The 57,517-nt window shown below is 54.0% G+C and carries 54 protein-coding genes, 1 tRNA gene and 1 pseudogene; 26 read left to right on the forward strand and 30 right to left on the reverse strand.

Annotation, left to right across the window (positions count from 1 at the left end; translation table 11 throughout):
• Positions 1–284, reverse strand: a pseudogene (locus tag Q8W24_RS13915) (hypothetical protein); the annotation flags it as partial.
• Entirely contained in the window at positions 281–1,987 is a 1,707-nt protein-coding gene (locus Q8W24_RS13920) for a copper resistance system multicopper oxidase (protein ID WP_305475704.1), read from the reverse strand. The pseudogene Q8W24_RS13915 and the gene Q8W24_RS13920, both read right to left, overlap by 4 nt.
• Before the next feature lie 150 nt (positions 1,988–2,137).
• On the opposite strand from Q8W24_RS13920, the gene Q8W24_RS13925 reads away from it, so the two are divergent.
• The 3 genes from Q8W24_RS13925 (at position 2,138) to Q8W24_RS13935 (ending at position 4,407) form a co-directional block, all read left to right on the forward strand.
• Complete coding sequence (locus Q8W24_RS13925; protein WP_305415247.1) at positions 2,138–2,818, forward strand: heavy metal response regulator transcription factor; 681 nt, start codon at positions 2,138–2,140, stop codon at positions 2,816–2,818.
• Positions 2,811–4,274 (forward strand): heavy metal sensor histidine kinase, encoded by a 1,464-nt coding sequence (locus Q8W24_RS13930; protein ID WP_305475706.1) that lies wholly within the window; start codon positions 2,811–2,813, stop codon positions 4,272–4,274. Before Q8W24_RS13925 ends, Q8W24_RS13930 begins: the two co-directional genes overlap by 8 nt.
• A gap of 57 nt (positions 4,275–4,331) precedes the next feature.
• Positions 4,332–4,407, forward strand: a tRNA-Arg gene (locus Q8W24_RS13935).
• Between the two features lie 306 nt (positions 4,408–4,713).
• Here Q8W24_RS13935 and Q8W24_RS13940 read toward each other — a convergent pair.
• The 4 genes from Q8W24_RS13940 to Q8W24_RS13955 all read right to left on the reverse strand — a co-directional run bounded on the left by Q8W24_RS13940 (position 4,714) and on the right by Q8W24_RS13955 (position 7,999).
• A complete protein-coding gene (locus tag Q8W24_RS13940) occupies positions 4,714–4,938 on the reverse strand; it encodes a hypothetical protein (RefSeq protein WP_305475707.1) in 225 nt (74 codons plus the stop codon).
• A 153-nt stretch (positions 4,939–5,091) separates the two neighbouring features.
• Positions 5,092–5,709 carry a helix-turn-helix domain-containing protein gene (locus tag Q8W24_RS13945; protein ID WP_305475708.1) on the reverse strand — a complete coding sequence of 206 codons (618 nt, stop codon included), beginning with the start codon at positions 5,707–5,709 and terminating at the stop codon, positions 5,092–5,094.
• A gap of 140 nt (positions 5,710–5,849) precedes the next feature.
• Positions 5,850–6,305, reverse strand: a complete 456-nt coding sequence (locus Q8W24_RS13950) for a hypothetical protein (RefSeq protein ID WP_305475709.1) — start codon at positions 6,303–6,305, stop codon at positions 5,850–5,852.
• Between the two features lie 182 nt (positions 6,306–6,487).
• Positions 6,488–7,999, reverse strand: a complete 1,512-nt coding sequence (locus Q8W24_RS13955) for a PLP-dependent aminotransferase family protein (protein WP_305475711.1) — start codon at positions 7,997–7,999, stop codon at positions 6,488–6,490.
• Between the two features lie 170 nt (positions 8,000–8,169).
• On the opposite strand from Q8W24_RS13955, the gene Q8W24_RS13960 reads away from it, so the two are divergent.
• The 5 genes from Q8W24_RS13960 (at position 8,170) to Q8W24_RS13980 (ending at position 11,588) form a co-directional block, all read left to right on the forward strand.
• Complete coding sequence (locus Q8W24_RS13960) at positions 8,170–8,856, forward strand: hypothetical protein (protein WP_305475713.1); 687 nt, start codon at positions 8,170–8,172, stop codon at positions 8,854–8,856.
• A gap of 304 nt (positions 8,857–9,160) precedes the next feature.
• Positions 9,161–9,841 (forward strand): MotA/TolQ/ExbB proton channel family protein, encoded by a 681-nt coding sequence (locus Q8W24_RS13965; RefSeq protein WP_303432402.1) that lies wholly within the window; start codon positions 9,161–9,163, stop codon positions 9,839–9,841.
• Complete coding sequence (locus Q8W24_RS13970; protein WP_303432404.1) at positions 9,838–10,290, forward strand: biopolymer transporter ExbD; 453 nt, start codon at positions 9,838–9,840, stop codon at positions 10,288–10,290. The genes Q8W24_RS13965 and Q8W24_RS13970 overlap by 4 nt, the downstream gene beginning before the upstream one ends.
• 6 nt (positions 10,291–10,296) lie before the next feature.
• Positions 10,297–10,719, forward strand: a complete 423-nt coding sequence (locus tag Q8W24_RS13975; protein WP_303432405.1) for a biopolymer transporter ExbD — start codon at positions 10,297–10,299, stop codon at positions 10,717–10,719.
• A complete protein-coding gene (locus tag Q8W24_RS13980) occupies positions 10,716–11,588 on the forward strand; it encodes an energy transducer TonB (RefSeq protein WP_305475715.1) in 873 nt (290 codons plus the stop codon). The genes Q8W24_RS13975 and Q8W24_RS13980 overlap by 4 nt, the downstream gene beginning before the upstream one ends.
• Positions 11,589–11,810: 222 nt before the next feature.
• Here the strand turns inward: Q8W24_RS13980 and Q8W24_RS13985 are convergent, their stop codons facing one another.
• Positions 11,811–14,930, reverse strand: coding sequence for an EAL domain-containing protein (locus Q8W24_RS13985; protein ID WP_305475717.1), 3,120 nt, complete (start codon positions 14,928–14,930; stop codon positions 11,811–11,813).
• A gap of 289 nt (positions 14,931–15,219) precedes the next feature.
• Positions 15,220–16,182, reverse strand: coding sequence for a thioredoxin-disulfide reductase (trxB, locus tag Q8W24_RS13990; RefSeq protein WP_303432412.1), 963 nt, complete (start codon positions 16,180–16,182; stop codon positions 15,220–15,222).
• 618 nt (positions 16,183–16,800) lie between these two features.
• Here trxB and Q8W24_RS13995 point away from each other — a divergent pair.
• Positions 16,801–18,180, forward strand: coding sequence for a PhoH family protein (locus tag Q8W24_RS13995; protein ID WP_305415237.1), 1,380 nt, complete (start codon positions 16,801–16,803; stop codon positions 18,178–18,180).
• 160 nt (positions 18,181–18,340) lie between these two features.
• Entirely contained in the window at positions 18,341–18,919 is a 579-nt protein-coding gene (locus Q8W24_RS14000; protein ID WP_305452444.1) for a TIGR00730 family Rossman fold protein, read from the forward strand.
• Here Q8W24_RS14000 and Q8W24_RS14005 read toward each other — a convergent pair.
• Positions 18,871–20,466 carry a cation:proton antiporter family protein gene (locus Q8W24_RS14005; RefSeq protein WP_305452443.1) on the reverse strand — a complete coding sequence of 532 codons (1,596 nt, stop codon included), beginning with the start codon at positions 20,464–20,466 and terminating at the stop codon, positions 18,871–18,873. The genes Q8W24_RS14000 and Q8W24_RS14005 overlap by 49 nt on opposite strands.
• 266 nt (positions 20,467–20,732) lie before the next feature.
• Between Q8W24_RS14005 and truC the strand changes: the two genes are divergently transcribed.
• Positions 20,733–21,503 (forward strand): tRNA pseudouridine(65) synthase TruC, encoded by a 771-nt coding sequence (gene truC, locus Q8W24_RS14010; RefSeq protein ID WP_305475720.1) that lies wholly within the window; start codon positions 20,733–20,735, stop codon positions 21,501–21,503.
• Positions 21,504–22,637: 1,134 nt separating this feature from the next.
• On the opposite strand, the gene Q8W24_RS14015 is transcribed toward truC, so the two are convergent.
• From Q8W24_RS14015 to Q8W24_RS14045, 7 genes are all read right to left on the reverse strand, one after another.
• On the reverse strand, positions 22,638–23,507 hold the full coding sequence (locus Q8W24_RS14015) for a DsbC family protein (protein WP_303432421.1): 870 nt from the start codon (positions 23,505–23,507) through the stop codon (positions 22,638–22,640).
• Between the two features lie 148 nt (positions 23,508–23,655).
• Positions 23,656–24,009, reverse strand: a complete 354-nt coding sequence (gene rplS / locus Q8W24_RS14020) for a 50S ribosomal protein L19 (RefSeq protein WP_303432423.1) — start codon at positions 24,007–24,009, stop codon at positions 23,656–23,658.
• A gap of 10 nt (positions 24,010–24,019) precedes the next feature.
• Positions 24,020–24,799, reverse strand: coding sequence for a tRNA (guanosine(37)-N1)-methyltransferase TrmD (gene trmD / locus Q8W24_RS14025; protein WP_303432425.1), 780 nt, complete (start codon positions 24,797–24,799; stop codon positions 24,020–24,022).
• A 40-nt stretch (positions 24,800–24,839) separates the two neighbouring features.
• Complete coding sequence (rimM, locus tag Q8W24_RS14030; protein WP_303432427.1) at positions 24,840–25,364, reverse strand: ribosome maturation factor RimM; 525 nt, start codon at positions 25,362–25,364, stop codon at positions 24,840–24,842.
• 24 nt (positions 25,365–25,388) lie between these two features.
• Positions 25,389–25,667, reverse strand: a complete 279-nt coding sequence (rpsP, locus tag Q8W24_RS14035; RefSeq protein WP_303432428.1) for a 30S ribosomal protein S16 — start codon at positions 25,665–25,667, stop codon at positions 25,389–25,391.
• 298 nt (positions 25,668–25,965) lie between these two features.
• Positions 25,966–27,534: a DHA2 family efflux MFS transporter permease subunit gene (locus Q8W24_RS14040; RefSeq protein ID WP_303432430.1), complete on the reverse strand. Its 1,569-nt coding sequence runs from the start codon at positions 27,532–27,534 to the stop codon at positions 25,966–25,968.
• Between the two features lie 3 nt (positions 27,535–27,537).
• Positions 27,538–28,551, reverse strand: coding sequence for an HlyD family secretion protein (locus Q8W24_RS14045; RefSeq protein ID WP_305475722.1), 1,014 nt, complete (start codon positions 28,549–28,551; stop codon positions 27,538–27,540).
• A gap of 114 nt (positions 28,552–28,665) precedes the next feature.
• Here Q8W24_RS14045 and Q8W24_RS14050 point away from each other — a divergent pair, with 114 nt between their 5' ends.
• Entirely contained in the window at positions 28,666–28,815 is a 150-nt protein-coding gene (locus tag Q8W24_RS14050) for a hypothetical protein (protein ID WP_305453316.1), read from the forward strand.
• 57 nt (positions 28,816–28,872) lie between these two features.
• Here Q8W24_RS14050 and Q8W24_RS14055 read toward each other — a convergent pair whose 3' ends face one another.
• Together Q8W24_RS14055 and purL are read right to left on the reverse strand one after the other, a co-directional pair.
• Positions 28,873–29,346: a hypothetical protein gene (locus Q8W24_RS14055; protein WP_305415229.1), complete on the reverse strand. Its 474-nt coding sequence runs from the start codon at positions 29,344–29,346 to the stop codon at positions 28,873–28,875.
• Between the two features lie 184 nt (positions 29,347–29,530).
• Entirely contained in the window at positions 29,531–33,469 is a 3,939-nt protein-coding gene (gene purL / locus Q8W24_RS14060) for a phosphoribosylformylglycinamidine synthase (RefSeq protein ID WP_305475724.1), read from the reverse strand.
• A gap of 523 nt (positions 33,470–33,992) precedes the next feature.
• Between purL and mltF the strand changes: the two genes are divergently transcribed.
• A complete protein-coding gene (gene mltF, locus Q8W24_RS14065; RefSeq protein ID WP_305415227.1) occupies positions 33,993–35,432 on the forward strand; it encodes a membrane-bound lytic murein transglycosylase MltF in 1,440 nt (479 codons plus the stop codon).
• A 117-nt stretch (positions 35,433–35,549) separates the two neighbouring features.
• Here the strand turns inward: mltF and lipA are convergent, their stop codons facing one another.
• The 4 genes from lipA to Q8W24_RS14085 form a co-directional block, all read right to left on the reverse strand.
• Positions 35,550–36,536 (reverse strand): lipoyl synthase, encoded by a 987-nt coding sequence (gene lipA, locus Q8W24_RS14070; protein WP_303432445.1) that lies wholly within the window; start codon positions 36,534–36,536, stop codon positions 35,550–35,552.
• 73 nt (positions 36,537–36,609) lie between these two features.
• Positions 36,610–37,248, reverse strand: coding sequence for a lipoyl(octanoyl) transferase LipB (gene lipB / locus Q8W24_RS14075; protein ID WP_305415226.1), 639 nt, complete (start codon positions 37,246–37,248; stop codon positions 36,610–36,612).
• Entirely contained in the window at positions 37,248–37,550 is a 303-nt protein-coding gene (locus tag Q8W24_RS14080) for a YbeD family protein (protein ID WP_303432451.1), read from the reverse strand. The genes lipB and Q8W24_RS14080 overlap by 1 nt, the downstream gene beginning before the upstream one ends.
• A gap of 5 nt (positions 37,551–37,555) precedes the next feature.
• Positions 37,556–38,695: a D-alanyl-D-alanine carboxypeptidase family protein gene (locus tag Q8W24_RS14085; protein ID WP_305415225.1), complete on the reverse strand. Its 1,140-nt coding sequence runs from the start codon at positions 38,693–38,695 to the stop codon at positions 37,556–37,558.
• 257 nt (positions 38,696–38,952) lie between these two features.
• Here Q8W24_RS14085 and Q8W24_RS14090 point away from each other — a divergent pair, with 257 nt between their 5' ends.
• The gene (locus Q8W24_RS14090; RefSeq protein ID WP_305415224.1) at positions 38,953–40,488 is read left to right on the forward strand and encodes an alkaline phosphatase; all 1,536 of its coding nucleotides are present in this window, start codon (positions 38,953–38,955) and stop codon (positions 40,486–40,488) included.
• Between the two features lies 1 nt (position 40,489).
• On the forward strand, positions 40,490–42,028 hold the full coding sequence (locus Q8W24_RS14095; RefSeq protein ID WP_305415223.1) for an alkaline phosphatase: 1,539 nt from the start codon (positions 40,490–40,492) through the stop codon (positions 42,026–42,028).
• Between the two features lie 122 nt (positions 42,029–42,150).
• On the opposite strand, the gene Q8W24_RS14100 is transcribed toward Q8W24_RS14095, so the two are convergent.
• Positions 42,151–42,993 carry a hypothetical protein gene (locus Q8W24_RS14100; protein WP_305475725.1) on the reverse strand — a complete coding sequence of 281 codons (843 nt, stop codon included), beginning with the start codon at positions 42,991–42,993 and terminating at the stop codon, positions 42,151–42,153.
• A gap of 78 nt (positions 42,994–43,071) precedes the next feature.
• Between Q8W24_RS14100 and Q8W24_RS14105 the strand changes: the two genes are divergently transcribed.
• The gene (locus Q8W24_RS14105) at positions 43,072–43,368 is read left to right on the forward strand and encodes a hypothetical protein (RefSeq protein WP_305415221.1); all 297 of its coding nucleotides are present in this window, start codon (positions 43,072–43,074) and stop codon (positions 43,366–43,368) included.
• A 36-nt stretch (positions 43,369–43,404) separates the two neighbouring features.
• Here the strand turns inward: Q8W24_RS14105 and Q8W24_RS14110 are convergent, their stop codons facing one another.
• Together Q8W24_RS14110 and Q8W24_RS14115 are read right to left on the reverse strand one after the other, a co-directional pair.
• Positions 43,405–43,872: a YchJ family protein gene (locus tag Q8W24_RS14110; protein ID WP_303432465.1), complete on the reverse strand. Its 468-nt coding sequence runs from the start codon at positions 43,870–43,872 to the stop codon at positions 43,405–43,407.
• Complete coding sequence (locus tag Q8W24_RS14115) at positions 43,869–44,891, reverse strand: DUF3549 family protein (protein WP_303432467.1); 1,023 nt, start codon at positions 44,889–44,891, stop codon at positions 43,869–43,871. The genes Q8W24_RS14110 and Q8W24_RS14115 overlap by 4 nt, the downstream gene beginning before the upstream one ends.
• Before the next feature lie 180 nt (positions 44,892–45,071).
• On the opposite strand from Q8W24_RS14115, the gene Q8W24_RS14120 reads away from it, so the two are divergent.
• On the forward strand, positions 45,072–45,317 hold the full coding sequence (locus Q8W24_RS14120; protein ID WP_303432469.1) for a hypothetical protein: 246 nt from the start codon (positions 45,072–45,074) through the stop codon (positions 45,315–45,317).
• 44 nt (positions 45,318–45,361) lie between these two features.
• On the opposite strand, the gene Q8W24_RS14125 is transcribed toward Q8W24_RS14120, so the two are convergent.
• Positions 45,362–46,342 (reverse strand): diguanylate cyclase domain-containing protein, encoded by a 981-nt coding sequence (locus Q8W24_RS14125; RefSeq protein WP_305415220.1) that lies wholly within the window; start codon positions 46,340–46,342, stop codon positions 45,362–45,364.
• Positions 46,326–47,261 carry a hypothetical protein gene (locus Q8W24_RS14130; RefSeq protein ID WP_305415219.1) on the reverse strand — a complete coding sequence of 312 codons (936 nt, stop codon included), beginning with the start codon at positions 47,259–47,261 and terminating at the stop codon, positions 46,326–46,328. Before Q8W24_RS14130 ends, Q8W24_RS14125 begins: the two co-directional genes overlap by 17 nt.
• A gap of 176 nt (positions 47,262–47,437) precedes the next feature.
• On the opposite strand from Q8W24_RS14130, the gene Q8W24_RS14135 reads away from it, so the two are divergent.
• Genes Q8W24_RS14135 through Q8W24_RS14170 form a run of 8 tightly spaced genes read left to right on the forward strand, consistent with a single transcriptional unit; the run spans position 47,438 to position 54,948 of the window.
• Positions 47,438–48,694, forward strand: a complete 1,257-nt coding sequence (locus Q8W24_RS14135) for a glutamate-5-semialdehyde dehydrogenase (protein ID WP_305452433.1) — start codon at positions 47,438–47,440, stop codon at positions 48,692–48,694.
• On the forward strand, positions 48,694–49,347 hold the full coding sequence (gene nadD / locus Q8W24_RS14140) for a nicotinate-nucleotide adenylyltransferase (RefSeq protein WP_305475726.1): 654 nt from the start codon (positions 48,694–48,696) through the stop codon (positions 49,345–49,347). The genes Q8W24_RS14135 and nadD overlap by 1 nt, the downstream gene beginning before the upstream one ends.
• A gap of 7 nt (positions 49,348–49,354) precedes the next feature.
• A complete protein-coding gene (rsfS, locus tag Q8W24_RS14145; RefSeq protein ID WP_303432480.1) occupies positions 49,355–49,711 on the forward strand; it encodes a ribosome silencing factor in 357 nt (118 codons plus the stop codon).
• On the forward strand, positions 49,708–50,175 hold the full coding sequence (rlmH, locus tag Q8W24_RS14150) for a 23S rRNA (pseudouridine(1915)-N(3))-methyltransferase RlmH (protein ID WP_305415217.1): 468 nt from the start codon (positions 49,708–49,710) through the stop codon (positions 50,173–50,175). The genes rsfS and rlmH overlap by 4 nt, the downstream gene beginning before the upstream one ends.
• Positions 50,176–50,182: 7 nt before the next feature.
• Complete coding sequence (gene mrdA / locus Q8W24_RS14155) at positions 50,183–52,039, forward strand: penicillin-binding protein 2 (RefSeq protein ID WP_303432484.1); 1,857 nt, start codon at positions 50,183–50,185, stop codon at positions 52,037–52,039.
• Entirely contained in the window at positions 52,036–53,178 is a 1,143-nt protein-coding gene (gene rodA, locus Q8W24_RS14160; protein ID WP_303432486.1) for a rod shape-determining protein RodA, read from the forward strand. Before mrdA ends, rodA begins: the two co-directional genes overlap by 4 nt.
• Before the next feature lie 25 nt (positions 53,179–53,203).
• Positions 53,204–54,181 carry a lytic murein transglycosylase B gene (gene mltB, locus Q8W24_RS14165; protein ID WP_305415215.1) on the forward strand — a complete coding sequence of 326 codons (978 nt, stop codon included), beginning with the start codon at positions 53,204–53,206 and terminating at the stop codon, positions 54,179–54,181.
• On the forward strand, positions 54,178–54,948 hold the full coding sequence (locus Q8W24_RS14170) for a septal ring lytic transglycosylase RlpA family protein (protein ID WP_303432488.1): 771 nt from the start codon (positions 54,178–54,180) through the stop codon (positions 54,946–54,948). The genes mltB and Q8W24_RS14170 overlap by 4 nt, the downstream gene beginning before the upstream one ends.
• 118 nt (positions 54,949–55,066) lie before the next feature.
• Here the strand turns inward: Q8W24_RS14170 and ccoM are convergent, their stop codons facing one another.
• Complete coding sequence (gene ccoM / locus Q8W24_RS14175; RefSeq protein WP_303432489.1) at positions 55,067–55,186, reverse strand: cytochrome c oxidase subunit CcoM; 120 nt, start codon at positions 55,184–55,186, stop codon at positions 55,067–55,069.
• Between the two features lie 161 nt (positions 55,187–55,347).
• Here ccoM and Q8W24_RS14180 point away from each other — a divergent pair, with 161 nt between their 5' ends.
• Entirely contained in the window at positions 55,348–55,713 is a 366-nt protein-coding gene (locus Q8W24_RS14180; RefSeq protein WP_305475727.1) for a hypothetical protein, read from the forward strand.
• On the opposite strand, the gene Q8W24_RS14185 is transcribed toward Q8W24_RS14180, so the two are convergent.
• The gene (locus Q8W24_RS14185) at positions 55,710–56,012 is read right to left on the reverse strand and encodes a hypothetical protein (RefSeq protein WP_305415212.1); all 303 of its coding nucleotides are present in this window, start codon (positions 56,010–56,012) and stop codon (positions 55,710–55,712) included. The genes Q8W24_RS14180 and Q8W24_RS14185 overlap by 4 nt on opposite strands.
• A 42-nt stretch (positions 56,013–56,054) precedes the next feature.
• The gene (locus tag Q8W24_RS14190) at positions 56,055–57,230 is read right to left on the reverse strand and encodes a glycosyltransferase family 1 protein (protein ID WP_305415211.1); all 1,176 of its coding nucleotides are present in this window, start codon (positions 57,228–57,230) and stop codon (positions 56,055–56,057) included.
• Between the last annotated feature and the right edge of the window lie 287 nt (positions 57,231–57,517).

Here is a 57,517-nt window from a genome sequence, read left to right on the forward strand (position 1 = left end):
TCACCATGATTCATCTCACCATGATTCATCTCACCATGATTCATCTCACCATGATTCATCTCACCATGATTCATCTCGCCATGGTTCATCTCGCCATGATTCATCTCGCCATGATTCATCTGGCTATGGTCAGTACCTTGGTGGTGAGCACAATGGGCATCACTCTCCTGGCATTCCATACCCGACATCATGGTATGGGTTTCTGCCCACGTCATCGGAGCCAGCAGCCATCCTGCAAGCCAGCAGGCCTGTACCATCGGTTTGTTTGTGATCCTGGTTTTCATGCAATCACCACTTCGCGGAACATCCCCGCATCCATATGGAACATCAGGTGGCAATGCCAGGCCCAGCGGCCAATAGCATCAGCCGTTACCTGAAAGCTGATACGCTGGGACGGTTGTACCGGAATGGTGTGCAAGCGGGCCTGAAACTCGCCACGGTGGTTTTCCAGCTCGCTCCAGACTCCATGCAAATGCATTGGATGAGTCATCATGGTGTCGTTATGCAGTGTCACCCGCACTCGCTCGCCATAACGAAAATGCACCGGAGTCGACTGTCCAAACTCGATCCCATCAAACGACCAGCTGTAGCGTTCCATATTGCCGGTCAGATGCAGTTCGATTTCGCGCTCAGGATCGCGCCTGTCCATGGCACCACCTAACGTGTGAAAGTCTGCCAGAGTTAACACGCGACGGCCGTTGTTACGCAAGCCAATACCGGGGTCATCCAGATTAGTGCGCGGTGTATCGACACGCATATCCACCTGCGGACCATATTCACTGCTGGCGTGATGCACCTTGGCAGCTGGTGCTGCCATCGCCCCGAGATTCATGCCACCTGACATATCCCCCATCATGTCCGCCATGGTTAACCACTCAGGCTTATCCATCACCGGCACAGCTGTCGTGAGCCCAAATGCCGGGGACAAGGTGCCACGAGCATAGCCGGAGCGACCCATATTCTGGGCAAATATCGTGTAGGGCTCATCAGCTGGATGTACGATGACATCGTAGGTTTCACCCGGCCCAAAACGGAATTCGTCCACCGTTACCGGCTCCAGATCCTGTCCATCCGCCTGTACGACCGTGAGCTTCAAACCGGGAATACGAACATCGTAAAAGGTATTGCTGGAGCCATTGATAAACCGCAGGCGTACTCGTTCACCGGGCTTGAACACACCGGTCCAATTACCCGCTGGCGCTGCGCCGTTCATCAGGTACGTAAAGGTTGCGCCAGAGGTATCGGCCAGGTCGGTCGGGCTCATACGCATGTCGTTCCACATTTTGCGCATGGCAAAGGCTTCGCTGAGACCATAACGCTTGGCGTCGCGAACAAAATCTGGCCCGGTGGGCTGACTGTAGTTGTAATAATCCGACTGGTTTTTCAGCTTGGCGAACACATCCATCGGGTTTTCGTCAGTCCAGTCCGACAGCACCACCGCCATATCACGGTCGTAGTAGACCGGGTCTGACGCTTTCGGGCGCACAATAATTGCGCCGTACATCCCGGTTAATTCCTGAAAGCCGGAGTGCGAGTGATACCAGTACGTGCCGCTCTGTTGTACCTGGAACTGATAAACAAAGGTCTCTCCCGGCGCAATCCCCGCAAAGCTGATACCCGGCACACCATCCATCTGATACGGCAGAATAATGCCGTGCCAATGAATCGAGGTGCTCACCGCCAAGTCGTTACGCACCCGGATGGTGACCGTTTCGCCTTCTTGCCACACCAGTGTCGGCGCTGGAACCGAACCATTAATAGCCGTGGCCTTGCCGCGACTGCCGGTAAAATTAACCGCCAGTTCACTCACCACCAGATCAAACTGAGTGCCGGTCAGTACCTGCACTTGTGGATTGTTGCTGGCAGGCAAAGATCCCGCCCGAGCATTGCCCATGCCAGCCAAGGCGACGCCAGTTGCTAACCCTTGCACAAACCGTCGCCGTGATAACCCGCTGGCCGCAATGCCAGTGGGAGTCAGAATTTTCATCACTCTACCTCTGCACTCTTCCATTTTGTACAGAGTAACCAGCCACAGCTGACCCCCGGATGACCCGAACATGACAAAACCGTCATGTTCTGGTCATGTGTCTATCCGGCAGTTTTTTGTACACTGCCGGTAGATTCCAGAGAGCACCCCATGCGCCTACTCATTGTTGAAGACGAAACCAAAATCGGCGACTACCTCCATCAAGGCCTGACCGAAGCCGGTTTTAATGTTGTGCTGGCGCGCAACGGCCTCGACGGCCACCACCTCGCCATGACAGAAGCATTCGATTTATTGCTGCTGGATGTGATGCTACCGGACGTCAGCGGCTGGAAGATTTGCCAGTCGTTGCGAGAATCCGGCAACCAGACGCCGATTCTGTTTCTCAGCGCCCGCGACCGCATCGAAGACCGTGTCAAAGGACTGGAACTGGGCGCCGACGACTACCTGGTCAAACCTTTTGCCTTTGCCGAATTGCTGGCCCGAGTACGTACTCTGCTGCGGCGCGGGTTACGCCCGGTACAAGAGACGTTGGCCGTCGCCGATCTGACCCTCGATACCCAGAAACGCATCGCCGTCCGGAGTCACCAGAAAATCCCTCTCACCAACCGCGAATTTGCCCTACTGGAACTGTTGGTCAGCCGCCAGGGAGAAGTGCTGACGCGCTCGCTGATTGCCTCTCAGGTATGGGATATGAATTTTGACAGTGATACCAACGTCATCGACGTCGCCATTCGCCGCCTGCGCCGTAAAATCGACGACCCGTTCGAACAACGACTGATTCATACCGTTCGGGGCATGGGCTATCGTCTGGACGATGAACAACATGATTAAACGGCCATTATCGCTGCAGTGGCGAGTCACACTACTGACCGCAGTGGTGATCAGCGCCGGGCTGATTTTGCTGGTCAGCATGGTGCAGAATTCCATTCGCAGCCACTTTGCCGAACAAGACAGCCAGGAGCTGGCCCAGGCAGCCGCCGCCATACAACAGGTGTTCGATACCAGCCCCGACCGGGCCGAAGTCCAGGCAGGACAACCACTGCCCGCTCATGTTCAGCACCTGCTGGAACAAATCAGCCACAGCTATCATGGCATCTCGCTCCAACTGCTTGTAGAACGACCCTCGCAACCACTGACAACGCGCTATCACAGTGGTAATGCCAGTGTCAGCGACACCCTTTTACAACAACCCAGTGTTACCCACATTAACGCCAAGACACTGACTAACTGGCAACAAGGAGCTCGTCCGTACCGTGGGGTATTGGTTCACTTAACGTTACCCGCCACTTCCGACGACGCCACCTGGCTCTTGATGCTGGCAACTGATATGCGTTTTCACCTGCGTTTTCTTGATGACTTCCGCAACACCCTGTGGGCCATAGTGCTGGGCATCGGCCTGCTGACGCTGCTGGCTGTCTGGTTCAGTATTCATCAGGGCCATGCCCCTCTGCGCCAGATCAGTCAGCGCATTGCCCGCATCGACTCCGAACAGCTGAACAACCGCCTAGACCCCAACCAGGCCCCCTCCGAACTGGTGCCACTAATACAAGCGTTTAACGACATGCTATCGCGGCTGGAAACCGGCTTCGAACGGCTGTCCAATTTTTCCGCCGATATTGCCCACGAACTGCGTACCCCGCTCACCAACCTGATCACCCAAACCCAGGTCATGCTCGGGCAACCCCGTGATCTCAATGCCTACCGCGAGCTGCTGTATTCCAGCCTTGAAGAAGAAGAACGACTGGCCCGCATGGTCGCCGATATGCTCTGGCTTGCCAAAGCCGATAATGGCCTGCAAGGCATCCACCCGGAACCCATCAACCTGCAAGAAGACCTGCACGAGTTGATGGATTTTTTTGAGGCCTGGGCCGACGAACGACAGGTAAAACTCACCTTCAACCACTCAGAGTCACCGCAACTGACCGGCGACCGCAACATGATACGCCGTGCCATCAGCAACCTGCTCTCCAACGCCATACGCCATACCGCACCAGGGCACAGCGTCGCCGTACAACTCAGCCAAACCCGAATACAAGGCCAGCCATACGCCCGTCTCGAGATCCACAACCCTGGCCCAGACATACCGGCAAAGCACCTGCCTCACCTGTTCGACCGCTTCTATCGCGCCGACACCGCACGCCAGAAACACCCCGACAGCAACCCCGACAGCACTGGACTGGGATTGGCCATCACCCACTCCATCATCAACCTGCACAAAGGTACCATTGGCGTACACTCCAGCCATGGCAACACCTGCTTCTACCTGGAAATACCTGCAAACCGGTAATCAGCCACTGCAAAGGTTTTCCCGCACGCCGGAATCCAGTACCATACGCGCCCCTGTCTCCTCATAGCTCAACAGGATAGAGCTTCCGCCTCCTAAGCGGATGATCGAGGTTCGAGTCCTCGTGGGGAGACCATCAAAAACCCAGTAAATTCAAGGCTTTGTGGCCGATTCGCTCCAGAATCATAGCGGTGTCAATGCGGTGTCAAAACCGCTCATAGTGTCAAAACGGTGTCAAACCGTGGCGGCTGTTTTCGCACTTTCCCGCGCTGTCGTGCAATGAGCATTTTCCGCCGCCAACCCGCGCCAGTGCTGGTTTGGTTGGTTTCCGTCTGCTGGCATCACCCGCTGGCCCGCGCTCACCGCTTCAGACCTATGTGTACTGCTTTATAATTACCAAGGGTGTAGAAATAGAGCTACCTTGATCTTACTTTTTGTTTGATCAGATCAGACTCTGATATTCCATCATCATTGACGCGGTATTGGGTAATCTGGGCTTGATGGCAACCAGATATTCAGAGGCGGTATAGGGTGGGTTTTTCAGGCGCTGGCGCATTTTCTTAACAGCTGAGCAAACAGCAGCGGGCGCCATATCAACCTGATACGCAATAAAGTCATCAGGGTCAGGGAGGTTCAGGCCAGTAATCAGCGATTCATACTCCATCACAAGGGCGTCGTCCGTATATTGATCTCACGAATCCTCTGCAATTGGGCCATTGGCATTCCCGAGTTTTCATGAAGATTACGAATCCATTCATCATGAATCTGCTCACTCCAATGTGCCTTGAAAATACGTTTAGCCGCCAAACTCATCAGCAAATCACGCAGTCCTTGTGGATACAGGACACAGGCGTCCAGAACGACGCGAAACTGGCTCATCAGAAATCCATTCCAGCATCTTGAGAGAGCGCCGACAATTCATCCAAAGCCTACCACGGGCTTCATCAACCTGCTTTCGGTAATCCATTACATCAGTCAGTTTTACCCGACGATGGCTGCCCACCTTGCGATATGGGATGTCTCCCTGTTCCAGTAACTTCACCAGATGCGAACGACTGACACTCAATAATTCAGCCGCTTGCTGGGTACTGATTTCCTGATGAATCGGAACCAGACTGATGGCATTGCCTTGGGAAACCTGAGTCAACACAGTGAGCATCAGGTTCATAATGTCACCCGGTAGCACCAGTTCGTTGCTGCTGCCAGAGTTGCCCTGAATAGTCATACGTACCCGGTCATCAGCGGAATAATTGGCCAACGCCTGCGCCAGTACCCGGCTGGAGTCCTTGGCCTGTTCGCCGTCTTCGGCAGTCGGCAGGGTCAGCTGCTGAAGAATACGTGAGTAGACTCCGGCCAGGTTCGGCGGTACCTGTCGAGTGACATCAAGCTCAACCAAAAACGACTGATACCGGCCATCTGCCAGATTCACCAGGCCCATAAATACTGTCCGGGATTGGCTGACCACTGCAACAAGACACAACGAGTGGAACCGGACCCTATACGGGCACGGATAGATCCCCACGGGTACAGATAAAGCCACCCAGCAAACGTGAGTACCGGCTAGCGGCCAACACCCTGTTATGGATGTAATTCCCCCATAATCCGCTGCCAGGCGATATCCAGCCAGTTCACGTCCTTGATGGAGGTATGACGGGCATCGGCTTCGATGGTGATGTCAAAGCTGTTGTACCAGTCGGTTGAGGGGCCAACGTAAACCGGGTCCAGCGCATAGCCGCGATCCCGGAACTGGTCGGCGGTGATGTCGACAATCAGGTCGTTGATTCTGAGCCAGGCGTGGGAGTAGATTTCGTGGTCTCGACCTCCTGCCCGACCGGAGCAGTAGTCGGCAATCACGCCGGTTTGTTCAAACAGGTAGGTAGCCAGGACATTGGAAGTATCACCACAACAACCTGCCGGAAAGTCCCGAAATACCAGACCAATAAATTCTTCGCGGGGCACTGCTTCTATTGCACGCCGAAACTGTTGTGCCAGCCGGTACAGAGTCGCGTGGTCGGGCGCTACAGCCGCCATCATCAGCCCTCCACTAAAACCAGGTTTCTTTACTCTATGATAAATAATGTAAAGGAATTAGCGTTTTTTGTACAAGTGTTAAGACAACATCCCAAGCCATTATCGATGGTTTTTGTAAACCATTACCGGTTTGTTTCTCCGCGCAGGACAACCCGGTTGGTACTCCCGCCAACCGGCCTGCGGTTTTATACCTTTTGCATCAGCTGGGTCACCAGCCGTCCCAGGGTTTCGAGAGCCTGAATAACGGTATCGTCCCATGGCCGGGCAATATTCAGACGCAGGTATTGTTCAAACCGCTCACTGTTGGAAAACAGGCTACCGGGCACAATGCTGATGGACTGTTCACGAGCAAGGTGAAACAACAACCCGGACGAAACGCCATCAGGTAGCTGTATCCAAAGGCAATAACCTCCCAGCGGCTGGGAGATCAGGGTCTGGGGTGGAAAAAACTGCTGTAGCGCATTCTGGAACCGCACCCGGTTGCTGCTGATGGTTTGCCGTAATTTCCGTAGATGCCGGTCGTAGTGTCCTTGTTGCAAGTAAGAGTGGATCGTCTCTTGTGAGAGGCTACACGCAGAAAAAGTAGTGAATATCTGTTGTCTGACAACGCCATCAAAATGACGGCCCGGTATACACCAGCCGATTCTCAGCCCTGCCGACAAGGTTTTTGAAAACGAAGAGCAGTACATTACCCGGCCATCGGTATCCCAGGCCTTGAGGGCAGTACAGGCACCGTCCAGGCCGGTGATGGCAGTAACCTGACCACTACCATGTTTGTGACTGGCGGATTGTGTGAGGTGAGACAGTTCGCCGTAAATATCGTCTTCCAGCAAATCGATATCATAGCGACGCGCCATCGCCACCAGCTGTTTTTGTCGTGCCACAGGCATCACCGCACCATGTGGATTGGAGAACCGTGCGGTGAGCAAGAGCAGCTTGATTGGCCATTGGCTCAATGCCAGTTCCAGTGCTTCCAGGCTGACGCCGGTAGCCGGGTCGGTGGGGATTTCCAGTACTTTGAGGCCCAGCAGTTCTGCCAGCTGTAAAAAGCCGTAATAACAAGGGGACTCGACCGCAATCAGATCCCCTGGGTGCGTGCTGGCTCGCAAACACAGTGTCAGTGCATCCACACAGCCATGGCTGATCACGATGTCATCGGCGTCGCAGAAGACACTGGCATCCCGCATCCGAATCGCCAATTGTTGGCGCAGGCCAATATGACCAGGTGAAAACTGGTAGGCCAATACCTCGCTTAACTGGTAACGGCTGACTTTTTGAATATGTTGCTGCAACTGGCGCTGAGGCATCAGTGAAGCGTGCGGAATAGTAGCACCCAGATTGATCCGGCCGGGGTGATTCAGTTGATCCAGTACATCACTGATCAGCTCCGACTTGGTCACGGCCGATGGTATTGCTTCTGGCGATGAGACCGGCATCCGGATCACATTGACCTGATCCATGCCAGCATGGCTGGAGCGGACATAATAACCGGACTGGGGACGGGCCAATAACCAGCCCTGGTCTTCCAGCCAGCCATAAGCCTGGCTCACGGTGGATATACTGACACCCCGCAAACCACTCATCTTGCGCACACTGGGCACCTTGTGTCCCACCGGATATATCCCGCTGCGAATATCGTTACTGAGGGCATCGGCCAGCTGCTGATAAAGAGGCTTGTCCAAGGTGCGTTCGAGCATATCGACTCCTGATGTTGTGTTGCGCATCAATCACAACCAGCATAGCGGTACTGTCGAGTTAACGACCAGTACAGTTCACTCTAAATTGACCAGTTCAGTTAACTGTACAGGTTATCTGTACTGGTTGTTCATTACCGTTGTGACGCTAATCCTCCCTACCAGACTACGGCATGATGAGCAGGTTCTTCACCCACTCTGCCGAGGTGTTTATGGCTCTGTTCTTGTCACATCGTTCCGAATCGCTCTTGTTGCCTTCCGTGTCCTGGAAGCTGTCTGCTCGATCTGTAGTAGCAGGCCATATTGGCGCACATCCCAAAGCGATCCAATACGTAACTCTGGTGGCAGCCGCGGGCATGATGTGGGTGGGTGTCCGATTGGCTCTGACCCTGTTGTCGGCAGAATCAGTGGCTTTGGGGGCCAGTACCTTGCTGGGTACTCTGGCGCTGTTGCAGGTGCTGTTACTACGACTGCCATTACCGGCAGCGGCCAACTGGCCATGGCTGGGACTGACTTCCATATTACTGGGCTGGTTGCTGCCGGTATTACTGCTCCAGCTGATAACCAGCGTCACCTTTGGTTGGCTGTTACTGGTTATTCTGGCGGGCAGTGTTCTGTATACCCTGTGTTCACAGCTGCTGTTGTTTGATCGCCCAGCCACTCTGATTGCCTGGAATATGCTGTTGTGCTTACCCTTGTCAGCATTATGCCTGAGCCAGGCGTTGGAGCAGCCGTTGGCATCGTCACTGCCTCTGATGGCATCTCCCGCCGGACTGTTCGGAGTGGTGGTGCTGGGAGCAGGCTACTGGTGGCTCTGGGCCGTGCTGCTCAGGACCGACAAGCCGGTATATCGTTCATAACCGGCCGGGCAGCAGCCAATGCTGCTGCCCACTCATATCTCTCTGGTTGGCTCCTGTCCCCTCTCTCTGTACTCCTTTCTGCAACTCCTCCCTGCAATTCCTCTGTGTCCCCGTCTTTGGCCACTTGGTTATCAACATGACGGGATCCTCTGCTGTCTGTTTTTTGATCTTTACCGTTTTTGATTCACATCAATCCTTTGGTCACAGAACCATTCGAAAATCCCAACATAAAAGCCAAAAACATTTGATAGTCATTATCATTAATATTAGCATAAAGATGTAAACACCTTCAGGAATTGTAATCATGGATCAACTGCAGACTTTTATTCATTCATTAGGAGGGCCAGTCAATGCTATTTTGCTGGTGCTTTCTTTTGTGGCCAGCACGCTGATTCTGGCCAAATTATGGCAATTTTTCCGTCACCGCTCAGGCTCCAAGAGTCGGGTTAATGAGGCGCTGAACCACCTGGCCAACGGAGAGCAGTCACAGGCCTTGCTGGCGACCCGCAATCACCCGGCCCCCAGTCTGGCGCTGATTGGCAAATTTCTTGAGCTGAGAAAAACCCCCTCATTACCTGAAGCGGCACTGCGTGAAGAAACCCTGCGTCTGGCCCGAATTGAAGTCGGCAAGCTGACACAAGGCCTGCGGCCTTTGGAAGTGATCGCCAATATCGCACCGCTGCTCGGCCTGTTTGGTACGGTACTGGGCATGATCGAAGCGTTTCAGGCTATGGAAGCGGCCGGCTCCAAGGTTGATCCTGCCGTCCTGTCTGGTGGTATCTGGCAGGCCCTGCTCACCACTGCTGGCGGTTTGGCCGTTGCGATTCCGGTCTCCATGATCCACAGCGCGCTGGAACGTAAATCAGAGCTGCAAACCGGTGAACTGCAAGATGTGATCGACCGTCTGTTCTTCTTGCATGCCACCCAGAAGCTGGATGCCGATACCGCACCGGCTTCTTATGAACTGGCGGCCCAACGCGCATGAGCAGTCTGGCCATCACGCCACGCCGGGCTCGCCCCATCAGCCTGACTGCGCTGATTGATGTGGTGTTTATTCTGCTGATGTTTTTTATGCTGACATCCAGTTTTACCCAGTGGCTGACGATGCCACTGGCATCACAGTCAGCCAGTAGCGAACCGGCCGAAACGGAAGAACTCCCCCAGTTACTGGTACTTCATCAGGATGGTGCCGTTACGCTGGCGCAAGACAAGCCCACCCGCTTTACCGCGCTGGAGCAAGCACTGGAGCAGGTGAACCACAGCAACAGCCTGGTTGTGCTGCCAGAGGCTGATATTCAGGTACAGCGTATTGTAGAAGTGATGACCACCTTGTCCGCTCTGGATCTGCCTGCGGTCACACTCGGGCAAACATTACCTGGCGATGAAACCGACGCGGCAGCTGCCAGCAGTCACTCAGACCTGCCTCCGGAGTAAGGCCCCATGCTACAAAATACAACTCTGCTTCCTGCCCGCAAGGCACGAAATAGCGATGACAATATGATTCCATTAATCAATATTGTGTTTTTATTGCTGATTTTTTTTATGGTCGCCGGGCAAATCAAAGCCATGCCTAATGCCGACCTGATACTGCCCAAAGCCTTGCTGAACGAAGAAGATGCCCACTCAGAGATGCGGCTTGAAGTGGCGCAACAAGGAACCTTGACTCTGGATGGTACGCCTTGCACACCAGAAGAGCTGGCGACCCGACTACAGGCTCTGAGTGATCATGCCGCCATATCGGTCGGGATTTTTGCCGATCAACGAGCGACAGCTGCCTCCCTGGAGCAAGCGATGGCGGTGCTGCGCCAGTACTCATTCCAGTCGGTACGCCTGTACGCTGAAGCACCGGAAGGAAACTCATGAGTCTGACGCGAAAACACTGGCTGGGCGCATTAACCGTCGCCGCTACTTTGCATGCCTCGGCTGTTTATATGTTGCTGTTTTACACGCCGGCCGTTGCCGAAGGCGACGCCATGTCGAGCGGTGAATCCGGTATCGATGTCAATATGGGTATGCTGGGCAGCTACGCCAATGCCACAGAGCGGCTGGTGCAACCAGAACCAGAACCGGTAGTACCTCCGAAGCCAAAACCCAAGCCCAAGCCGAAGCCAAAACCCAAGCCGAAACCAGAAGTGATCAAGGTGCCAGAACCTGCGCCGGAACCTGAGGTTCCGACGTTCAAGGTCGCACCTCAGGAAGAGCTGACACCGGAACCGGAAGTCGAGCCGGAACCAGAGCCAGAAGTTGAACCGGAGCAGGAAGAAGTACCGGAGCAGGAAGCCGAGCAAGAAGAAACCGAATCAGAGCCGAGCACTCAGCCACCTTCTGCAGCAGCACACTCGCAGAATAAGGAAAACAACTCGGATACCACGTCAGCAGAAGCAACCGGCCACTCCAACCAACAGCACGCCGGGGGCACACCAGGCCAGGCACAAAACTATATTGCCAGTATTCAGCGTTGGCTTAACCGTTTCCAGAAATATCCCAAGGTTGCCAAAAGGCGGAAACAGGAAGGTGTCGTCAAGTTGCAGTTTACGATCGATCGTAACGGTCAGGTAATCAGCTCTGGAATTTATGAGTCGTCAGGTTATCCAGCCCTGGATAAGGCCGCTTTGGCAATGCTGTCGCGAGCAAATCCATTACCCGGCATCCCGGATGATTTTTACCCGGAAAGAAGCACCTTGCCGCTGGTAATTCCAGTCGACTATTCGCTGATTAACTCCTACCGGTAATGATCGGATTCAGAATAACGGACGGTTGTGTCCGTTTGAATCATTGCTTGCCGTGACCAATACCACCTTCTGTGTCTATTGGTCTGGCTCCATCCCTGTTGATTGAATCTTTAAAACCGACTCCGTCCGTGTCGTTAATCGGCTCCATCCCTATCCCTGTTGATTGAATCTTTAAAACCGGCTCTGTCCGTGTCCGTTGGCCCGGTTTCATATCCGTTATGCTTATCCGGTGCCAGTTGGCGGATGCAAGCGTTCGAGCTCTTTGGCGGGCATGGGGCGTTCAAACAAGAACCCCTGCAACTGATCGCACTCCTTGAAGCGCAGGATTTCCGCCTGCATTCGGGTTTCTACACCTTCGGCAGTTACGGTCATACCAAGGCTTTTGGCCATCGCGATCACGGCAGAGACAATTTTCTGGCTGCCATCATCATCCACAATATCCTTGATAAACTGCTTGTCGATCTTGAGCTTATCAATAGGAAGCTTGCGCAAATACGACAACGAGGAATAACCCGTACCAAAATCATCCATTGCCAGGCTATAGCCATTTTCTTTCAACCGGTGCAGCTGCCGAATCACCTGGGTAGCGCCGTGCAGGATAAATCCTTCGGTGATTTCCAGCTCGATATTACTCGCGGTACAGCCGCTTTCTTCGATCATGGCCATAACGTCGGTCGCAAATTCCGGGCGTTTGAGAAAACCACCAGACAGGTTGATGGCCATCTTGCCGTAAATAACCCCGGAGTTGTTCCAGTCCATGGCTTGTTGGCTGGCGGTGCGCACAACCCAGTTTTCCAGCTCGGCCATCAGGCCCATTTTTTCGGCGACGGGTAAAAATTCTTCAGGTGAGATTTCACCACGCTCAGGATGCTGCCAGCGGACCAGCGCTTCTACGCCCTGCAGTTGACCCGTTCTGGTATCCACCTGCGGCTGATAGACAAGCTTCAGCTCGTTTTCCTGGATAGCCCGATGCAACTGATATTCGGTTTTCAGAATATCCCGCGACATCGAATCGGTATCTTCGTTAAAGAAGAAACAACGGTTTTTGCCAGACTCCTTGGCTTGATACATGGCCATATCACTCTTGCGCAACAGTGTTGCCGCATCACAGCCATCATCCGGATAAATACAGATACCGATGCTGGCAGTCACTCGCACGGAATCATTTTCGATCACAAAAGCCGACGACAAACGTCGGGTCAGCTTGCTCAATACTGCCCGGGCGGCATCGGCCTGACCAATACCTTCCAGCAACACAACAAATTCATCGCCACCCAGGCGAGCCACCACGTCTTCACCCCGTAACTCTTCTTTCAAGGCATCCGCGACTTGCTTCAGTAATTGATCACCGGCCCGGTGCCCCAGGCCATCATTGATGTATTTGAAATTGTCGAGATCAATAAACAGCAGGGCAAATTTTTCCCGGTGCCGTTTGGCGCGGCTGATGGCGGCATCGATCGATTCCTGCAACATCACCCGATTGGGCAAGCCGGTCAGGGCATCATGGTAAGCTTGATGCTCCAGCTGGACATAGGCATCACGAATTTCGCTGATATCAGCAAAAGAAAATACATAGTGGCTTCGACGCCCTCTGATATCACGCACACTGCTGATCGACAACCGAACCGGACACAGCGCTCCCGACAGGGTCAAGGCTTGCCACTCTCCTCCCCAATGATCGGCATCTTCGACGTATTGCTGTAATGACAGGCCGCCAGGCTCCATTCGCTCCAGTAAAAAGATATCCGGGGTGGCACCGGTAACCTTCTCTTCCGACAGCCCGCACAAGCGGGTAAACATGCCATTGACGTGTTCCACTTTCCAGTGGGCATCGGTGATTACCATGGCTTCTCCCGCTTCCCGGAAAGCACTGGCGTAGTGACGCAGCCGTTTTTCCTTTTCCAGACGATCAGTGATGTCGACAACCGTCGCGGATACCCGGATGCCATCATCAGACTCTACCGGGCTAAGGCTGATCTCCACGTCAATCAGATGGCCATCACGATGCTTGCCGTGGATATGCTTGTTCTTGGCCATTGTTCGACGCCCGGACTGGCCGATATCCGCCGTGGATGGGTCCGGATAAAACAGCATCTCGTTGTCCGGTGCCAGGATTTCCATCGGTTGACCAAGCAGCTCCCCTTTATGGTATCCAAACAGCTCATCCAGAGCCGGGTTGGTCATCAGAATCAGGCCGTTACCATCCACAATCAGGATGCCGTTGACATTACCATTAACCAGATTCTGTGCCTGGGCACGTGCGTGGGTGAGATCGGCTGACATATCACGCAGGCGCTCCGACTCCTGTAGCTGCAGAGCGACATTGGCATGGCGATGACGAAAATACATAAAGGCCAGCAACAGATCCCAGATCACTATCCCGACCGAGATACATCCAATCCAGACATAGAGGCTCTCGTTACTGACCAGTTGTGCCTGCTCTTCACTGGAAATAAAACTGACCAATATCAGTTTGGGGGCATGGCGATAATCCATCGCGTCCGAATCACCCCATTGCCGCTCACCGATATCGGCGACATCCCAAATCCAGATGCCTTCAGGCTCCACCAGGGTACCGGATACTTGCTGCTCCATGGCGCGCCAGGCGGCCTCCGAACTGTCCCGGATGCGTTTGGGGTTGCCAAACATAAAGCCCCATTCATCCTGGGGGTTGAAGCCTTTTAGCCAGTCGCCGTTACGATTGGCCATTAACAATGAGTTGTGGGCGGTACTGTGTTCCAACCATTCAAACATCGGGGTCAGGCTGTCATTAATGATCACAATGCCACGATCTTTGCCTGTGCTATCAAATACCCGAATGGCGGCCCGGATCATGGGCCGGAACGGCCGTTCGACTTCGCCGTACTCCACGTTCAGATCGATAGGGGAAAAATACACACTGCCAGCCGATACCTTGATGGCATCCTGGAAGTAGTAACGATTTGATTTGTCTTGCAACTTGGCGGCGGGAACATGCTGGATACTGCGGCCAAAGCGCTGCAAGCGCACCCGTTCAATACCCTTTTCATCTATCCATCGGGCCTGATAATAAGAGATGTGTCGGTTGGCGACGCCAAACAGAATGTCTGACATCCGGGTGTTGGCATCCTCTTGCGCCAAGGCGGCCTTCAGGGCTGGCTCCTGTGCCAGAGAACGTAACAAATCGCCGGTGTTGGCCATATATCCGGACAGCTGTGAACTGACCAGCTGCACCTGCCGTTCTTCATGGCGTTGCTTGTCGTAAACAATCCGCTCGTTCCAGATGGAGGTAATCCCCCATCCGGTGAAAGCCGTCACCACGGAAACCAGTAGCAGCGACAGAAAAACATGTTTACGGACCATCTGCTTTTACTCCCTGAACGTCCACGCGTGTGCAGACATATTATTATATTTCCGTACAACAACTGTATAACGTTCGCACAGGAAATGTACAGAATATAATCAATCAGTCAGGGGCTACAATATTTCTCAGCGGCCATGCTCCGCTACCGACTGTTCGCTTTTAGAGTTTATCAACGCAGCTACCAATAAAGAATAGTAATAATTACTGGAAGCAGTACCCGTTGGCAGAAAATGGCACCCGTTCAGGATATTGGCCTCACTGGCCGAATCACAGAACGGGTTGATCGTTTTACTTGGCGCTGGCCAGATTATCCAGATAACGTTCGGCATCCAGTGCCGCCATGCAGCCGGTCCCAGCAGAGGTAATGGCTTGGCGATAAATGTGATCCGATACATCACCGGCGGCAAACACGCCCTCTACGCTGGTTTGAGTGGCATTACCATGGCTGCCAGTCTGAACTTTCAGGTAGCCGCCTTCCATATCCAGCTGGCCTTCAAAAATACCGGTGTTGGGTGAATGGCCAATGGCAATAAAGATACCATCCAGGGCAATATCGGTCTTTGCATCGGTATCACGATGTTTGATACGCATACCGGTGACGCCCATATCATCACCCAGGACTTCATCCAGCTCGCTGTTCCAGTGAATGGTGACATTGCCGTTAGCGGCTTTGTCGAGCAGCTTGTCGGCGAGGATTTTTTCTGAACTGAAGCTGTCACGACGGTGAACAACAATGACCTCAGAGGCGATATTGGCAAGGTACAAGGCTTCCTCAACAGCAGTATTACCACCACCAATCACCGCTACCGGTTTTTTGCGATAGAAAAATCCGTCGCAGGTGGCACAAGCCGATACACCCTTGCCCTTGAAGGCTTCTTCGCTTTCCAGACCAAGGTAACGGGCGCTGGCACCGGTGGCGATAATCAGAGCATCACATGTGTATTCACCGCTATCACCCTGCAGTACAAACGGACGTTGATCCAGTTTGACCGTGTGAATCTGGTCAAAAACAATTTCGGTATCAAAACGCTCGGCATGGGCTTTCATGCGCTCCATCAGCTCCGGCCCTTGCACTCCGGCAGTATCACCCGGCCAATTATCAACCTCAGTGGTGGTGGTCAGCTGCCCTCCCATTTGCATGCCGGTAATCATTACCGGGTTCAGATTGGCGCGCGCAGCATATACCGCGGCGGTATAACCAGCAGGGCCAGAACCTAGGATTAACAGTTTTACGTGGCGTGACGAGCTCATACAAAAATCTCCAGAAGGGAAACCCGCCGACGATGTCTACATCGTCCGGCGATAAATCGGAATACAGACACATGGTACTTGGTAATGGGGGCAAGCTTATCGGTTGCCAAGGCGGCGGTTCAATAGTATTTGCCAATTACAGGGCGCTTTTCTCAATCAAATATTTTTTCCCGCCCCAAAACCTTGCCCGTAACCATTAACGGTTATGGTCTCGACCAGCCTTGATGCGTTTCACTTGCGCTATTTTCCTGCCATCAGCTGCCCCGGTAACGCCTGATCAGCCAAAGTGACAAGGTGGCCATGATCCACAGATTTGGCTTCCGGGGCTTGGCAAGATCAACAGCAAAGGCCATAGTAATTGCACTACTCACAGAGGGAGGGACACATTGCCAGTCGATCTGTCTATATCTGCGGCTCCGTATCACCATCAGGAATCGTACTGTTTGTTTTCCCTGCCAGCCGGTGTTGATGATACGGCTGCATTCGCTACCCCGACCACTTATCCATTACCTCCGACGTCATCTGCCACGTCACCTTGTCCATCCGGCCAATCCCCGGAACGCATCACCACAGACTCACCGCTTGCTTCTCTGAACCTGAAACCAGGAGAGTGTTTTTATGGCCGCGCGCAAAACTGCTACCAAGCTGTATGTTCTGGATACCAACGTGCTGATTCACGACCCCAGTGCCATTCATCAATTTGAAGAACACCAGGTCGTTATTCCCATGACGGTACTGGAAGAACTCGACAAGCTGAAAATGGGCAAAGCTGCCATCGCCACCGATTGCCGGGAAGCGATACGACAAATTGATCGTATTATTGGCAAAGCCAGCCCGACCGAGATTGCCAAAGGAGTACCGATAAAGCGGGCCGATGGCAAGTCACTCGGTTCGTTTTCCATTCTGCTGGATACCTTTGATAGCCGTCACGCGCCCTTATCCCGGGAGATGAACGACAACAAAATCATCAATGGCCTGATCGCTCTGCAGGAAAAATCTCCCCACCGCGACATTATTCTGATCACCAAAGACATCAATATGCGCCTCAAGGCACGGGGCTGTGGTATCGGTGCACAGGACTATCAGAACGACCAGATGCTGTCGGATGTGTCGCTGCTGGAAACCGGCTACCACACCTATGCCGATTCATTCTGGGACAGCCAGACCCAGGTCAACAGCTTCCATGATGCCACCGGGACTTTCCACCGTATTCCGCGAGGCCATTTGCCTGACGAACTGTATCTCAATCATTTTATCCTTGATGAAAGCGGCTTTGTCGGCAAGGTGGTGGATCTGGACAACGACATGGCGGTATTGCACGACTTGCCGGTGGAGCAACTGATGTCTCAGGTAGCCTGGGGACTGCGTCCACGGGACCTGCCCCAGGCGCTGGCATTACATCTGTTGCTCGATCCGTCGGTCTCGCTGGTAACGCTCAGTGGTCAGGCCGGTTCCGGCAAAACCATTCTGGCACTGGCCGCCGCCATTGAAATGACCGTCGCCACCCAGCAGTTTCGCCGGATTATCGCCACCCGCAGCACCCGAGGTCTGGACGAGGATATTGGTTATTTGCCCGGCACCGAGGCGGAAAAAATGGAGCCATGGCTCGGCGCCATCACCGATAACCTTGAAGCCCTGCATTACGAAGATGAGCACGCCACCAGCAGCGTCGATTATATTTTGCAAAAAGTACCGTTGCAGTTCAAATCGCTGAATTATATTCGTGGCCGCAGCTTCCAGCACAGCCTGATCCTGATCGATGAATGCCAGAACCTGACCCCTCACCAAATGAAAACCATCATTACCCGCGCAGGTTCCGGCAGCAAGGTGGTCTGTCTGGGTAATCTCGCCCAGATCGACACGCCATACCTGACCCCTGTCAGTTCTGGCTTGACCTATCTGATAGAGCGCTTCAAGGCCTTTGACCAGGGCGGTACCATTCATCTGCAAGGGTCGCCGCGTTCGCCTCTGGCGGAATATGCAGAAACCCATCTCTGATGGGTCTTTCCACCGTCATATACAGCAGGACAGCGGGCTGATAAGCCCGCATGTACCAAACGGTTTTTCAGGCTGTCGATGGCCGCTGCCCAGCGATAAGCAGATGACAGCCAGCGTCAGAAACGTATGCTGTAGCCGAATTTTTTTACCGGATATCAAGATGATCAAACGTGTTGCTATTTATTGTGGTTCCCGCCTGGGGAATGACCCGGCCTATGCCGCTGCCGCAACAACATTAGCCACTTTTCTCGCCCAGCAAGGCATTGGCATTGTCTATGGTGGCAGTCAATCAGGGCTGATGGGAATAGTCGCCAATGCGGCGCTGGCAGCCGGTGGGGAAGTGATTGGTGTTATGCCTGGGGTACTCGGGCAACAGGAAAAAATCCACACCGGTCTGACACAAATACACCACGTACACAGCATGCACGAACGTAAGGCACTGATGGCCGATCTGGCCGATGCCTTTGTGGCTTTACCCGGTGGTATCGGCACCCTGGATGAATTGGTCGAAGTCTGGTGTTGGGCCAACATCGGTGATCACAACAAGCCTTGTGCCTGTTTTGATGTTGACCAGTTCTGGCAGCCGTTTTTTGACTTGCTGACGCATATTCGCCAGCAAGGATTTGCCCATCAAAGCGGAGAACTGTTGCGGGCCAGCGAACCAGCCCTCTTGCTGCAACAGCTTGAGCACTATGCGTTGGCGGGTTCCGGCTCGGAAGCGGGTTCTTCCAGTAAATGACGGCTTTCTGCCGCAAAACCGGCACCGACTTCCAGATAGTAGTTAAAGACGACATCCACTCCCAAGTCGATCAGCTCCTGGCATTCATCGTCGTAACGGGCCACGGCAGAAATCTTGCCGGTATAACCGGACAGGCGCAGCATCTCCAGCGTGCTCTTCATTTCCAGTTGTGCCGGTAACGCCATCATCACCAGACGGATATCGTTACGAGCAGCGCCAATACTTTCCCAGAACTCCATATCGTCCGCATCTCCGACCACCACGTTCAGGCCTTTACTTTTCAGATAGGCGATACGTTCAGGGTCAGACTCCACCCCACAGATACGGTTGCCATACTCAGCTTCCATCGCACGGTAAGCGCCCTTGCCAACCCGGCCCATGCCCAGAATAAGCACCTCGGCCTGTACCGGCGTTTCGTAGGTTGAGTGCGCTCCCGGGCGCTCATAACGGTTGATCTGTTCCTTGCGCCGCGCATAAATATGGTGGGCGCGGCGATACACGGCAGTACTGAGTACAAACGATAGCGACATGGAAACCGCCAGAATCACCAGCCAGTCGTTACTCAACCAGCCATTGTCCACGCTCAGGTGCGCGACAATCAGTCCGAACTCGCTGAAGTTGGTTAACGCCAGAGCACTCAGATATGACGTCCGTCCTGAAATCTTGAATTTCAGCATCAAGACAAAAAACAGACCGAACTTCACGATCAACAATGAGGTTAACAGCAGCACCGGCAAGGCCATATCTAGGGTTGGCAAGGCAGTAAAGCCGATCGACAGAAAGAACCCGATCAGGAATAGATCCTTGAACCCCATCAATGCCTTGTAGATTTCAACCGACTTGCTGTGAGAAGCCAACAGCACACCGATCAACAAAGCCCCCAGATCACCTTTCATATGCACCAGCGAGAACAGCTCCGATCCCCCCAACGCCAGAAAGAAGCCCAGCAAAGGCAATAACTCATCGTGACCAACCCGGCTGACCAGACGATGCAGCATGGGTTTCAGCAGCCATAAGCCCAGCAAACCAAACGCCATGATCGATGGAATCTTGCCAGTTGAGGCCACCAGGAAAATAACCGCAACAATATCCTGAATGACCAGAATCCCGACCACAATCTTGCCATGGCGGGCTTTCAGCTCAGAGGCTTCTTCCAGCATCTTGATAACACAAACGGTCGAAGAAAAACTCAGGGCAAAACCGATCAACGCCTGAGTCTGCCAGGGGATTTCCAGATAATGGCTGATACCCAGCCATCCCAGCAAAGACACCACCCCCACCAGCAGTAACGTCCAGAGACTGGTATGCAGCACACTGGTTGCCCATACTTCGGTTTTTAACAACGCCTTGACGTTCAGCTTCAGGCCAATGGTAAACAGCATCAGGGTAATGCCCAGATCCGCTAGCCGGTTCAAGACCGAATCCGGTTCCATACCCACGGCATTCAACCCAAACCCGGCCAACAAATACCCTACCAATGGTGGCATGCCTACCTGCTTGACGACAAAGCCACATAAAAATGCCACCAGAATCCAGACAAAATCCATTCTTGCTCCTTTAAATGCTCCAGCAAAGCACAACTGCTGCCAGTGGCAAGAATACCAGCCGAAGCACTTTATTTCGCCACCGGGCCATCAGCAAAACCCCAAATCGTCTGACAATAACAGGGTTGTTCCCTATTCCAGCAGGTACAAATGGTGTACTGACCTGGCGCAGCGCCAGCTTTCGGCGCCAGTAGCCGGTCGATTCCGATTCCGCTACAGTCCAACACCACCCACCTGCTTAATCCGATGCCAGAGGTTAAACGATTATTTTGCTCGATATTCTTTATCTTGATGACCATTTGGTGGCCATTAACAAACCCAGTGGCTTGCTGGTACATCGCAGTGATATTGACCGCCACGAAACCCGTTTTGTCTTGCAGCTACTGCGCAACCAGCTAGGTCAGCGGGTTTATCCGGTGCATCGGCTGGACAAACCAACGTCCGGGGTTCTGGTGTTTGCACTTTCCAGTGAGATAGCCAGCCAAATTGCTGATCAATGGCGGGAACGTGTGATCGATAAACGCTACCTGGCGATTGTGCGTGGTTATATGCCCGAGTATGTACACATCGACTACGCCATGAGTCCGCCGATTGATAAATACGCCAAACAGCCAGTAATCAAACCACCACAAGAAGCCATTACCGACTTCCGTTTATTGGCCACCATCGAGCTGGATGTCGAGATCGACAAGTATCCGCAATCCCGTTACTCACTGGTTGAAGCCATGCCGAAAACCGGGCGCAAGCATCAGATTCGCCGTCACCTGAAACATCTGAGCCACCCTATTATTTGTGATGCCCGTTATGGCAAGGGGCGTCACAGTCGCTACTTTCGTGACCATCTCAATGCCGGACGCTTGTTGCTCCATGCCTGGCAACTCCATATGACACACCCTGTCACGCAACAGCCACTGGTGTTTACTGCTCCGTTGGATAACGTCTGGTGGTCACTGGTGCAGCGCTTCCAGTGGCAAGCACAGCTACCGGAGTTGCTCGCCGCAACCTTACCTGAGGATAACAAGGAGCGGACATCGGTCTGAGATTCTGCATCCTACTCCCCAAAGTTGTGCACATTTTTGCCTGAATCAGAAGTTGTGCACAGCCTTGCAGAAAACAACCTCAGATCAAGCCTATTATCCACTGGCGATGACCTTTGAAGGCGTGTTGTCAGGCCATTTTTTTTCCTGAATGGTAAAAATAACCGATAATTTGCCTTGACGACCGGTTACCCACAGAATCTGTGGATAAATCTGAGGACAATTTCTTTAAAAGTACCTGCAAGCCGCACCAATACTGGCTTTTCCTTAAATTGTTCGGTTTTGAACCAAAAACAAAAACTCTTATATTTCAATAAGATAGCAATATATCGGTTTTTTTGAAGACACTTGTTGACTTTTATCGATGATGGAAATGACGGTTTTATGACTATGTGAATAACGCCTGTTAGAAAATATTGACGTGTCATTTTTAAAAAAAATCACTGTCAAGACTTGCAAGCTGTCATTCCTTGGTTAATTTCAAAATACCCGATCAAAAACCGGGAACAAGTCTGTGGATAATTATGGGGATAATTTTCTGGAATTTGAAATTGACAGCTGCCATTTTTGGAGTACCAAGGCACATCTTTTTCAGCTTATAAAAAATACTTGCTTTTCAAGGTCTTAGGTGCCGACTCCGAGTGCTTGTCAAGTACTGCATCCAAAAACTGTCCATGACGACCATGATGGTCTATGTGAGTAATTCATCAAGCCAGTGCGAACAGCGACGGTATTCTCTGCTGATTCTGTACCAATTATTTGAAAATACACTTGACGTCATCAGGCTGTCGATTTAGCCCACTGCCACTTCATCCACAGTTTCTGTGGATAATTGTGTGAATATCATCTTTAAAAGCGCTGCAGAGCCAGTCAGGGCAACGGTCCCGCTAATTTGTTCATTTTTTAACCAGCAAGAAAGACATGTTACCCACAGACACAGACAAAGCTTTGATTCGGTAACAGTCAAGCCTCGGCAGTAAAAAATATCATGGATATAAGCAGCGGCTATAAGAATTGTGAAGCAGACATGCGCCGCCAACATTGGCTTCACTGTTGGCGGGATAATAAAAACCCGGACAACAAACGCTGCAGAATACAGCGTCTATCGATCCGGGTATCAAGGCTGGTCAGTGAAGCCTAGAGTACGCCCAGTGCTTCTGCCAGTTGGTCTGCTGGCATATAGCCAGGGAACAGACGGCCATCGTCAACAATAATGGCTGGGGTGCCATTCACACCCAGTTGTCGCCCCATCAGGTACTGCTCTGCAATCGGCTCATTACATGCTGTACTTGCCTGCATATTGGCAACCAGTGTCTGCTGTAATTCATTTACGCGCTTCTGCACGGCAGCATCCCCTGCACGCAACTGCCGACTCAGCGAGTTCAGTTCACTCTGGGCATTTTTCATATCGGTCATGGCTGTCTTGCGATCATCCTGACACCAGACGTAGTTAATTTTCTGGAATGACTGGGTCAGCTGGCCAGTATTGGGATCCTGAATACCGGAACGAGGGTACGCCAGGTAACGCACGGTAATGCCCAGTTCATTAATACGCGGAATTTCCTTGTGCAGCTTCTGGCAATAACCGCAGTCAATATCAGTGAAAACGTTGATCAGCGCTTTTTGTTTGCCTTTGGCCGGGAACAGGACGGTATCGGTATCGGCAATGGTTGCCATGCTTTCGGCACGACGCGGGTTCATACGCTCTTGCGTCACATTGACCGCGTGTGGGCCATCAATGGCAATCAGTTCATCACGATAGATAAGATGGCTGGCATCCGGCGTCATATACAGTGCCGGGCCACCTTCCAGAATCACTTCCAGAATCTGGTTATTGGCAATCAGACTGGTACCTTCCACTTTTACCTGTGGCCCATACACCTGTTGTAAATGGGATTCTGCCAGTGTCCGGATTGCCGCGGCAGCAGCCTGAGTCGGTTCTGCTGCATCCGAATCGTTACAGGCGGTCAGACCAACCACCAAAAACGACAACAATAATTTCTTCATTGTGTCCTACACCCTGTTGTCAGGAATAAATTTCGGTTTTGAAGCCGGAGAGGGTCATTGGTTCCAACCAATTCATAGCGATCTTGCCAATACTGTTTTACAGCCATAAAAAAACGGGCACAAGGCCCGTTCTTTCCAAACAAGAAGGTTATACCTTCTCTTTGATACGTGCAGATTTACCGCTACGTTCACGCAGGTAGTACAGTTTCGCCTGACGCACATCACCACGACGTTTGACAGCCATGCTGTCAATCTGTGGGCTGTGAGTCTGGAAAGTACGTTCTACGCCAACACCGTGAGAGATTTTACGGACGGTGAAAGCAGAGTTCAGGCCGCGGTTACGCTTGCCAATCACTACACCTTCAAACGCCTGCAGACGCTCACGGGTACCTTCTTTTACCTTAACCTGTACAACCACAGTGTCACCTGGGCCGAATTCAGGAACGGATTCTTTCAGCTGGGCGTTCTCAATCTGCTGAATGATTGGGTTCTTGTTGCTCATTGTATGCTCCTTAACAGTCTGGCGATTTGGTGTCAGATTCACTCACTCGTTCGCTCAGATACTCTGTCAATAACCTATGTTGTTCGTTACTCAGTTCCAGCGTGTCCAGTAAATCCGGTCGACGCTCCCAGGTTCTGCCAAGAGACTGTTTCAGCCGCCATAGGCGGATTTTCTCGTGGTTGCCACTCAGTAATACCGCAGGGACAGATTGTCCGTCGTACACTTCCGGACGAGTATAATGGGGACAGTCGAGCAGGCCTTCCATAAAGGAGTCCTGCTGGGCCGACAAGTCATGCCCAAGTACACCCGGCACCAAACGAATCACCGCATCCATCAATGTCATTGCCGCCAGTTCACCGCCGCTGAGTACAAAGTCGCCAAGCGACCACTCTTCGTCGATTTCCTGCCCGATCAAACGTTCATCAATGCCTTCGTATCGTCCCGATACCAGAATCAGCTTGTCGTGTTGTGCCAGTTCCAGCACCCCCGCCTGATCCAGTTTGCGCCCTTGCGGTGACAGATAAATCACTCGCGCCGGTTTCCCTGGTTGCTGATCTGCCGCTTCACGAGCGGCGGCAATGGCATCCTGCAGCGGCTGGATTTTCATCAGCATGCCGGGGCCACCACCGTAAGGACGATCATCGACGGTCTGGTAGTTGTCGTACGCAAAATCACGGGGATTCCAACGCTCGACAGCAATCTGTCCCTGCTTCACTGCCCGTCCGCTGACACCATAATCGGTGAGCGAATTGAACATATCCGGAAACAGGGAAACAACGCCAAACCACATCGTGTGGGCCTCTATACCGGTGCTGTCAAAACAGCACTGGTCAGTAATCTGCTTCCCATTCGACCTGGATCACCTTGCTTTCAAGGTCGACATCCAGAACGATGGTATCTACGTAGGGGATCAGGCGTTGTTGCTGATCGATACTGCCTTCGCAGCTCGTCAGTTTCATTACCTGGTTACCACCACCAGAATCAAACAGCTCTTTTACCTTGCCCAGCAGCTGACCCTGGGTATTCTCTACCTTCAGATCTTCCAGCTGGAACCAATAAAATTCATCGTCGTCGGGTTCGGGTAATTGCGAGGTATAAACGGCAATCTCGGTTTGAGACAGCGCCAGCGCCGCATCGCGGTCTGCTATACCTTTCAGTTTTACCACAATCCCTTTGCTTTGGGTTTGGCTTGCTTCCACTTCAAACGTCCGCCACTCACCATTGATACTCAATAGCCAGATCGGGTAGTCCAGAATGTTGCTCACCGGATCGGTAAAGGAATACACCTTGACCCATCCCTTGATGCCAAATGCGGTCGAGATCTTGCCCAGAACGGTAATTTCCTGGTCAGTCACCAACGCTCCCTCAGCTGGCACGAATTAAGCTTCAGCGTCAGCTGCAGGAGCAGCAGGCTGGGCTTTACGTGCATCTTTGAGCAGTTTGGCAACACGCTCGGTAGGCTGAGCACCACGAGCCAGCCAGAAATCAACACGTTCCAGATCGATACGCAGGCCTTCTTCGGAGCCACGAGCAACCGGGTTAAAGAAACCCATACGCTCGATAAAGCGACCGTCGCGAGGACAACGCGAATCCGCTACGTTGATGTGATAAAAAGGACGTTTTTTTGAGCCACCACGGGCCAGACGAATAACTACCATAAAAAAGATCTACTCCGATCGTTTTATCAAGCGGAATCCCAGTCAGCGTTGGTCTGAAAAACAGAGTCACACTACCGGATATTCCGGGTGGCGGGTTTTGGAATCGCCCGCCGTTCAACATCTTTCCCGCTTGCCAATCATGCTGTTATCGCCCGGAGGCGATTCATCTCAATCCGGATACAGGCGAAAAAGGCCTATTAAAAGGGGCGCAGATTGTATGCTGGATAGATCAGGAAGTAAACGACAGTTTGCCGGCACTTGCCCGGACACACCCGCCAGACCAAAGCCCAACAGCGCTTCAGGTGCTGGCCTTGTCGGCGGCAGAATGATCCGGGGTAGTATCGGTGCTTTTCGCCTTGAGTGGCTTCGATGGCTTGACCATCACAGAGGCCACGGCAGCCACCAGCATCGACACCCCCAACACCGCAAATGCCTCGTTGTAAGACATCACCGAGGCCTGCTGTTGCACCTCGGTTGCGACCTGAGACAATACTTGCGGCGCCTGTGCTGGCAGCCCCATTTGCTGCCCCAGCAGTGCCAGATAATCCAGCGTCGATTGGCTATTGGCCACCAGCGTCTCGCGAATTTCCGCACCATGCAGGTCAGTGCGTTTTTGCAACAGGGTTGCCAGGCCAGCAATACCTATCGCTCCACCCAGGTTACGCATCACGTTAAACAACGTCGACGCCGAAGCAACATCCTGCGGCGGTAACGCCGCTGCCGACATTAATGACAGCGGCACCATGATAAACGGCTGTCCTAACGCCCGCAGCAATAACGCCGGAATCAGATAACTGCCATCATAGTCCATGCTCATATGCATATTCATAAACAGGCTCATCCCCATGACCACAAACCCGATCGCTACCAAAAAACGGGCTTGCACAAACTTGAGAATTCTGGGGATCAACGGAAAAAACGGCAATTGTGGAAAGCCAACCCACATCAGTACCAGGCCAATATCCAACGCGGTGTAATCATGTAATGACGCCAGATACAAAGGCACCAGATACACGGAACCAAACAGCCCGAATCCCAGCATCAGATACGCCACACAGGCCAGACTGAAATCCTTGTTGGCAAACAGGCGCAGATTCACCAATGGAAACGGCACCCGTAACTGGTGTCGTACAAACAGTACCAGCGATAACGATGACACCAGCGCCAACCAGCGAATGTACTCAGCCTCAAACCAGTCATCCTTGGCGCCTTCTTCCAATACCAGCTGCAAACACCCCAACCCCAGCGCCATGGTGACCATACCCAGCACATCTATCCGGGCTAGCTGGGTGTCATCAACCTTGCGTTTCTCCAGCCCCATGGTCAGCAGGGTGATCACAGCGGCCCCGGGTATGACATTGAGGTAAAAGAGATAATGCCAGCTGAATGTTTCTGTTAACCAGCCTCCCAGTGTCGGGCCAATACTGGGAGCGAAGGTTGCTGTGACACCAAACAGCGCCATCCCGACCGGGCGTTTGTCCAGCGGCAGCAAGGTCACAATCAGGTTAAACGCCATCGGAATCAGCGCGCCGCCGGTAAATCCCTGCAACGCCCGGAATACAATCATGCTCTCGAGGTTCCAGGCCAGCGAACAGGCCAGCGAGGCCGCCACAAACGCCGCACTGTTCCACACCAGATAACGCCGCGGCGACAGCCAGGCGGCAAAAAAGCCGGTCAATGGGATAGCGATCATTTCAGCCACCAGGTACGAGGTCGCAATCCAGGAGGATTCCTCCAGAGTGGCACCCAACGCCGCCTGAATATCTTTCAACGAAGAATTGGTGATCTGAATATCGAGAATGGCCATAAAGGCACCCAACAGGGCACCAGCAATCGCTAACCAGTAGCGCGGAAAACGCTCAGTCACACGCTACTCAGCCACAGCAGCAGTAAAAACAGCAGCGTCAACCGACATGCCAGGGCGCAGCATCGAGGTATCCTGACCGTCCTCAAACACCAGCTTGACCGGTAATCGTTGTACCACCTTGGTGAAGTTACCCGTTGCATTCTGAGGAGGCAGCAGAGCAAATTCTGAACCGGTGGCCGCAAAAAAACTGTCAACATGGCCTTTGAATATCAGATCAGGCAAGGCATCAACCCGGATTTCAACCGCTTGTCCGACTTGCATCTCGGCCACCTGGGTTTCCTTGAAATTGGCATATACCCAAACCGGGTGAGTCACCAGACTCATCAAGCGGGCACCGGGTGCCACACTCTGTCCCAGCTGAATCTGGCGGCTGGTGATTATCCCATCACGGGGAGCCACAATGGTGCAGTAATCCAGCATCAGCTGAGCCTGAGCCACCGCCGCCCGGGCTTCTGTCACACTGGCCTGTAACTGCGGAGCCTCGCCCTTGACCGCCACCAGATTGGCCTTGCGAGACGCCAGTTGGGCTTCGTTTTCGTGTAGCCGGGCCTCAGCCGAGGCCTGGGTCAGTTCGGCGGCATCAATGGCATCCTGCGATACATATTGCTGTTGTTTGAGTTGCTGCAGGCGCTTCAGTTGTTGTTGTGCGCGCCGGTATTCAGCCCGGGCACCTTCCAGCGAAGCCGCAGCTGAAGCGATTTGGGATTGTTCCGCCACTACCCGGTCGGCCAGATGTGTCAGTCGGGCCTGGGCTGCAGACAGCATGGCCTGCTGTTGCTGTAAACGGGTCAGATACAAGGCAGGGTCCAATGTCAGTAACACATCGCCTTGCTTCACCGCCCGATTGTCCTGGGCTTCCAGCGCCAGCACGGTTCCATCGATCCGGCTCATCACCGGTACAATATCGGCCTTGATGTAGGCATTGTCGGTATCTTCGCGGCCCTGATGCCACCACCACCAGTAACCCGCCAGACCGGTGATCAATAACAACAACAGAACAATCACTACTTTACGCATCGCCTTACATCACCCAGAGGAGCCAGAACAGGGCGCTAAACTAGCTTGCTATTTAACAAATTGGAAATTAAATTGTTTTCACATACTGTTCCATAACCGGCAACAACTGCGGTTATGCAAACAACCGTTACCACCACAATGATTACCATCATGACAACCACCATCATGATGATCACCATAACGGCGACCACGGTTATTACCGCAGTGCCACCCCGCCGACTGACCTTCCAGTCGGTGCAGGGTCACAGCGATAATCAAGGATAGCATCGGGGTAAAAGGCGAGCGGAAAGACGCAATAAAAGTCAGGAGTTAGCGATAGCGCTACAGCTCCGACAGAATTTCCGCACGCTTGGTGCGATATTCCTGTTCGCTGAGCAGGTTCTTCTCACGCAGGGTTTGCAACCGCAACAGGCGCTCTTCGACGGTTTTCCCTTGCGCCGGTGGTACAACAACCTCTCGCTGCATGTTCTGATGCTGCTGGATTCTGTCATCACAGACATAATACCGCGCCGTCATCTTGGTTTTGGTAAAGTTCTTGTAGTTACCGGTTGCCATGCGTTTGCGATGATCACTCTGATTGGTCGAGGTAATCACTATCTGGTCAGCCCCGAACTCTGCGGCTGATTGCCGATGCTCCTGCTGACAATGCTGAATGCCATTACGACCGTTGTTGATACAGGTGCTCTGCTTGACCATACGGCAGCGTTGTTCATCCACAGATTTTTTAATTTCTACCGCTTGAGCCGTCACGCTGGCACTGACACCCAGCAATACTACCGCCAACATCTTTTTCATGATTTGTCTCGTCATTACTGCCGTTGCCATAACTACCAGAACCACCCGACTTCCTATAAATCGCTGCGGCGTAGCTCGGGCTTGTGATAACGGCCGGTTAATAGAGCCAATCCGCTGCCCCAAAGGCTGGCGGATTGGCAGTAGTGCCTGCGTTGACCGGTAAAGAGAAGCCGGATCAGGCAGTTCAGTTCTCTTCACACCAGACGCGCGCGTTGCGGAACATACGCATCCAGGCACCGTCTTCGCTCCAGGGTTCGCCATCCGCTCCAAGTGGAATATACGAATTCTGGATAGCACGGAATACGCGCTCCGGGTGCGGCATCATGATCGTTACCCGACCATCAGCCGCGGTCAGACCGGTAATACCTTCTGGCGAGCCGTTCGGGTTGAGCGGATATTGCTCTGTGACCTTGCCATAATGATCAACATAACGCAGCGCCACTTGGCCGGCCAGTTCACTGAGATCCGCTTGTGAGCCAAACTCTGCCCGGCCTTCACCATGCGCCACCGCAATCGGCATGCGCGAACCAGCCATGCCCGCAAGGAACACGGAATCGGATTCCTGCACTTCGACCATCGCCACCCGTGCTTCAAATTGCTCGCTCATATTGCGCACAAAATGTGGCCAGTGTTCAGCACCCGGTATCAGTTCGTGCAGGTTTGACAACATCTGACAACCATTACAAACCCCGAGGGCAAAAGTATCTGGGCGTGCAAAGAAGGCTGCAAACTGGCTACGGGCCTGATCGTTAAACAAGATCGACTTGGCCCAGCCTTCCCCGGCACCCAATACGTCACCGTAAGAGAACCCGCCACAGGCCACCAGCCCACGGAAGCTTTCCAGCGTCACAGCCCCTGACAGTATATCGCTCATATGCACGTCAACAGTGGCAAACCCGGCGCGATCAAACGCAGCCGCCATTTCGATCTGGCCGTTAACCCCTTGTTCCCGCAGGATGGCCACTTTCGGAGCATCGGCAAATATTGAATCGGGCAAATCTGCCGTAATATCCTCGTTCACATCAAAGCTTAACTCGGCGTGAATCCCGGGGTTGTCGCTGTCCAGCAGGGCATCAAACTCTTGCTGGGCGCAGTCGGCGTTGTCGCGCAGCGCCTGCATACGGAAACTGGTTTCTGCCCAGACTCGATGCCAGCGAGTGCGGGATTCACTGAGGAATTCTTCATCCTGAAAGCTGAAGGTGATCTGGTCATCGTCATTGGCGGCACCAATCACAGCGGTGCAATCTCCCAGACCGGCGGCTTCAAATTGAGCCAGTACGGCTTCCAGATCGTCACGACGTACCTGCATCACTGCGCCCGGCTCTTCGGCAAACAGTGCTGCTGCCAGCTCGGACGGGGTATCGGCCAGCAGATCCATGGAAATATCCAGACCTGCGTGACCGGCAAACGCCATTTCCACCAGGGTAGCAAACAACCCACCATCTGAGCGGTCGTGATACGCCAGCAACTTGCCGTCGGCATTCAACCCTTGCACCACAGCAAAGAAAGCCTGCAAGTCTTCGGCATCGTCGAGATCGGCCGGAATGTCTCCGACTTGCTGATACACCTGGGCCAGACAAGAGGCTCCCAGGCGGTTCTGGCCACGGCCCAGATCCACCAGAATCAGGTCAGAGGCCATGTCTTTCTGAATTTGTGGTGTCAGAACCAGGCGGGCATCCGATACTGGCGCAAAGCCTGTAATCACCAGAGACATGGGGGAAGTCACCGCCTTGTCCAGGCTATCGCCCTGTTCGTTGGTGTCTTGCCAGCGGGTTTTCATCGACATGGAGTCTTTGCCCACTGGAATGGTCACTTGCAGCTCGGGGCAGAGCTCCATCCCAACGGCTTTTACCGTGGCGTACAGTTTCTCATCTTCACCCTCGTGACCAGCCGCACACATCCAGTTGGCTGACAGCTTGATGTCGGCTAACCGGGCTATCGGTGCCGCCGCCAGGTTGGTGATGGCTTCCGCCACTGCCAGTCGACCGGATGCCGGTGCATCCAGCAATGCAACCGGAGTACGCTCCCCCATCGCCATGGCTTCACCGACATAACTGTCGTAAGACGCAGTGGTTACCGCCACGTCTGCGACTGGCACCTGCCAAGGACCAACAAACTGGTCACGGGCAACGGTACCGGTAATGGAGCGGTCACCAATGGTGATCAGAAAGGACTTGCTGGCAACTGTTGGCAAGGTCAGTACCCGCTCCGCCGCTTCGGCCAGATCAATACCTGTCGTATCAAACGGCGTTGCCACTGTGGCGCGAGTTCTGGCATCCCGGTGCATACGCGGTGGCTTGCCCAGCAACACCTGCAATGGCATATCCACGGGCTTGTTGCCAAAGTGGCTGTCGGTCACGGTCAGATGTTCTTCTTCGGTGGCGTAACCCACCACGGCATAAGGACAACGCTCACGCTGACAGATGGCATCAAAGGTGGCCAGTTCCTGCTGCGGCACCGCCATCACGTAACGTTCCTGGGATTCATTCGACCAGATAGCCCGTGGGCTCATGCCTGGCTCATCATTCGGGACGTTACGCAGTTCAAACTGACCGCCACGTCCACCGTCCCCCACCAGCTCAGGGAAAGCGTTGGAGATACCACCAGCACCCACATCGTGAATAAAGGCAATCGGGTTCTGCTCGCCTTTCTGCCAGCAGCGATCGATCACTTCCTGGCACCGGCGTTCCATTTCCGGGTTTTCACGCTGTACGGAAGCAAAATCGAGATCAGCATTGGACTGGCCAGAGGCCATCGACGACGCTGCGCCACCGCCCAGGCCAATCTGCATCGCCGGGCCACCCAGCACAATCAGGGCAGCACCGACAGGAATATCACCCTTTTGTACATGCTCATCACGAATATTGCCGTAACCACCGGCAATCATGATCGGCTTGTGATAACCCCGGACTTCACCATCGTGTTGCAGTTCAAAAGTACGGAAGTAACCACACAGGTTCGGACGGCCAAATTCATTATTAAATGCCGCACCGCCCAATGGGCCATCCGTCATGATATCGAGAGCCGAGACAATCCGGTCCGGCTTGCCATACTGGCTTTCCCATGGCTGTTCAAAGCCGGGGATTTTGAGATCGGAAACCGTAAAACCGGTCAGGCCTGCTTTGGGCTTGGAGCCACGGCCTGTTGCCCCTTCGTCACGAATCTCGCCACCAGAACCGGTGGCCGCCCCGGAGTGTGGTGCAATCGCGGTTGGGTGGTTATGGGTTTCCACCTTCATCAGGATATGCATGGCTTCTTCGTGATAGCCGTACTGACCGGACTGCTCCGTCCCCATCGGGTTCGGGAAGAAGCGCCCTGCCTGATGACCACGGATCACCGACGCGTTGTCTTTATAGGCAGAGAGAATATTGTCGTGATAACACTCGTAAGTGTTCTTGATCATCTGGAACAGGGATCTGTCCTGCTCCTGACCATCAATGGTCCAGCTGGCGTTAAAAATCTTGTGACGACAATGCTCGGAATTAGCCTGGGCAAACATCATCAGCTCAACGTCGGTCGGGTTACGCCCCATGATCTTGTAGTTATCAACCAGATAATCCACTTCATCATCGGCCAGGGCCAGGCCCAGCTCTTTATCTGCCGCCAACAGCGCCTCGCGACCACCACTCAGCACATCCACTGTCGTCAAGGGTGCCGGTTCGGCATGGGAGAACAGCGCCGCGGCGCCATCGTGGTGGTCAAGAACCACTTCAACCATACGATCATGCAAGACGGCGGTCACCGCATCACGATCAGCAGCACGGCTGCCAGTGACGTAATAGGCGATACCCCGCTCCAGCCGCAACACCTTATCCAGGCCACAGTTATGGGCAATATCCGTGGCTTTCGATGACCAGGGAGAAATGGTGCCAAAACGGGGAATGACCAGAAATAAATCCGCCTCATCCATAAAGCCGGATTCCACGCTGTCAGCCTTGGGGCCATAACGAAGAATTCGCTCCAGAATCAGGTGCTCATGGTCAGCCAGATCGGCTTTGAGATCAGCAAAATGAACGAACTCGGCATAGACGCCAGTAACGGATGGAACTGCGTTCTGCAGTTTGCTGAGAATTCTGGATTGACGAAATTCCGAAAGCGCTGGTGCGCCACGCAGCTCAAGCATTGTGCCTTGACTCCAGGGGTGGGGCCGAAAATACGGGAAAAAATGAGGCCAAATGATACTGGATAGCAATCAACTCTGCTACCAGATGGCATCGTCTGAGCGACTGCGGCAACAGAGTTTTTCTGTTCTGATTACCGGATAAACTGATAAGAAAAGCAGCTACTCCGTGCTGAAAGCAGCCAAAAACAGGACAAAACAGTCCGACACAAGCGCACCACTCCGGCTGTCAGCAAGCGGCTTGCTGCGCTTGTCTGATTCGTGGCCATGGCACGCCCAAATGCGATGAAACCGGGCTTTATGGCGAATAAACAACCAGCAAAACCATCCTTATTGTCTTGATAACCACGATCAGATCACGATTAAACCACCTGCCATTGACAACACCTATTGCCACCATTCAGAGAAGCTCTTGGCTCAACGATTGTTTTTTAACCAACTTATGGTGTAAAATGGAACAATAATTGCTGCCACGCACCAGATTAGTGCAGGAGAGCACGATAGTTAATAATGGAGCCAACCTTACATGCTGATGAAATCAGTCAAACTGCTAACGGGTCTGATGACTCTGCTGGTCTGCCTTACCGCGATCACAGGTAGTGTACGCCCGACACAGTTAGAGCAAATACGGATGCACGGTGAAATCACCATGATTACCCGTAACAGCCCAGTGACCTACTACGAAGACCGTACAGGCCCGTCAGGCTATGAACTGGAACTGGCTCAGGCATTTGCCGACTATCTTGGTGTGCGACTGAATGTACAGGTGGCCGACAACCTGACTGGCATATTCACAGCATTAAATGCCGACCAGGCACAGTTTGCTGCCGCTGGCCTGGCTGTTACACCAGAACGTCAACGCTGGTTCCGTTTCAGCGAACCCTACCAGCAAGTCCGTGAACACGTGATCTATCGCCGTGGCACCCAGCGCCCACGCAAGCTCGACGACATGCTCAGCGGTATGATTGTAGTCCCGGCGTCATCCAGCCATGCCCAGACATTGCGTCGTGCCCAGGTGGATGAACGTCCAGAGCTGAGCTGGAGCGAAACCGGCGAGCTGGATATTACCGATTTGATGCATATGGTTGCTAATGGTGATATCGACTACACCCTGGTCAACTCCAACGAATTCAATATGCTGCAAGCCTATATCCCCAATATCGGTATCGGCTTCACCATTGATAATGAACGCTCACTGGCCTGGGCATTCCAGCACAATCGTGACAACTCCTTGCTCAATGCTTCACGAGAATTTTTTCAGTCACGCCAGACTCGCCAACAACTGGCAACGCTGAACGAGCGCTACTACGGCCATCTCGATGAGCTGAACTATGTCGGTGCCAAGCGTTTCTTGCGCCAGACTGTACGCAAGCTCGATCGTTACAAGCCGTATTTTGAACGATCCGCCAACGACAACCAGTTTGACTGGCGTCTGCTGGCAGCAGTGGGTTATCAGGAAAGCCACTGGAACCCGCTGGCAACCAGCTACACCGGCGTACGGGGCTTGATGATGCTGACCAATGCGACCGCAGGTGACCTTGGTGTCAGTGATCGTCTCGACCCAGAGCAAAGCATTCTTGGTGGCGGACGCTATCTGAACAGTTTACGTAACCGCCTGGGTACCCAGGTAGCCGAACCGGATCGTACCTGGATGACGCTGGCTTCCTACAATATTGGTTATGGCCACTTGCAGGACGCTCGCCGTCTGGCCTACGAAATGGGTGGCAATCCGAACCTGTGGCGCGATGTGAAAGAAGCTTTGCCACTGCTGAGCCAGAAGCGTTACCACAAAAACACCCGTTACGGTTACGCCCGTGGCAGTGAAGCCGTTGATTATGTCCAGAACATCCGCCGCTACTACGACGTACTGGTCTGGAATGACGAACAGGCTCTGCAGATTGCATCAACAGACAACGACAACCTGCACTTGTCCTCTTCCATGACTGTGGTACCGCCACTGCTCTGAATAACGGAAGCAGCCTGCCTGGCAAAAACCGCCGGACAACAGCCATAAAAAAACCGCAGCCCTTGTCTGGCTGCGGTTTTTTTATGCTGCTCAATCAGTGAGATTGGCGATCAGCGGTTACGATGATTTTTTATGACCACTCCAGACACCGCTGACATCTTCACCAGCCGCCTGGGCATCAGCGTGATACGAAGAACGTACCATTGGCCCGCTGGTTACCCGGCTAAAGCCCATTTCCTTGGCAATATTACCCAGCTCATCAAATTCTTCCGGTGTCACAAAACGCTCAACAGGCAAGTGTTCACGGCTTGGCTGCAAATACTGTCCCATGGTGATGTGGTCGACCAGATGAGCGCGCATATCCTTCATCACTTCGATCACTTCTTCGTTGGTTTCACCCAGGCCCAGCATCAAGCCAGACTTGGTGGGTACATCGGGGCGACGTTGCTTGTAGTTTTTCAGCAAGTCCAGTGACCACTGGTAATCGGAACCTGGACGGCTTTTTTTGTACAGGCGAGGCACGGTTTCCAGGTTGTGGTTAAACACATCCGGTGGCGTTTGCTCCAGCGTATCCAGTGCAACATCCATACGACCACGGAAGTCCGGCACCAGTACTTCAATCTTGATACTCGGGCTGTGTTCACGGGTCAGGGAGATACAATCAGCAAAATGCTGGGCACCGCCATCGCGCAAATCGTCACGGTCGACCGAGGTCACTACAACGTATTTCAGCCCCATATCCGCAATTGCCAGTGCCAGGTTTTTCGGCTCATCAACATCCAGCGGATTCGGGCGACCATGGCCAACATCACAAAACGGGCAACGACGGGTACAGATATCACCCATAATCATAAACGTTGCCGTACCGCCACCAAAACACTCACCCAGGTTCGGGCAGCTGGCTTCTTCGCATACGGTGTGCAATTTGTGTTTGCGCAGCTTGGCCTTGATATCACTGATTGCCGGGGTAGCCGGAATACGCACCCGAATCCAATCGGGTTTGCGTGGCATTTCTTCGGTAGGAATCACTTTAATCGGGATACGGGCAACCTTGTCAGCACCACGTAATTTTTGCCCTTGTACCGCTTTTACTCGTTCAGTCATCTGTTTACCCCAGCCTGCCCGGTCAGCGGGATCACCGCAACCAGGATGTATAATTTGGATCTGGCGCGGCAGATTATGCCGGGCGCGTGATCGTTGTGAAACCCAGGTGACGGATCAGCTGTTGTTCCAGCTGCCCAGCCACCTGATCGATGTTTAATCCGGCGTTTGGTGCTTCCCGAACCACCTGTGTCATTTCCAGCCCGGCGTAACCACAGGGGTTGATACGCAAGAAAGGCGTCATATCCATATCCACATTCAGCGCCAGACCATGAAAGGTACGGCCATTACGAATGCGCAGTCCCAGCGAGGCAATCTTGCGACCGTCGACATAAACCCCTGGCGCATCAGCTTTGGCAGCCGCATCAATACCCCATTGGGCCAGCGTCGCAGCGATCGATTCTTCCATGGCGGTCACCAAGGCCCGCGGACCAAGGCCAAGACGCTTGATATCCAGTAACAGATAAACCACCAGCTGGCCTGGGCCATGATAGGTCACCTGACCGCCGCGATCTGTCTGTACCACGGGAATATCCCCAGGCACCAGCACATGCTCGGCCTTGCCAGCCTGACCCTGGGTAAAGACGCCAGGATGCTGTAAAAACCAGATTTCATCCGTGGTCTCGGGTTGACGCCGGGCCGTAAAAGACACCATTTCCTCATAGCAGGGCTGATAATCAACCAGCCCCAGCTGACGAACCACCACCTCTGGCATCAGATCACCATATGCACCAGTTCGTGAGCACTCAGCTCTTTATGTAGCGCTTCCAGCTGCTCGATACCCGTCGCAGTAATATAAATTGTCAGCGACTGGAAATTACCCTTGCTGCTGTCACGCACCTGGATTTTCTCAAGATCGAACCCCGGAGCGTGGAGATGGAAAATATCCAGCACGACCTGGCGATAATTATCCGTGCCCTTGCCAACAACCTTGACGGGGTAATTGGCGCAGGGAAATTCGATTTTCGGCGCTTCCTGGGTGGTTGCAGGCTGGCCGTCCGCCTTGATCAAAGCCATGTCGATTACCTCAACAGTCGTGTAAAGAACATCTCGATTTCACCCATCAGCTGACCAACCAGACCGGATTCTTCTACCGCACTGATGGCAATCAATGGACGCTCCTCGATAACTTCACCGTCTTTGCGGACCACCAGAGTGCCCACCACATCACCTGCGGCAATAGGCGCCTTGATGTATTCATCGGTGTTCAGCTCAACATCCAGATCGCCTTCAGTACCACGGGGTACGGTCAGATAAAGGTCATCCTTCACCCCCAGGTCGATCTGATCTTGCTGGCCGAGCCAGACTTTGCGCTGTTCCAGCACATCGTTGGCGCTGTACAGTTTGTGGGTCTGAAAATAACGGAAGCCATAGGCCAGCAGCTTCTGGGTTTCCCTGGCACGGGCATCGTCACTGCGGGTACCCATCACCACGGCGATCAGGCGCATATCATCCCGCACCGCGGATGCAGCCAGACAGAATCCGGCAGCTTCGGTATGGCCGGTTTTCAGGCCATCGACAGAGTCATCACGCCACAACAGCTTATTGCGGTTAGGTTGACGAATATCGTTGTATTCAAAGTATTTTTCAGAATACAGACCGTAATAGGCCGGGTGATCCTTGATGATATGCCACGCCAATGTGGCGATATCCCGTGCGGTTGAATGATGCTCTTCCGCAGGCCAGCCCGTTGCGTTCATGAAATGACTGTTGGTCATTCCCAGCTTGATGGCGTACTGGTTCATCCAGTCGGCAAATGCATCCTCAGAACCGGCAAAGTATTCTGCCACCGCCACCGAAGCGTCGTTGCCGGATTGCACAATAATGCCGCGCAGCAAGTCGATCAGTGAGACCTCCGTACCTTCGCGCACAAACATTTTGGAACCGCCCTTTTTCCAGGCGTTAACACTGATTGGCACCATGGTGTCATCCGTAACATTACCCGTCACCAGTTCGTGCACAGCAATATAGCTGGTCAGCATCTTGGTCAGACTGGCAGGCGGCAAGGTCTCGTCGGCATTGTGCTCGACCAGGACATTGCCACTCTCAGCATCAATCAGAATAAAGGCCCGCGCATCCAGATCAGGAGCTTTGGGAACAATAATGGCAGCCGAAGCACAGGCCGCACTCAAGTATAAAAACAGGCTTAGTAGATAGCGCATGACTCTTGACTAACAGTAGGAGAGTTGAGCCGGGCATTGTAACACGGCCACCAGAATTTGCAGTCCAGACGAGAACGACATATTGCCGTCATAAAGAGCTGCGATATACAGGGTCACTGAGTCAGGATAATTGAGCCAGTCAGACCCCCGCTGGCCGCAATCAGGCAGTAAAGACTATAGGCGCAGTTCGCACCCCGATTTACACTGACCAATACAAACCAACGTTCACAAGAACCTTTATCTGACAGGAAGTTCCCATGCAACGCCTTGCCTGCTCCGGCCTGCTGGCCATCACAACGCTCGCTACCGCAGCTTTATTGACGTCGCCGCCGCTGCTGGCAGCCTCCCCATCAGCCTATCAGCCCAACTACCAACAGGGTCAGGCCTGGCTGGAATACCGCCTTGCCAACGAGACACCCGGCACCCGTGCACGTAACCTGATCCTGTTTCTTGGCGACGGCATGAGTGTCACCACGCTGACCGCTGCACGCATCTTTCAGGGCCAGCAACAAGGTTTCAGTGGTGAAGAAAACTTCCTGTCATTCGAGCGCTTCCCCTATTCCGGATTGGTCAAGACCTACAACACCAACCAGCAAACCCCGGATTCCGCCGGCACCATGAGCGCCATCATGACCGGCGTCAAAACCCGCGCCGGGGTGCTCAGTATTGGCCCCGAACAGGATCGCGCTGTCTGCCAGGGCAGCCAGGCCCACCAGCTGACAACATTACTGGAATACGCCAGCCAGCAAGGATTGGCCACCGGTGTGGTCACCACCGCCCGCCTGACTCACGCGACCCCGGCAGCAACCTACGCCCACACCCCCGAACGGGACTGGGAAGCCGACAGCGATCTGTCTGAAGAAGCGCGCCAGCAAGGCTGCGAAGACATTGCCGCCCAATTGATCCACCGCGGCTTTGCCAACGGGCTTGATCTTGCGATGGGCGGCGGCCGCAAGAACTTTATGACAACAGCCCGGGAAGGCGTACGTCTCGATACCGACCTGACCCAGCAATTCAGCACACGCTATCCCGACGGCCAACTTCTACTGAGCCGAAATGACCTTATGGGCATGCAGGCTCGTACCCCGGTGCTTGGCCTGTTCGCCGACAGCCATATGGCCTACGCCCATGACCGCACCAGCGCCGAACCCTCTCTCACCGAAATGACCTTTGCCGCCTTGCAGATCCTGCATCAGCAAACCCAAAACAGCGACCGGGGCTATGTCCTGATTATTGAAGGTGCCCGTATCGACCATGCCCATCATGCCGGCAATGCCTATCGCGCCCTCACTGATACCGTCGCCATGGCCGATGCTGTCGCCTTTGCCGACCGCATGACCAATGACAACGACACCCTGATCATGGTGACCGCAGATCACAGCCATACGCTGTCCTTCTCCGGTTACCCGCAACGTGGCAACGATATTCTTGGTCTGGTGCAACACAACGACCAGCTTACCCATGCCAGCGATGGTGCCCCTTACACCACGCTGGGCTACGCCAATGGCCTGGGTGCCAATGATATTGATCCGGTCAGCGCTGCAGAATCCGGCCGCCAGAATGGCCGAGTCCACTGGCATGAGGATGAAGACACCAGTCACCCGGACTTCCATCAGGCTGCACTGGGCCACCGGGAAAGCGAAACCCATGGCAGCGACGATGTCGCGATTCACGCCAAAGGCCCGGGGTCACAATGGTTCCGCGGCCTGCTGGAACAAAACAGCCTGTTTCACCTCGCCAGCCGGGCACTGCACCTAACCACCCAGGCCCCGGCCGTCACGGAGGACAACTGATATGACCGTTATGACCCCGCTCAAACGTGCCGCACAGCTCACCATCACCCTGAGTGCCATGGCACTGGCCAGCTGCGCGACCCATGACAGCAGTACCGATCCGGTCAGCGACAGCCAGCCACAACACACCACCGAGGTATTGATCCCCGGCCCGGTCAGCAGCAGTGACTGGTATGCCCTAGGGCAACAACAAGCCGACCAGCGCCAACAACAGCCAGACAATCAACACCGAGCCAAAAACCTGGTACTGGTCATTGGTGACGGCATGGGAATCACCACGTTAACGGCCGGGCGCATCTTCAGCGGCCAGCAACTTGGTCTTAACGGCGAAGACTTTGCCATGAGCTTCGAAACCCTGCCCTATTCAGCCCTGGTCAAAACCTACAACACCGACCTGCAAACACCGGACTCGGCAGGCACCATTACAGCCCTGCTCACGGGCACAAAAACCCGCGCCGGAGTACTGTCCGTCGGCCCTGGCGTCACCCGAGGAGACTGTGCCAGCGGTGCAGGCCAGACGCTCGACACACTGATGGATCTGGCACAAGCGCAAGGCAAGGGTACCGGTGTGGTCTCCACCACCCGCCTGACCCACGCCACCCCGGCGGCAACGTATGCCCACAGTGTCGATCGCAACTGGGAAAACGACAGCCAGCTGACTGACGAAGCCCGCACCTCCGGCTGTCAGGACATTGCCACCCAACTGGTCAACAGCGATCTCGATATTGCTCTTGGTGGTGGTCTGGCGCAATTTAACACCACTGCCACTGGCGGTGCTCGTCAGTCCGGCAACCTCACTGACGATTGGCAGCAGCGCCCGGATCATCACTTGCTCACCAACCGGGACGCCTTGCAAACCGCCGATTTGAGTCACGGCCAGTGGCTGGGGCTGTTTTCTCCCTCACACCTGCCATACGTTGACGATCGCGATACCCAAACTCCCGGTTTGCTGGATATGACCCAGGCCGCCGTGCAACGCCTGTCACACAACGAGGAAGGTTACGTACTGGTGATTGAAGCAGGCCGCATCGACCACGCCCACCATGAAGGCAATGGCTATCGCGCCCTGAAAGAAACCGAGGAATTACACCAAACGGTTGACTGGCTGCTGCAGTCTGTTGATCTCGAAAATACCCTGCTGCTGGTCACCGCCGACCATAGCCATACACTGACTCTGGCAGGCTATCCGACCCGCGGCAACCCGATGACAGCACTGGTAACGGGCAATGATGATCACGGCCACCCGGCACCAGAGCCTGATCGTCTGGCGGATGGCGAACACTACACATCGATGAATTATCGTAATGGCCCCGGCGCTGTCGCCATGCCGCGTCCGGCCATCAGCGCCGACGAAGCTGAATCACCAGACTATCGTCAGCAAGCGTTGATACCCATGTACTCAGAAACCCATGGCGGCGAAGACGTCGCCGTCTACGGGGCTGGCCCCTGGTCCCACCTGCTGGGTGGCACCATGGAACAACACTGGCTGTTTCACTTGATGCGTCATGCCCTGACCGTCGATACCGCAACAGGACGATAGCGACTGGGATAACAATAGGGATAGGGATACGTCGGTGATCGTACACGGGTCGCCGACGGCTTGGGTGTCGCCGACTCGCCGTCGCGTCTGCTGTTGGCCAATTCGGTTGGTCAAGTCACAACTCACTCCGGAGCGGGTAACAGAGAGGCTGCCCGCGCAGGGTGCAAGGAAATCATGGGAGCGCCATCCTGTTGTTGATAACTGTGCCGTAAACGAAAATGCTCGTTAATGCGGCGAACACACAGGGTTATTCTGACCGTCAGCCAACGATAATCGACCCGATCTTCAGCATGCACGATCACCGATGCCTGATTATCAACAATCGCCTGACACAGCGGAGCCATTAACGTCTGGATCGACTGGTCACGCAGTTCAACCAGATTCGCATCCAGCAGAAACTCGGCCAATGGCGGGGAATTGTCTTCATAATGGCTGCGAAATTCATCATGCACTGCCATACCCAACGGACGATAATCCAGACGTACCACCACCGGGGTTTCCTCTTCGCCAGCCGTTGACAGCGGATAACCGGGGGCCATAAACGCCGGAGGGGTTTGTCCTTGCAGTAACAGTGCCCGGTCCAGCCGGTGCTGTAACCGGTCCAGGCCGTTACTGAGTGGCACCAGCGTCCATAGCTGCTCAAGTGCCATCGCCGCCGCCGCCAGCTCTCCCTGAGCCAACCAATCCTCAACCTGTTGCTGATAGGCGGCAGCCCATTGATAGGCCAGTGGCACCACCGCCATATTGGTGGGCCAGAGGCGACGAAATTCATAGATACGTACCATGGCGTTCCAGACCGCAGGCTGGGATAATCGCCCGGCAGCCAGATCCTGTCGGATCGCCGCCAATGCCGCGCTGGCAGCCGTTTCCTCATTCTGTTCGGTGGAAACAGCCGCAGAGCCCACCGGCTTGGCCTGTACTGACGGACTGCCGCCGGTCAATCCCCATAACACTGCGACTGACAAACAAAGAACCCATATACCGCCAGAGAATCCGGGCGGCCATCCCTGATACTGAACACTCATTCGAGGAAATACGCCTTTATGTTTAACCCAACCGGACTGCTTCGCTATGGCACTCTGCTCTGTGTGCTGCCTGCCGTTGCACTGCTGATTGTCTATGGACTGGACTTGTCCGCCATTACCGAGTGCCAGCAGCAAGGGCTGACTTATTCACCCGAGCTTGGCAGCTGTATTGCCAGCGCCGAACCCATCACGACGTATTACGCACGCCATACCCTGATCATCAATATCAGCCTGCTGATTGCGACCGCAGGGGCATTGGCCATGACCGTCGGCATGGTGCTGAAAGGCCCCAGCCAGGGCAGGCAAAAGGACTGAGTTGCCAAGCTCCCGCCGAGGTCAAGGTGCTTCGCTTCAGGCACAACATTTTTTGAATTTTTTCCCTGATCCACAAGGGCAAGGGTCATTACGGCCCGGCTGCAATTGCTGCCACTCGGCCTCGCCATCGTAATAACGCCAGTGCTCACCCTGTTTAACAAAGCGTGAGCATTCATGCAGCGTTTGCCAGCGGCCATACGCGCGAAAGGTCGCGGTAAAACACACCGTCGCCGGATCACCCAGCTCATCGGCGCTCTCAATGTCCAGCCCGTACCAGCGCATGGAGGCTTCACATACCGGGCCGTCTGGCCGGGTGTCTGGATGCCAGCTGGCCTGCAGATAATCTTCCAGCTCCAGCACAAACGCACTGTAACGCGATCGCATCAACGCTTCTGCGCTGGCGGCTGGCTGCCCCAGATGTAATGGCTGACAGCAGTCGCCATAATTCACCACCGAAGATGCTGCCAACATGCGGCCACAAGGGCAGGGAGAATCCGGCGTCATTGAGCTTGTCCTCTGACCATCCCTAACAGACGGGTAATCCCCTGATCCAGTGACGGACTGTGTTGATCCGATGAAAAAGCCGCCATCATCCGTTGTCGCATACCGGGCAGGGTCATCATATCCCCCACCAGCGCGTTAAACGTGTCCTGCCCTTGTTCATTAACGGCCAGGGTTTCCAGAAACGCCAGCAGCAACTCTCCTTCCAGATCTGCCCAGCAACGGCTGGAAACCGCCGCCAGCACCTCGACAGAACGGGCAGCGGGATGCGCCAGCAGCGCGTGTAGCAACAGTCGGCGTTGTTCAATATTTTCGCTGTGAGACAGCGCCCGGGCAAACGCGGCGAGATCATTGGCATCCGGTTCTGCGGCAATCACACTGGCAAGCCGGTCATTGACCGCACTGGTCAACACCTGCCCTGGCGAAATATTTTCCATAAACCCGAGTATCACATTCAACGGCACCTTGGGCAGGTATGGCAGGGCCCGCGTCAGCAACGCCTGGTTATTGTCTTGCTGATAACCGGCAACGACTTCAGCCAGCCCCTGCAAGCCCAGTTGTTGCCAGTTTTCCCAGCCCATATCACCGGCCAGATAACCCCGGGTAGTGGCGTAAAAGCGACTGTCCGGTGCCCCCAGCTCGCGCGCGGCCAGCGCATGAAAATACGCCATTCGATGGGCATCCGGCTTGAAGCTGAACGGTGCTTCACCTTTATCATTGCTGCTGTCCCCGGCGGCCAGACGCTGGGCGATATAACGGACAAAGCCATCACGGGCCGGCGCATCCAGCAGGTTTTGTTCATCCAGCGGCAGCTTCAGGAACCAGATAGCATGCTGCCCCGGTTGCTCAGGGTGCCAGCTTAATAATGCCAGCCAGGCATGCTTGAGATACGGCACCGGATAACTGCGCCTCTGCTGCTCAATTTCTTCAAACAGCGCAGTGTCCAGTGGTTGAATACGGCGGCCCATGTCAAATACACGCAGGCTAGCGCCGCGCTGGCTTACCAGATCAGTAATGGTCACTCGTTGTCCTCTAAAAAATGCAAAAGCGGTCGCCAGTGTAGCAGATTCTGCCGAATGGCCGGTTGTCATGGTGAGGCAAATGGCAGGATCTTGCCGTGCTGGCAGCAGATCCTTCTGCGACACTCACAACAAGCAGGTATGATAGCCAGCCATTGCACAGGCACTCACAGGAGACAAGGTATGCTGATCGTATTGGCGCTGCTGGCCGGATTTATCATTGGTGGCGGAGGAGTAGGTTTTTGGCTCAGTCGTCGCTGGCAGCAACAGGTAAAAGACGCTGAAACCAGTCTGACGGAACTGCTCAGTCAGCATCAGCAAGAACAGGAAGCAGCCAAGACATTACGGCAACAGGCGGCAGATCTCAGCTATCAGCTCAACGAAGCCAACAAAACCATCCGCTATCTGGAAAACCGCCCGGGTAAATAATCAGCTCTGACCCCAGGCCAACCCTGCCAGCCGCTTGGCGGGGTTCAGAAAGCGGCCGCCTGCAGGCTGGCGCGCTTCTGCTTGGCCAGGCGGGCGAGCAAGCGCCGCTCAACGTCCTGGCACGTATCCCCGGCCACCAATGCCACGGTGGTGGTCAGCAAGGATACCTCACCCAGTATTGGCCACGGCTGCCGCTCCATCTGTCGACGCATACGTTCCATCAGGACGATAGCACCATCTTCCGCACAGTCTGGCAGTAGCAAGATAAACAGCTCATCCCGGATACGGAAAATCTCATCCCCGGCCCGCACTTCATTACGAATCCCTTCAACAAACTGCGGCAAAAACTGACTGACGGCGTGCTGTCCATGCAAGTCACACAACTGGGAAAAATCTTCAATACTGAAACCAATCAGCGCCAATGGCCGCTTGGCACGCTCGCTGCGAGCCACTTCCCGCTCCGCTACCAGCGAAAAATGACCGGCATTATAAGCCCCGGATTCACCATCATTTAATGTCAGTGAAGCCACCATCAGCAAGCGGTGCTGGATCAACAAGCCATAACAGGCAACCGAGGCCGCCACCATGGTGTAAACCAGTGCTGCCCGGGTTGCCACCAGCACATCCGCAGCCATCATGACAGTCCACCAGAGGGCGATAATCATACCAATGTTATAAATATGGCTGAGGGTACGACGCAGGCAAAAATAGCTGAGAAACGGCATCATCAACAGATAGTTCAGAGATAACGCCATGCTGGGTTCGATCTGGATAAAACCGGGTGCCACTACCAGCACCAGTACCGGCAGCGCCAGCCAATCATGATGGCTGCAATCCCGCTGCAGCCAGATAATCGCCGCCGCCAGCAAGAGCATCGGAATCACACAGAAACTCATCAGCACGGTATCGTACAGACCCAGCTGGAACTGCTCCCATACCACCCAGCTCATCAGCAGTGCCGTCAAGACAAACAAGCCCGACCGCAACACCGGGCCACGATGGTGATTATCAAGCATGATCATCATGACAAGCCTCCCTGATCCGTACGACCAAGCTGTCCACATCGTCGTCTGGCTGATAATGAATAGCGACAATATCCAGAGGCTGCTCACCCGCCCTGGCAACAGGGTCCAGTTGCTGTTCGATCAAGCGGAAGTCATCCGTAGTGCCATAAGGCATCAACACCAGAAAATCATCCGATTCCAATCGATACAACATATGAAAAGGCTGTACCCCCTGTTGCAAATGCGTTCCCAGTTGTTGGATACGATCTTCAAACGCCTCGTTCCCCAGTTGACGCCAAGTACCCGGCACCAGCACCAGGGTCAACAGCAGCCGGGATGAATGACGATCCGCGCGGGGGATTTCACGGGCCAGATCGATCAGCAGTTGATCCTCCCGATAGGCACCGGTACGTGGATCCGCCCCGACTTCTTCGCGCAACCGGATAGTACCGGATTCATTCATCCAGCCAATTGCAGCGGCGACCGCCACACTCACGGTATAGGTTGTCATAACCTGTGCTCGCAACAGGATATCCAAACAGGCGGCCAGACACAGAAATAACACCGAAAAAGCCAGCATCATCCAAATGGCATACTGCCATCGAAACGCAAACACCAGATAGAACGGCACCCAGAAACCAATATGTACGGTGTCCAGGCCAATGGTCATCTCCCGCAAGGCCATCAGCACCAGTAGTGTCACGACCAACCATTCAGGCCAGCGACGTCGATAGGGTTTGTCGTGCAACAGCAGATAACGGGCATAAATACTCAGCAGGCAACCGAGCAATAAAGTGGCAATCGTCTCTCCAACATGCTGGTGTCGCCAATCAATCCAGGACAGCGCCGCCAGGCATACGGCCATCAGCAGACAATAGAAAGCCGTCAGCCGTAACTCTTGCTGTCGTAAAAAATACGTATTGTTCTTGCCTGTGAGCATCAGAAAGCCTTTGTCATTGGGATTCGTCGGCCAGTACCTTGACAGGAAAACGCCGCATCACCCCGGTGCCAGGTAACCGCAATACCCTGCCCCCGAACGTAATTACCGGGTTAATCCGCAGGTGGGTAGTGTATACTAGCCAACTTTATCTGTTTCCGACCGATCGGGTGTAATCGATGGATGTAAACCAATACATGATAACGCTGGGCCAACAGGCACGTGCTGCTGCAACAGCCATGGCCAGAGCCTCAACCCAGGACAAAAACAAAGCCTTGCTGGCCATCGCCGATGCCATCAGCCAGCAACGTAGCGACCTCTATCAAGCCAATGCCACCGACCTTGAAAACGGTCGGGCCAAAGGCCTGGATGCTGCCCTGCTCGATCGCCTGGAACTGACCGACGCCCGTATTGACACCATGATTGAAGGCCTGCATCAGGTCGCCACCCTGCCAGACCCGGTGGGTGAGATCACCGATATGAAATACCGCCCCAGCGGCATTCAGGTTGGCAAGATGCGTGTGCCTCTGGGTGTCATCGGCATTATTTACGAAAGCCGCCCGAACGTAACCATCGAAGCCGCCAGCCTGTGTCTCAAGTCCGGCAATGCCACCATTTTACGGGGTGGCTCGGAGTCCATTGCCAGCAACCAGATGCTGGCAACCTGTATTCGCACCGGTTTGGCCGCTGCCGGATTACCTGAAACCGCCGTGCAGGTAGTGGAAACCACCGACCGTGCCGCCGTTGGCCACTTGATCACCCTGCCAGAATTTGTCGACGTTATTGTACCTCGTGGTGGCAAAGGGCTGATTGAACGCGTCAGCAAGGACGCCAGGGTCCCGGTTATCAAACACCTCGACGGCATCTGCCATGTGTATCTGGATCGCTTTGCCGACCAGACCAAGGCACTGAATATCGCCGTTAATGCCAAAACCCACCGTTACGGCACCTGCAACACCATGGAAACCCTGCTGGTGCATCAGGATGTCGCCAATGAGTTACTGCCAGCGCTGGGGGAAGCCTACACTGCCCTGGACGTTGAATTACGTGGCTGCGACCGCAGCCGCGATATTCTTCATGGCATAACAGCCGCCACCGCTGCAGACTGGGATACCGAGTACCTGGCACCGATTCTGTCAATCAAGATAGTCGACAGCATTGAGGCTGCCATTGAACATATCAATCGCCACGGTTCGCACCATACCGACAGTATTGTCACCGAGAACTACACCCTGGCGCGCCAGTTCCTCACCGAAGTCGATTCCAGCTCGGTGATGATCAATGCCTCAACCCGTTTTGCCGACGGCTTTGAATACGGCCTGGGAGCAGAAATCGGTATCTCTACCGACAAGATTCATGCCCGTGGCCCGGTCGGACTGGATGGTCTGACCTCACAGAAATACGTTGTGTTTGGTAACGGCGAAGTACGCAAATAATGAGCTCAACCGTGGCAGCCGCACGGGCTGCTCCCTGGGCCATTCTGGGCGGTACCTTTGACCCGGTTCATATCGGGCACTTGCGTATCGCCTTGCAATTACGCGACGCCGGTTTTGAGCGGGTGCTGCTGATGCCTAACCGTATTCCGCCACACCGGCCGTCCCCCCGGGCGTCATCAAGCCAGCGCCTGGCCATGCTGAATCTCGCTACCAGCGACCTGGATGGTGTCGAAGTCAGCGATATTGAATTACAACGCCCGGAATGCAGCTACAGTGTCATTACCCTGGAATGGCTGCGTACCCTTTACCCGGCCATCAGTTTTACCTGGGCAATGGGCACCGATGCCTGGCTCAGTTTTGACCGCTGGCACCGCTGTGACGACATCCTTGATCTCGCCAATCTGATGGTCATCAGTCGTCCCGGAGAACGCCAGCCCGTTGCCCCATGGCAACAACAACAGTGGCTGGCACGACAGGCTTCCATTACTGACCTGTTAGCCAGTCCTGCAGGTCGTATCTGCCAACAGGCCTGGCCCGGGCTGGATATTTCAGCATCGGGCTTGCGTCGAGGCATTGCCGAAGGCGAGAATGTCCGGTTCCTTACTCCAGACCCTGTACTGGACTATCTCACTCAACACCAACTTTACCGATAAGTAGCGAATGCAAACTGAGCAAATCAAAAACCTGGTCGTCGATTCCCTGGACGATATGAAAGCCAGAGACATCACTATTCTGGACGTACGTGGCCGTACTTCTGTCACCGACTGGATGGTCATTGCCACCGGGACATCCAATCGCCACGTTACCGCCGTCGCAGGCCATGTTGAAGAAAAAGCCAAGCATGCCGGCCTGCGCCCCAATGGCACCGAAGGTCGTGCCGTCGCTGACTGGGTACTGATCGACCTGATCGACGTCGTCGTGCATGTCATGACCGACCAGTCACGCCACTTCTATGACCTCGAGCGACTCTGGGGTGAACCTGCCGACTCATCCAGCAAGGGTCATGCAGCGGAATGAAAATCCGGCTGCTGGCGGTCGGTCAGAAAATGCCCGCCTGGGTGACAGACGGCTATCAGGAATACGCCAAACGGCTACCTGCCGACTGCGCCCTGGAACTGGTGGAAATCAGCCCGGGTCACCGCAGTAAAAGCAGCAGCAAGGAAAAAGCCATGCAGCAGGAAGCTGCTGCCTTGCTAAAGGCAATACGGCCACAGGAACATCTGGTCGTACTGGATGTCCTTGGTAAACCCTGGTCAACAGAACAGCTCTCCGGTCATCTGTCGCAATGGCGCATGGACGGTCACGATGTGGCTCTGGTGATTGGTGGCCCTGATGGCATAGCCCCAACGCTGCTGGCGCAGGCAAAACAACGCTGGTCACTATCCAGCCTGACCTTGCCGCACCCTCTGGTACGCGTGGTGGTGGCTGAGCAGATATATCGAGCCTGGACCCTGTTGCAGGGCCATCCTTACCACAAATGAGGCCTGCATGTGGGAGCACTCCTTCCGGGATAAATCAGCTGAAGTAAAGCTGTTTCGTTCTCGTGCCGCGATTCTGGGCCTGATTATCTTTGCCTTGCTGGGCGTGCTCGTCTGGCGTATGGCCTATTTGCAAATCACCCTCTACGAAAAATACCAGAATCTATCCGAAAACAACCGTATCAAGATCCAGCCGCTGCCTCCCAAGCGTGGTCTGATTTATGACCGCAATGGGGAATTGCTGGCAGAAAACGTACCCTCATACAGCCTGACGCTGGTGCCTGAACGCGTTCGTAATATGGAAGATACTCTGAATTTTATCGACGATATGATCGGTATTTCAGAACGGGACCGGGAACAGCTCGAACGACGTCTGGAACTGCGTCGTCGACCCTACGAACCCGTTGTTTTACGTCATCAACTGACCGAAGTTGAAATTGCCAAGGTCATGGTCAACCGGGTTTACCTGCCCGGTGTCGATGTCGAAGCCCAGCTGGTGCGTCATTATCCACAAGGGGAAACCTTTGCCCATGTACTGGGTTACGTCGGACGTATCAACCAGCGGGAACAAAATCACCTGGATACCGATATCGATACCAAACGCCGCTACAGCGCCACCCAATACATTGGCAAACAAGGTATTGAAAAGCGTTATGAAAGTGACCTGCATGGCGAACCCGGCTATCAAAAAGTGGAAACCAACGCCCGCGGCCGTATTTTACGGGTATTGGAGCAGTCAGACCCGACCCCCGGACAAGACCTGACCCTGCACCTCGACAGCCGCCTGCAACGGCTGGCCCAGCAACAACTGGCCAATCACCGGGGCGCTCTGGTGGCTATTGAAGTCAAAACCGGGGGGATTCTCAGCCTCTACAGTAACCCGGGCTTTGACCCCAACCTGTTTGTTACCGGTATATCCCATACCGACTATAATGCCTTGCGTGACAATCCGGATTTACCCCTGTTCGACCGGGCCATACGGGGCCGCTATCCACCGGCATCCACCCTGAAACCCTTTATTGGTATCGGCGTCACCGACCTCGGTGTGACCAGCTGGAGCCGTACTATTTTTGATACCGGCAGCTTTATGCTGGAAAACAGCTCCCGGGTCTACCGGGACTGGAAACGCCAGGGTCATGGCGAAGTCAATCTGGAACGCGCTATCGTCGAATCCTGCGATGTCTATTTTTATGATGCCGCCGTCCGCGCGGGAATTGACAAGCTTGACCCTTTTTTGGCGCAGTTCGGCTTTGGCCAGAACCTGGCGATAGATGTTGATAACGCCTTCTCCGGGCTGCTGCCCGGCCGTGAATGGAAACGCAAACACTACAAAGCCAGCTGGTACGCCGGTGATACCGTCAACCTGGGCATTGGCCAGGGCTATATGCAGGTCACCCCCTTGCAACTGGCCACTGCCACAGCGTTAATGGCCAATCGCGGCAAGTGGGTCGCTCCCCGTCTGCTCTCTGCCCACAGCGGTCAGCATGAAGCGATTGATGAAAGTGAGGCCCAGGACATCAAACTGAACAACGAAGACAACTGGGATCATATGTTTGAAGCCATGCGCAAAGTGATCTCCAGCCCTCATGGCACGGCTCGCGTGCTGCAAAAACACCTGGAGTTTTCCATCGCAGGCAAAACCGGTACTGCCCAGGTTGTCGGCATCAAGCAAGATGAAGAATACGACTCCGACGCCCTGCGCGAGCGCTTGCGTGATCACGCTCTGTTTATCGCCTTTGCGCCGGTTGAAGATCCGCAGATTGCGATTGCCGTGGTGGTCGAAAACGGCGAATCAGCGGGCCGTACCGCAGCACCCATTGCTCAATCAGTTATTAATCTTTACCTCAGCGGAAGCACTGGCGAATGAGCAATTCCGACTTCACCCGCACACTGGGTAGCGGCATACACCCGGGATTTGATCGTGGTAAAGCATTATTCACCCGCATTCATCTGGATTTGCTGCTGGTGATACTGCTACTGGTACTGTGCCTGGCTGGCTTACTGATACTGTATACCGGCAGTGGCCGAGATACGCATATGCTGGTACGTCAGGCCGTGCATATGGGCATTGGTTTGCTTGGCATGGGGCTGGCAGCACAGCTGCCCCCTCGCTTTTATCAAATGATTGCGCCCTGGGCTTATCTGTTGGCTCTGGTTGCCTTGATCAGCGTGCTGATTGCCGGTGTAGGGGCCAAGGGCGCGCAACGCTGGCTGGCCCTGCCCGGGCTGCCCCGCTTCCAGCCATCGGAACTGGTCAAGCTGATTCTGCCACTCACCGTGGCCTGGTATATGGCCCGGCGACCGGTGCCGCCGCATATCACCGACTTGCTCAAGGCCAGCGGGCTAATTGTTATCCCGACGATACTGATCCTGAAACAGCCCGACCTGGGTACTTCACTGTTGATCTCAGCGTCTGGTCTACTGGTGCTGTTTTTTGCCGGTATGGCCTGGAAGCTGATTGGTTCCCTGATTGCTATCGTCTCAGCCTGTGCCCCACTGATGTGGTTTTTTGTTATGCACGACTATCAAAAACAACGGGTGCTGACCTTCCTGAACCCGGAAAGTGACCCACTGGGGTCTGGCTGGAATATCATTCAGTCAAAAACCGCCATTGGCTCCGGCGGCATTGAAGGCAAAGGCTTTATGCAGGGTACCCAGTCACAACTGGAATTTCTGCCAGAGAGTCATACCGATTTTATTATTGCCGTACTGGCAGAAGAACTGGGTCTGATTGGCGTATTGCTGCTACTGGTGCTGTACTTCCTGATCATATTCCGCTGTCTGGTGCTTAGCAGCCGTAGCGAGACCTTGTTTGGCCGCCTGCTGGCGGGCAGCTTGTCCGTTACCTTTTTTATCTATGTATTTGTGAACATCGGTATGGTTAGCGGAATTTTACCCGTGGTAGGTGTTCCACTACCACTGGTCAGCTATGGTGGAACGTCAGTCGTCAGCCTGATGACAGCCTTTGGCCTGATCATGTCCATGGCAATACATCAAAAACGTTAATCAAAATACTTAACAGGGAATCAGTATGACCAGACTTACACGTCAACTGGCAAAGACTTGCCTGGTTATCAGTCTTAGTGGCTCAGCGCTGGCATATGCCGGTTACGACCAGCACCCTCGCTTTAATGAGTTTGCGGCCGAGCTGGAAAAGGAATATCAAATCCCTCCTGCAGAAACCAGGCGTTGGCTGGCAGAATCGAAAAAACTCGACTCGGTACTGGAAGCCATCGCTCGCCCGGCAGAAAAAACCCTCGAATGGGATAGCTATCAGGATATTTTCCTCACCAGCAAGCGCATTGAAGGCGGCAAGGCCTTTATGGCAAAACATGCCGGGCTGTTGGCGGCGGCAGAACAGAAGTACGGCATTCCCAAAGAAATCATCACTGCCATCATCGGTGTGGAAACGTTCTACGGCAGTCGTCAGGGTAGCTACCGGGTACTGGATTCACTGGCCACACTGGCATTCGACTACCCTAAACGGCCGATCTTCTGGCGCGAATTAAAAGCCTTTTTCTCACTGGCCAAAGAAGAAAATCTTGATCCCGCAACCGTCAAGGGCTCTTACGCCGGCGCCATGGGCTACGGTCAGTTTATTCCGACCAGTTTTCTCGCGTATGCCGTTGATGGCGATGGTGATGGCCAGCGAGATTTATGGGCTAACCCAGCGGATGCCATTAACAGCGTCGCCAACTATTTCAACGTCCATGGCTGGCGAGCACACGAGCCGGTGGTACAACGCGCCCGCGTCAGCGGCAACCAGTACCAGCAAGCCGTTAATGACAACCTGAAGCCCAAATGGACTGTCGCAAAACTGGCAGCCATGGGAGTTTCCACCATCGAGCCAGCAAATGCCGAAGACCCTGCCAGCCTGGTCAAACTGATTGGCAAGCAAGGAGCCGAGTTCTGGCTGGCCCACTATAACTATTACGTGATTACCCGCTATAACCATAGCCGTCTGTATGCCATGGCGGTTTATCAGTTGAGTGAGGCGCTGAAACAGTGAAGACCGGCTTTTGGCTGATCATGGCGCTGCTACTCAGCGCCTGCAGCTCGCGTTACCAGCACAAGGAAGACTTCAGTCCTCCAGAACCACCGGATTTATCCACCATAGAGGAGCCCACCCCCACACGGGAACCACTCAGTGTGACGGGTAACGGCCCAACGTATCAGGTGCTGGGACAACGCTATCAAGTACTGGATCAACCAACGTCATTCCGGCAGACAGGCATCGCCTCCTGGTACGGCATGAAATTCCATGGCCACGCTACCTCCAACGGTGAAATTTACGATGTTTATCAATTTACCGCGGCCCACAAAACCTTGCCGTTACCCAGCTATGTGCGGGTAACCCGTCAAGACAACGGCAAAAGTGTGGTGGTACGGGTCAATGATCGCGGGCCATTTCATGAAGGCCGTATTATTGACCTGTCGTATGCCGCTGCCCACAAAGTGGGCCTGGATGTATCCGGCACCGCCCCGGTCACGGTCGAACTGCTGACCCAGCCTTACCCCGACAAGGTACACTGGATACAGGTTTCAGCCCTGTCCGACCAGTCCAACGCCAGGCGGCAGCAGCAAAGCCTGAGTCAGGCACTGAAGCCACTGTCGTGGCCTGTGGAGGTACATCAGGGCAATCTGAATGGCAAACCACTCCATAAGGTACGTATCGGCCCGGTACCGGAAGGAGAGCCCTTGCAGGACTTGCTGATCAGGTTGGAAAACCTGCAGATCAACAACCCCGTCATACTCGGTGCTCATCAACTCGACTGAGCACCATTCACATTGCCGTCACGCGCAGCAGATCACAAGCCACAAAAAAAAGGGCCACGACCAAACTGGTCGGGCCCGAGGCAAGGGTACTCAGCGCAGAAAATAATAAAACCGGCTCTTATTCTCCAGAGCCGTGTTTTTTGATGTCCTTACGGATAGCCGCATATACACCTACAAAAAATACGCAGGTCAGTCCGACAATCACTAATCCGGCAAAAACAACTTCGTCCATAAACATAGTGGGATTCCTCACTCTTAGTCGGTCTTGCGTTTGACGTGTTGAGGGCAATGTAACAGTCCACACCTGTGTCAAATTGACTCACATCAAGCCGTTTTTCAGCCGCTCTTTATAACCGTTGCTACGCTTGATATGCATCAAAAGCGACATAAGATCAGTTATTGGCTGGCTTGCTTATTGCGCTGAAACAGAAGGCAGGATTTCAGGGAGACGGTTATTCCGATGATCAGGTCATCACCGGCAGAAACAGGGGCTGGGATGTTATCCGGACGAAGATCCCTGTTGTTCCAAAAGATCTTATTAGGGTCGAGCAAACCAGCGCCCACAGGCGCTGGCTGCTGAAAAATGACAGGTCTTGCGTGGCATCCTTGCACAGGGTGCTGTCTGTCATGCTTATTGATCGTTATCTTTCTGGATTACCGAACGCCACTGCAAGGTTAATTCAGGTCATCTGCACCAGCAATTCACAGATTTTTCAAAACGAGTTCAATATCGCACCAAAAAACAACACATTGATAACAAACTAATTAGAGATAATTCGCCCCCGATAGACCCGGGTAGACGGCCCGATCCGCTCCCGATCATCAATCATGGCCGTCGCACCGCGGTACGTTCTGTCCATAATCGGCTTGGTTTTTGGTGTTTGGGTCGGCAAAAACATCTCAATCATCTCAAGTAAATCATGGCTCACGCCGCTTTTTACAAGGGTTCTGAGGTCATCTTCCAAGGAAGGCGAATCATAGTGAATTATGCAGCCCTGCTCTTCTTTCGCTAATCGCTTTATTTTTTGTAGTAGTGCGATATTGTTGCGGTTGAATTCAACCATGTGGTTCCCCCCAAGTTGGTACTGGGGATTTTACTGCAACGCTCATACCATTGTTTTGTACTTTGTTCCGATTTGAACAATCGGCTGATCCAACTCACGATCTATATAACGGCTAAACTGACCAGCCACACACTCCCAGCTTAGCTGTTCTGCCGTCACTCGTGCCGCCTTGCCCTGCTCAACCAGATCACTCTCCAATAATGCCTCGGCGGCAGAGACAAACATCCGCTCGGCAATATCCGGCTTCTCTTCAACCGGAGCCAACGAACCGTTAACACCGGACTGAATATGCATATGGGCAGCTGCCATATCAAATGCAGCCACTGGCAAGCCACTGGCCATGGCCTCCAGCGTTACCAGACCAAACGTCTCCGTGACACTGGGAAAGACAAACAGATCAGCGGAAGCAAAATGCCGGGCCAGTGCCTCGCCCGTTTGCACGCCGGCAAAAATCACATCGGGATGGCTGGCCTGAATATCACCACGCATCGGGCCATCCCCCACCATCACCAGTTTCAGATCTGGTCGGGTCACCCGTAACTGGTCATAAGCCGCAATGGCGAGCGGGATATTTTTCTCTGCCGCAATACGTCCGACATACAGCATCACCCGATCACTGTCCTTGACCTGCCAGGACTGCCTGAGACTGATACTACGCCGCCGCGGATGGAACAGATGACAATTGACCCCGTGAGGCAATACCTGAACGTTATGAAAGCTGGATTCACATAAAAAACCGGCGACTTCTTCGGAAGGAACCAGGGTTCCGGCGGTACGGTTATGGAAGCGGCGCAGCCAGTTCAGCGTCAGGGTTCGAATCCAGCCCAAGCCATAATAACTACTGTAACGATGAAAGTTGGTATGAAACGCACTCAACACCGGAATGCCGCGCTCGGTGGCCAAATTCAACGCCGAGTTGCCCAGCGGGCCTTCGGTGGCAATAAAGACAAATTCCGGCTGAAAACGATCCCAGGCCGCCCGAATATCTCCCCGGGCTGGCCAGCCAATCTGTAAATCCGGGTACATTGGAATGGTCAAACCACGGCACCAGACTTCTTCCACTTCTGGACGCCATGTCGAGCGCGGCCGAGTACGAATCAGCTGTACCTGAAAGTGACGAGGATCCAGCGCATTAATCAACTGGCGCAGGGAATTAGCGACACCGTTAACATCGGGCACATAGGTTTCGGTAACAATACTGATACGAAGTGGAGCCATACGGGTCTGGCACTCTGGCTAAATTCAACCAGTGTGCCAGCACCACCGTGACACTTTGATGAAGCCAATAAAGCCCCATATCACTCCACCAAACGTCAGCTCTCCAAACCAGCCCTCCAAGTCATCCTCCGGCTCAGAACGCCTGAACAACAGCCTGAAACCAGGGCGACCCAACCGGGAAATGGAAATGGAACTTACCCAAAAGAAGCAATAGGGGGCATCTATTTAATCCGGTGCTCACTCTGGGCTACCGGATGGTTTCGAATCACGAAGCCGACTTGCAGGCC

Origin of the sequence: Oceanobacter sp. 4_MG-2023 (assembly GCF_030689165.1) — a bacterium.
GTDB lineage: Bacteria > Pseudomonadota > Gammaproteobacteria > Pseudomonadales > Oceanobacteraceae > Oceanobacter.

Excerpts from the sequence above, each read along its gene's own strand:
- Q8W24_RS13975 (WP_303432405.1), top strand. The coding sequence starts at position 10,297 with ATGCTACAAAATACAACTCTGCTTCCTGCCCGCAAGGCACGAAATAGC.
- Q8W24_RS13945 (WP_305475708.1), bottom strand. The coding sequence starts at position 5,709 with ATGGGCCTGGTGAATCTGGCAGATGGCCGGTATCAGTCGTTTTTGGTT.
- rlmH (WP_305415217.1), top strand. The coding sequence starts at position 49,708 with ATGAAAATCCGGCTGCTGGCGGTCGGTCAGAAAATGCCCGCCTGGGTG.
- Q8W24_RS14090 (WP_305415224.1), top strand. The coding sequence starts at position 38,953 with ATGCAACGCCTTGCCTGCTCCGGCCTGCTGGCCATCACAACGCTCGCT.
- Q8W24_RS14000 (WP_305452444.1), top strand. The coding sequence starts at position 18,341 with ATGATCAAACGTGTTGCTATTTATTGTGGTTCCCGCCTGGGGAATGAC.
- rpsP (WP_303432428.1), bottom strand. The coding sequence starts at position 25,667 with ATGGTAGTTATTCGTCTGGCCCGTGGTGGCTCAAAAAAACGTCCTTTT.
- Q8W24_RS14110 (WP_303432465.1), bottom strand. The coding sequence starts at position 43,872 with ATGACGCCGGATTCTCCCTGCCCTTGTGGCCGCATGTTGGCAGCATCT.
- Q8W24_RS13925 (WP_305415247.1), top strand. The coding sequence starts at position 2,138 with ATGCGCCTACTCATTGTTGAAGACGAAACCAAAATCGGCGACTACCTC.
- Q8W24_RS14055 (WP_305415229.1), bottom strand. The coding sequence starts at position 29,346 with ATGAAAAAGATGTTGGCGGTAGTATTGCTGGGTGTCAGTGCCAGCGTG.
- Q8W24_RS13995 (WP_305415237.1), top strand. The coding sequence starts at position 16,801 with ATGGCCGCGCGCAAAACTGCTACCAAGCTGTATGTTCTGGATACCAAC.
- Q8W24_RS13965 (WP_303432402.1), top strand. The coding sequence starts at position 9,161 with ATGGATCAACTGCAGACTTTTATTCATTCATTAGGAGGGCCAGTCAAT.
- ccoM (WP_303432489.1), bottom strand. The coding sequence starts at position 55,186 with ATGTTTATGGACGAAGTTGTTTTTGCCGGATTAGTGATTGTCGGACTG.
- Q8W24_RS14080 (WP_303432451.1), bottom strand. The coding sequence starts at position 37,550 with ATGGCTTTGATCAAGGCGGACGGCCAGCCTGCAACCACCCAGGAAGCG.
- rplS (WP_303432423.1), bottom strand. The coding sequence starts at position 24,009 with ATGAGCAACAAGAACCCAATCATTCAGCAGATTGAGAACGCCCAGCTG.
- Q8W24_RS13930 (WP_305475706.1), top strand. The coding sequence starts at position 2,811 with ATGATTAAACGGCCATTATCGCTGCAGTGGCGAGTCACACTACTGACC.
- Q8W24_RS13980 (WP_305475715.1), top strand. The coding sequence starts at position 10,716 with ATGAGTCTGACGCGAAAACACTGGCTGGGCGCATTAACCGTCGCCGCT.
- mltF (WP_305415227.1), top strand. The coding sequence starts at position 33,993 with ATGCTGATGAAATCAGTCAAACTGCTAACGGGTCTGATGACTCTGCTG.
- trxB (WP_303432412.1), bottom strand. The coding sequence starts at position 16,182 with ATGAGCTCGTCACGCCACGTAAAACTGTTAATCCTAGGTTCTGGCCCT.
- rodA (WP_303432486.1), top strand. The coding sequence starts at position 52,036 with ATGAGCAATTCCGACTTCACCCGCACACTGGGTAGCGGCATACACCCG.
- Q8W24_RS14135 (WP_305452433.1), top strand. The coding sequence starts at position 47,438 with ATGGATGTAAACCAATACATGATAACGCTGGGCCAACAGGCACGTGCT.
- nadD (WP_305475726.1), top strand. The coding sequence starts at position 48,694 with ATGAGCTCAACCGTGGCAGCCGCACGGGCTGCTCCCTGGGCCATTCTG.
- Q8W24_RS13970 (WP_303432404.1), top strand. The coding sequence starts at position 9,838 with ATGAGCAGTCTGGCCATCACGCCACGCCGGGCTCGCCCCATCAGCCTG.
- Q8W24_RS13960 (WP_305475713.1), top strand. The coding sequence starts at position 8,170 with ATGATGAGCAGGTTCTTCACCCACTCTGCCGAGGTGTTTATGGCTCTG.
- trmD (WP_303432425.1), bottom strand. The coding sequence starts at position 24,799 with ATGTGGTTTGGCGTTGTTTCCCTGTTTCCGGATATGTTCAATTCGCTC.
- Q8W24_RS14125 (WP_305415220.1), bottom strand. The coding sequence starts at position 46,342 with ATGATGATCATGCTTGATAATCACCATCGTGGCCCGGTGTTGCGGTCG.
- Q8W24_RS13985 (WP_305475717.1), bottom strand. The coding sequence starts at position 14,930 with ATGGTCCGTAAACATGTTTTTCTGTCGCTGCTACTGGTTTCCGTGGTG.
- Q8W24_RS14190 (WP_305415211.1), bottom strand. The coding sequence starts at position 57,230 with ATGGCTCCACTTCGTATCAGTATTGTTACCGAAACCTATGTGCCCGAT.
- Q8W24_RS14015 (WP_303432421.1), bottom strand. The coding sequence starts at position 23,507 with ATGAAGAAATTATTGTTGTCGTTTTTGGTGGTTGGTCTGACCGCCTGT.
- Q8W24_RS14105 (WP_305415221.1), top strand. The coding sequence starts at position 43,072 with ATGTTTAACCCAACCGGACTGCTTCGCTATGGCACTCTGCTCTGTGTG.
- Q8W24_RS13955 (WP_305475711.1), bottom strand. The coding sequence starts at position 7,999 with ATGCTCGAACGCACCTTGGACAAGCCTCTTTATCAGCAGCTGGCCGAT.
- Q8W24_RS14095 (WP_305415223.1), top strand. The coding sequence starts at position 40,490 with ATGACCGTTATGACCCCGCTCAAACGTGCCGCACAGCTCACCATCACC.
- mltB (WP_305415215.1), top strand. The coding sequence starts at position 53,204 with ATGACCAGACTTACACGTCAACTGGCAAAGACTTGCCTGGTTATCAGT.
- Q8W24_RS14185 (WP_305415212.1), bottom strand. The coding sequence starts at position 56,012 with ATGGTTGAATTCAACCGCAACAATATCGCACTACTACAAAAAATAAAG.
- Q8W24_RS14130 (WP_305415219.1), bottom strand. The coding sequence starts at position 47,261 with ATGCTCACAGGCAAGAACAATACGTATTTTTTACGACAGCAAGAGTTA.
- Q8W24_RS13950 (WP_305475709.1), bottom strand. The coding sequence starts at position 6,305 with ATGATGGCGGCTGTAGCGCCCGACCACGCGACTCTGTACCGGCTGGCA.
- lipB (WP_305415226.1), bottom strand. The coding sequence starts at position 37,248 with ATGCCAGAGGTGGTGGTTCGTCAGCTGGGGCTGGTTGATTATCAGCCC.
- mrdA (WP_303432484.1), top strand. The coding sequence starts at position 50,183 with ATGTGGGAGCACTCCTTCCGGGATAAATCAGCTGAAGTAAAGCTGTTT.
- Q8W24_RS13920 (WP_305475704.1), bottom strand. The coding sequence starts at position 1,987 with ATGAAAATTCTGACTCCCACTGGCATTGCGGCCAGCGGGTTATCACGG.
- Q8W24_RS14120 (WP_303432469.1), top strand. The coding sequence starts at position 45,072 with ATGCTGATCGTATTGGCGCTGCTGGCCGGATTTATCATTGGTGGCGGA.
- Q8W24_RS14005 (WP_305452443.1), bottom strand. The coding sequence starts at position 20,466 with ATGGATTTTGTCTGGATTCTGGTGGCATTTTTATGTGGCTTTGTCGTC.
- lipA (WP_303432445.1), bottom strand. The coding sequence starts at position 36,536 with ATGACTGAACGAGTAAAAGCGGTACAAGGGCAAAAATTACGTGGTGCT.
- Q8W24_RS14050 (WP_305453316.1), top strand. The coding sequence starts at position 28,666 with ATGCAAACAACCGTTACCACCACAATGATTACCATCATGACAACCACC.
- Q8W24_RS14045 (WP_305475722.1), bottom strand. The coding sequence starts at position 28,551 with ATGCGTAAAGTAGTGATTGTTCTGTTGTTGTTATTGATCACCGGTCTG.
- purL (WP_305475724.1), bottom strand. The coding sequence starts at position 33,469 with ATGCTTGAGCTGCGTGGCGCACCAGCGCTTTCGGAATTTCGTCAATCC.
- rsfS (WP_303432480.1), top strand. The coding sequence starts at position 49,355 with ATGCAAACTGAGCAAATCAAAAACCTGGTCGTCGATTCCCTGGACGAT.
- Q8W24_RS14085 (WP_305415225.1), bottom strand. The coding sequence starts at position 38,695 with ATGCGCTATCTACTAAGCCTGTTTTTATACTTGAGTGCGGCCTGTGCT.